Annotated in this window: 58 protein-coding genes and 1 tRNA gene (1 of these 59 running past the window's edge); 52 read left to right on the top strand and 7 right to left on the bottom strand. The window is 55.6% G+C overall.

From position 1 onward, the window contains the following. From EKM95_RS01295 to EKM95_RS01270, 6 genes are all read left to right on the top strand, one after another. Window positions 1–428: the 3' portion of a YceD family protein gene (locus tag EKM95_RS01295; RefSeq protein ID WP_125696023.1), read on the top strand. It extends 130 nt beyond the left edge of the window; 428 of the gene's 558 nt are visible here — the last part of the coding sequence; its start codon lies off the left edge, out of view; it ends in the stop codon at window positions 426–428. 66 nt (window positions 429–494) lie between these two features. Further along, on the top strand, window positions 495–1,919 hold the full coding sequence (gene gndA / locus EKM95_RS01290; RefSeq protein WP_125696022.1) for an NADP-dependent phosphogluconate dehydrogenase: 1,425 nt from the start codon (window positions 495–497) through the stop codon (window positions 1,917–1,919). 466 nt (window positions 1,920–2,385) lie between these two features. Further along, window positions 2,386–3,072: a response regulator transcription factor gene (locus EKM95_RS01285; protein ID WP_125696021.1), complete on the top strand. Its 687-nt coding sequence runs from the start codon at window positions 2,386–2,388 to the stop codon at window positions 3,070–3,072. Further along, on the top strand, window positions 3,072–4,613 hold the full coding sequence (locus EKM95_RS01280; RefSeq protein WP_125696020.1) for a sensor histidine kinase: 1,542 nt from the start codon (window positions 3,072–3,074) through the stop codon (window positions 4,611–4,613). The genes EKM95_RS01285 and EKM95_RS01280 overlap by 1 nt, the downstream gene beginning before the upstream one ends. 154 nt (window positions 4,614–4,767) lie before the next feature. Beyond that, window positions 4,768–7,089: a YhgE/Pip domain-containing protein gene (locus tag EKM95_RS01275; RefSeq protein WP_164510037.1), complete on the top strand. Its 2,322-nt coding sequence runs from the start codon at window positions 4,768–4,770 to the stop codon at window positions 7,087–7,089. A gap of 88 nt (window positions 7,090–7,177) precedes the next feature. Further along, a complete protein-coding gene (locus EKM95_RS01270; RefSeq protein WP_125696018.1) occupies window positions 7,178–7,621 on the top strand; it encodes a MarR family winged helix-turn-helix transcriptional regulator in 444 nt (147 codons plus the stop codon). Between the two features lie 66 nt (window positions 7,622–7,687). On the opposite strand, the gene yidC is transcribed toward EKM95_RS01270, so the two are convergent. Next, window positions 7,688–8,665: a membrane protein insertase YidC gene (gene yidC / locus EKM95_RS01265; protein WP_125696017.1), complete on the bottom strand. Its 978-nt coding sequence runs from the start codon at window positions 8,663–8,665 to the stop codon at window positions 7,688–7,690. Window positions 8,666–8,876: 211 nt separating this feature from the next. Then, window positions 8,877–9,158 (bottom strand): acylphosphatase, encoded by a 282-nt coding sequence (locus EKM95_RS01260; protein WP_125696016.1) that lies wholly within the window; start codon window positions 9,156–9,158, stop codon window positions 8,877–8,879. Between the two features lie 105 nt (window positions 9,159–9,263). Here EKM95_RS01260 and EKM95_RS01255 point away from each other — a divergent pair, with 105 nt between their 5' ends. The 14 genes from EKM95_RS01255 (at window position 9,264) to EKM95_RS01190 (ending at window position 22,050) form a co-directional block, all read left to right on the top strand. Then, window positions 9,264–10,022 carry a TrmH family RNA methyltransferase gene (locus EKM95_RS01255; RefSeq protein ID WP_125696015.1) on the top strand — a complete coding sequence of 253 codons (759 nt, stop codon included), beginning with the start codon at window positions 9,264–9,266 and terminating at the stop codon, window positions 10,020–10,022. A gap of 83 nt (window positions 10,023–10,105) precedes the next feature. Next, window positions 10,106–10,600 carry an HD domain-containing protein gene (locus tag EKM95_RS01250; RefSeq protein ID WP_125696014.1) on the top strand — a complete coding sequence of 165 codons (495 nt, stop codon included), beginning with the start codon at window positions 10,106–10,108 and terminating at the stop codon, window positions 10,598–10,600. Window positions 10,601–10,910: 310 nt separating this feature from the next. Further along, window positions 10,911–11,273, top strand: a complete 363-nt coding sequence (locus EKM95_RS01245; RefSeq protein ID WP_125696013.1) for a winged helix-turn-helix transcriptional regulator — start codon at window positions 10,911–10,913, stop codon at window positions 11,271–11,273. Between the two features lie 319 nt (window positions 11,274–11,592). Next, window positions 11,593–12,639, top strand: coding sequence for a phenylalanine--tRNA ligase subunit alpha (gene pheS / locus EKM95_RS01240; RefSeq protein ID WP_125696012.1), 1,047 nt, complete (start codon window positions 11,593–11,595; stop codon window positions 12,637–12,639). Between the two features lie 4 nt (window positions 12,640–12,643). Next, the gene (gene pheT, locus EKM95_RS01235) at window positions 12,644–15,055 is read left to right on the top strand and encodes a phenylalanine--tRNA ligase subunit beta (RefSeq protein WP_125696011.1); all 2,412 of its coding nucleotides are present in this window, start codon (window positions 12,644–12,646) and stop codon (window positions 15,053–15,055) included. Window positions 15,056–15,132: 77 nt separating this feature from the next. Next, complete coding sequence (gene mltG, locus EKM95_RS01230; RefSeq protein ID WP_125696010.1) at window positions 15,133–16,281, top strand: endolytic transglycosylase MltG; 1,149 nt, start codon at window positions 15,133–15,135, stop codon at window positions 16,279–16,281. A 111-nt stretch (window positions 16,282–16,392) separates the two neighbouring features. Further along, on the top strand, window positions 16,393–17,031 hold the full coding sequence (gene udk, locus EKM95_RS01225; RefSeq protein ID WP_125696009.1) for a uridine kinase: 639 nt from the start codon (window positions 16,393–16,395) through the stop codon (window positions 17,029–17,031). A gap of 76 nt (window positions 17,032–17,107) precedes the next feature. After that, window positions 17,108–17,584: a transcription elongation factor GreA gene (gene greA / locus EKM95_RS01220; protein WP_125696008.1), complete on the top strand. Its 477-nt coding sequence runs from the start codon at window positions 17,108–17,110 to the stop codon at window positions 17,582–17,584. Window positions 17,585–17,749: 165 nt separating this feature from the next. Next, the gene (gene liaF, locus EKM95_RS01215; RefSeq protein WP_125696007.1) at window positions 17,750–18,466 is read left to right on the top strand and encodes a cell wall-active antibiotics response protein LiaF; all 717 of its coding nucleotides are present in this window, start codon (window positions 17,750–17,752) and stop codon (window positions 18,464–18,466) included. Next, the gene (locus EKM95_RS01210; protein WP_225423106.1) at window positions 18,463–19,527 is read left to right on the top strand and encodes a sensor histidine kinase; all 1,065 of its coding nucleotides are present in this window, start codon (window positions 18,463–18,465) and stop codon (window positions 19,525–19,527) included. The genes liaF and EKM95_RS01210 overlap by 4 nt, the downstream gene beginning before the upstream one ends. After that, window positions 19,520–20,158 (top strand): response regulator, encoded by a 639-nt coding sequence (locus EKM95_RS01205; RefSeq protein WP_125696006.1) that lies wholly within the window; start codon window positions 19,520–19,522, stop codon window positions 20,156–20,158. Before EKM95_RS01210 ends, EKM95_RS01205 begins: the two co-directional genes overlap by 8 nt. A gap of 308 nt (window positions 20,159–20,466) precedes the next feature. Continuing rightward, a complete protein-coding gene (locus EKM95_RS01200; protein ID WP_125696005.1) occupies window positions 20,467–20,766 on the top strand; it encodes a HesB/YadR/YfhF family protein in 300 nt (99 codons plus the stop codon). Window positions 20,767–20,978: 212 nt separating this feature from the next. After that, window positions 20,979–21,680, top strand: a complete 702-nt coding sequence (locus tag EKM95_RS01195) for a DUF2087 domain-containing protein (protein ID WP_125696004.1) — start codon at window positions 20,979–20,981, stop codon at window positions 21,678–21,680. Window positions 21,681–21,690: 10 nt separating this feature from the next. Next, window positions 21,691–22,050 carry a GIY-YIG nuclease family protein gene (locus tag EKM95_RS01190; protein ID WP_125696003.1) on the top strand — a complete coding sequence of 120 codons (360 nt, stop codon included), beginning with the start codon at window positions 21,691–21,693 and terminating at the stop codon, window positions 22,048–22,050. A gap of 135 nt (window positions 22,051–22,185) precedes the next feature. Here the strand turns inward: EKM95_RS01190 and EKM95_RS01185 are convergent, their stop codons facing one another. Next, entirely contained in the window at window positions 22,186–24,807 is a 2,622-nt protein-coding gene (locus tag EKM95_RS01185; RefSeq protein WP_125696002.1) for a YfhO family protein, read from the bottom strand. A 161-nt stretch (window positions 24,808–24,968) separates the two neighbouring features. Between EKM95_RS01185 and EKM95_RS01180 the strand changes: the two genes are divergently transcribed. From EKM95_RS01180 to EKM95_RS01160, 5 genes are all read left to right on the top strand, one after another. Further along, the gene (locus EKM95_RS01180) at window positions 24,969–27,098 is read left to right on the top strand and encodes a peptidoglycan D,D-transpeptidase FtsI family protein (protein WP_125696001.1); all 2,130 of its coding nucleotides are present in this window, start codon (window positions 24,969–24,971) and stop codon (window positions 27,096–27,098) included. 374 nt (window positions 27,099–27,472) lie between these two features. Next, a complete protein-coding gene (locus EKM95_RS01175; RefSeq protein WP_125696000.1) occupies window positions 27,473–28,165 on the top strand; it encodes a rhomboid family intramembrane serine protease in 693 nt (230 codons plus the stop codon). Next, window positions 28,162–28,395 (top strand): YqgQ family protein, encoded by a 234-nt coding sequence (locus EKM95_RS01170; protein ID WP_125695999.1) that lies wholly within the window; start codon window positions 28,162–28,164, stop codon window positions 28,393–28,395. The genes EKM95_RS01175 and EKM95_RS01170 overlap by 4 nt, the downstream gene beginning before the upstream one ends. After that, complete coding sequence (locus EKM95_RS01165; RefSeq protein ID WP_125695998.1) at window positions 28,388–29,347, top strand: ROK family glucokinase; 960 nt, start codon at window positions 28,388–28,390, stop codon at window positions 29,345–29,347. Before EKM95_RS01170 ends, EKM95_RS01165 begins: the two co-directional genes overlap by 8 nt. Window positions 29,348–29,367: 20 nt before the next feature. Beyond that, window positions 29,368–29,784, top strand: a complete 417-nt coding sequence (locus tag EKM95_RS01160) for a rhodanese-like domain-containing protein (protein WP_125696091.1) — start codon at window positions 29,368–29,370, stop codon at window positions 29,782–29,784. Window positions 29,785–29,934: 150 nt separating this feature from the next. On the opposite strand, the gene EKM95_RS01155 is transcribed toward EKM95_RS01160, so the two are convergent. Further along, on the bottom strand, window positions 29,935–30,114 hold the full coding sequence (locus tag EKM95_RS01155) for a DUF3042 family protein (protein ID WP_125695997.1): 180 nt from the start codon (window positions 30,112–30,114) through the stop codon (window positions 29,935–29,937). Window positions 30,115–30,177: 63 nt separating this feature from the next. Between EKM95_RS01155 and miaA the strand changes: the two genes are divergently transcribed. From miaA to glnA, 4 genes are all read left to right on the top strand, one after another. Continuing rightward, window positions 30,178–31,128 carry a tRNA (adenosine(37)-N6)-dimethylallyltransferase MiaA gene (miaA, locus tag EKM95_RS01150; RefSeq protein WP_125695996.1) on the top strand — a complete coding sequence of 317 codons (951 nt, stop codon included), beginning with the start codon at window positions 30,178–30,180 and terminating at the stop codon, window positions 31,126–31,128. Further along, window positions 31,112–32,365: a methionine gamma-lyase family protein gene (locus EKM95_RS01145; RefSeq protein WP_125695995.1), complete on the top strand. Its 1,254-nt coding sequence runs from the start codon at window positions 31,112–31,114 to the stop codon at window positions 32,363–32,365. Before miaA ends, EKM95_RS01145 begins: the two co-directional genes overlap by 17 nt. Before the next feature lie 135 nt (window positions 32,366–32,500). After that, window positions 32,501–32,872 (top strand): MerR family transcriptional regulator, encoded by a 372-nt coding sequence (locus EKM95_RS01140; RefSeq protein WP_125695994.1) that lies wholly within the window; start codon window positions 32,501–32,503, stop codon window positions 32,870–32,872. 46 nt (window positions 32,873–32,918) lie between these two features. Next, a complete protein-coding gene (gene glnA, locus EKM95_RS01135; protein WP_125695993.1) occupies window positions 32,919–34,259 on the top strand; it encodes a type I glutamate--ammonia ligase in 1,341 nt (446 codons plus the stop codon). An 815-nt stretch (window positions 34,260–35,074) separates the two neighbouring features. Here the strand turns inward: glnA and EKM95_RS01130 are convergent. Beyond that, window positions 35,075–37,480 carry a Xaa-Pro dipeptidyl-peptidase gene (locus EKM95_RS01130; protein ID WP_125695992.1) on the bottom strand — a complete coding sequence of 802 codons (2,406 nt, stop codon included), beginning with the start codon at window positions 37,478–37,480 and terminating at the stop codon, window positions 35,075–35,077. Window positions 37,481–37,595: 115 nt separating this feature from the next. On the opposite strand from EKM95_RS01130, the gene EKM95_RS01125 reads away from it, so the two are divergent. The 3 genes from EKM95_RS01125 (at window position 37,596) to EKM95_RS01120 (ending at window position 38,650) form a co-directional block, all read left to right on the top strand. Beyond that, window positions 37,596–37,669, top strand: a tRNA-Arg gene (locus tag EKM95_RS01125). Window positions 37,670–38,128: 459 nt separating this feature from the next. Next, the gene (locus EKM95_RS11910) at window positions 38,129–38,251 is read left to right on the top strand and encodes a hypothetical protein (protein ID WP_263852812.1); all 123 of its coding nucleotides are present in this window, start codon (window positions 38,129–38,131) and stop codon (window positions 38,249–38,251) included. 153 nt (window positions 38,252–38,404) lie between these two features. Next, window positions 38,405–38,650 (top strand): hypothetical protein, encoded by a 246-nt coding sequence (locus EKM95_RS01120; protein WP_125695991.1) that lies wholly within the window; start codon window positions 38,405–38,407, stop codon window positions 38,648–38,650. A gap of 50 nt (window positions 38,651–38,700) precedes the next feature. Here EKM95_RS01120 and EKM95_RS01115 read toward each other — a convergent pair whose 3' ends face one another. Then, window positions 38,701–38,931: a hypothetical protein gene (locus EKM95_RS01115; protein ID WP_125695990.1), complete on the bottom strand. Its 231-nt coding sequence runs from the start codon at window positions 38,929–38,931 to the stop codon at window positions 38,701–38,703. Window positions 38,932–39,067: 136 nt separating this feature from the next. Between EKM95_RS01115 and EKM95_RS01110 the strand changes: the two genes are divergently transcribed. The 15 genes from EKM95_RS01110 to recN all read left to right on the top strand — a co-directional run bounded on the left by EKM95_RS01110 (window position 39,068) and on the right by recN (window position 50,290). Next, entirely contained in the window at window positions 39,068–39,676 is a 609-nt protein-coding gene (locus EKM95_RS01110; protein WP_125695989.1) for a TetR/AcrR family transcriptional regulator, read from the top strand. Between the two features lie 410 nt (window positions 39,677–40,086). Continuing rightward, window positions 40,087–40,398: a 50S ribosomal protein L21 gene (rplU, locus tag EKM95_RS01105; protein ID WP_125695988.1), complete on the top strand. Its 312-nt coding sequence runs from the start codon at window positions 40,087–40,089 to the stop codon at window positions 40,396–40,398. 19 nt (window positions 40,399–40,417) lie between these two features. Beyond that, window positions 40,418–40,759, top strand: a complete 342-nt coding sequence (locus EKM95_RS01100; RefSeq protein WP_125695987.1) for a ribosomal-processing cysteine protease Prp — start codon at window positions 40,418–40,420, stop codon at window positions 40,757–40,759. Between the two features lie 23 nt (window positions 40,760–40,782). Next, window positions 40,783–41,073, top strand: a complete 291-nt coding sequence (gene rpmA, locus EKM95_RS01095; protein WP_125695986.1) for a 50S ribosomal protein L27 — start codon at window positions 40,783–40,785, stop codon at window positions 41,071–41,073. Window positions 41,074–41,176: 103 nt separating this feature from the next. After that, a complete protein-coding gene (locus EKM95_RS01090; RefSeq protein WP_125695985.1) occupies window positions 41,177–42,247 on the top strand; it encodes a M24 family metallopeptidase in 1,071 nt (356 codons plus the stop codon). A gap of 136 nt (window positions 42,248–42,383) precedes the next feature. Beyond that, window positions 42,384–42,947, top strand: a complete 564-nt coding sequence (gene efp / locus EKM95_RS01085; RefSeq protein ID WP_125695984.1) for an elongation factor P — start codon at window positions 42,384–42,386, stop codon at window positions 42,945–42,947. A gap of 46 nt (window positions 42,948–42,993) precedes the next feature. Continuing rightward, a complete protein-coding gene (locus EKM95_RS01080; RefSeq protein ID WP_125695983.1) occupies window positions 42,994–43,431 on the top strand; it encodes an Asp23/Gls24 family envelope stress response protein in 438 nt (145 codons plus the stop codon). Further along, window positions 43,428–43,847 (top strand): transcription antitermination factor NusB, encoded by a 420-nt coding sequence (gene nusB, locus EKM95_RS01075; RefSeq protein ID WP_125695982.1) that lies wholly within the window; start codon window positions 43,428–43,430, stop codon window positions 43,845–43,847. Before EKM95_RS01080 ends, nusB begins: the two co-directional genes overlap by 4 nt. Window positions 43,848–43,960: 113 nt before the next feature. Continuing rightward, a complete protein-coding gene (folD, locus tag EKM95_RS01070; protein WP_125695981.1) occupies window positions 43,961–44,821 on the top strand; it encodes a bifunctional methylenetetrahydrofolate dehydrogenase/methenyltetrahydrofolate cyclohydrolase FolD in 861 nt (286 codons plus the stop codon). After that, complete coding sequence (gene xseA, locus EKM95_RS01065) at window positions 44,805–46,166, top strand: exodeoxyribonuclease VII large subunit (RefSeq protein WP_125695980.1); 1,362 nt, start codon at window positions 44,805–44,807, stop codon at window positions 46,164–46,166. The genes folD and xseA overlap by 17 nt, the downstream gene beginning before the upstream one ends. Continuing rightward, a complete protein-coding gene (locus EKM95_RS01060; protein ID WP_125695979.1) occupies window positions 46,166–46,411 on the top strand; it encodes an exodeoxyribonuclease VII small subunit in 246 nt (81 codons plus the stop codon). Before xseA ends, EKM95_RS01060 begins: the two co-directional genes overlap by 1 nt. Then, entirely contained in the window at window positions 46,404–47,261 is an 858-nt protein-coding gene (locus EKM95_RS01055) for a polyprenyl synthetase family protein (RefSeq protein WP_125695978.1), read from the top strand. Before EKM95_RS01060 ends, EKM95_RS01055 begins: the two co-directional genes overlap by 8 nt. Before the next feature lie 9 nt (window positions 47,262–47,270). Next, window positions 47,271–48,107: a TlyA family RNA methyltransferase gene (locus tag EKM95_RS01050; RefSeq protein ID WP_125695977.1), complete on the top strand. Its 837-nt coding sequence runs from the start codon at window positions 47,271–47,273 to the stop codon at window positions 48,105–48,107. 22 nt (window positions 48,108–48,129) lie between these two features. Beyond that, a complete protein-coding gene (locus tag EKM95_RS01045; RefSeq protein ID WP_125695976.1) occupies window positions 48,130–48,582 on the top strand; it encodes an arginine repressor in 453 nt (150 codons plus the stop codon). Between the two features lie 4 nt (window positions 48,583–48,586). Next, entirely contained in the window at window positions 48,587–50,290 is a 1,704-nt protein-coding gene (gene recN, locus EKM95_RS01040; RefSeq protein ID WP_125695975.1) for a DNA repair protein RecN, read from the top strand. A gap of 210 nt (window positions 50,291–50,500) precedes the next feature. Here recN and EKM95_RS01035 read toward each other — a convergent pair whose 3' ends face one another. Next, window positions 50,501–50,800: a hypothetical protein gene (locus EKM95_RS01035; RefSeq protein WP_125695974.1), complete on the bottom strand. Its 300-nt coding sequence runs from the start codon at window positions 50,798–50,800 to the stop codon at window positions 50,501–50,503. 276 nt (window positions 50,801–51,076) lie between these two features. Here EKM95_RS01035 and EKM95_RS01030 point away from each other — a divergent pair, with 276 nt between their 5' ends. From EKM95_RS01030 to priA, 5 genes are all read left to right on the top strand, one after another. Beyond that, window positions 51,077–51,760 (top strand): patatin-like phospholipase family protein, encoded by a 684-nt coding sequence (locus tag EKM95_RS01030; RefSeq protein WP_164510036.1) that lies wholly within the window; start codon window positions 51,077–51,079, stop codon window positions 51,758–51,760. A gap of 56 nt (window positions 51,761–51,816) precedes the next feature. Beyond that, entirely contained in the window at window positions 51,817–52,446 is a 630-nt protein-coding gene (gene gmk / locus EKM95_RS01025) for a guanylate kinase (protein ID WP_125695972.1), read from the top strand. Window positions 52,447–52,458: 12 nt separating this feature from the next. Further along, window positions 52,459–52,713: a DNA-directed RNA polymerase subunit omega gene (rpoZ, locus tag EKM95_RS01020; protein WP_125695971.1), complete on the top strand. Its 255-nt coding sequence runs from the start codon at window positions 52,459–52,461 to the stop codon at window positions 52,711–52,713. A 201-nt stretch (window positions 52,714–52,914) separates the two neighbouring features. After that, complete coding sequence (coaBC, locus tag EKM95_RS01015; protein WP_125695970.1) at window positions 52,915–54,108, top strand: bifunctional phosphopantothenoylcysteine decarboxylase/phosphopantothenate--cysteine ligase CoaBC; 1,194 nt, start codon at window positions 52,915–52,917, stop codon at window positions 54,106–54,108. 32 nt (window positions 54,109–54,140) lie between these two features. Next, on the top strand, window positions 54,141–56,561 hold the full coding sequence (gene priA / locus EKM95_RS01010) for a primosomal protein N' (protein WP_125695969.1): 2,421 nt from the start codon (window positions 54,141–54,143) through the stop codon (window positions 56,559–56,561). The last annotated feature ends 75 nt before the right edge of the window (window positions 56,562–56,636 follow it).

Genomic DNA, 56,636 nt, shown 5'->3' with positions numbered 1-56,636 from the left:
TGGACGGCTACATTTCCTATGATAAGGGCGACTTGCTGGTTTCCGTCACGCTTGGCGGCAAGATGGTCATTCCATCGACACGGAGTTTGACACCGGTGGATTGGCCGCTGGATTTCACCTTTACTGAGATCTATTTGCTGAACCCGGCAGATAAGGACAAATACGACGACGGCCAACTCCTGATCGACTTGGACGGCAGTGAGCTGGATCTGCATCCGGCGATCGCGGATCATGTGCTGTTGTCGATCCCGATGCAGGTACTGACACCGGAGGAAGAAGCCGGTGAGGCGATGCCGGAGGGGGATGACTGGTCCGTGGTCGGCGAGGCGGACTATGAAGCCGGTAAAGCCGAGCAGCAAACGGCGAACCCGGCATTTGCGAAACTCAAGCAGCTTTTTCCAGAAGATGACGACGAATCAAAAAAGTGATGAGCTTTCATTAGTGCTTTCATTCTGCTAGGATGAACATGAGTATAAATTAGGAGGCAATTGATCATGGACAAACCAACCATCGGCGTTATCGGCATGGCGGTCATGGGCAAGAACTTGGCCCTGAACATCGAAAGTCGTGGATACACCGTTGCAATTTATAACCGGACTGGTAGCAAGACTGAGGCGGTCGTTGCGGATCACCCAGACAAGCATTTGGTACCAAGCTATACGATCCAGGATTTTGTGGCGTCACTGGAAAAGCCGCGCCGCATTTTGATGATGGTCAAAGCCGGGGCTGGGACGGACGCCGTGATCGCCGAACTCCTGCCACTTCTGGACAAGGGCGACGTCTTGATCGACGGTGGGAACACTTTCTTTGAAGACACCGTTCGCCGCAATCAGGAGCTGGACAAGTCCGGCATCAACTTCATCGGCATGGGTGTTTCAGGTGGCGAGCTCGGCGCATTGCAGGGTCCATCCATCATGCCTGGTGGCCAAAAAGAAGCCTATGACCTCGTTGCCCCAATTTTGGAGCAGATTGCGGCCAAGGCTCCTGAAGACGGCGCGCCATGCGTGGCTTACATCGGCCCCAACGGCGCAGGCCATTACGTCAAGATGGTCCACAACGGCATCGAATACGGCGATATGGAGCTGATCGCGGAAAGCTATTCCGTGATGCGCAACATGTTGAATATGTCGGTCGACGAGATTGCCGGCGTCTTCAAAGAATGGAGCGAAGGCGAACTGAGCTCCTATCTGATCGACATCACCGCCGAGATTCTCACGCGCAAAGACGACCTGGGCTCCGACACACCGATCGTGGATCTGATCTTGGATGCTGCGGGTAACAAAGGCACCGGCAAGTGGAGCTCACAAAGCGCCCTTGAGCTCGGTGTGCCGCAAAGTGTCATCACCGAATCCGTTTACGCTCGTTATATCTCCGCGATGAAGGATGAGCGTGTGGCCGCCAGCAAAGTGCTGCCAAAGCCAGTTGGCAACGTCACCATCGCCGATAAGAAGCAGGCCATCGAGACGATTCGCAAGGCCCTATACTTCAGCAAGCTCATGAGCTATGCGCAAGGCTTCGAGCAGATGCGTGTGGCGTCTGAAAAATACAGCTGGAATCTTCAATACGGCGAACTTGCCCGCATCTGGCGCGCCGGCTGCATCATCCGCGCGAAGTTCCTGCAAAACATCACGGATGCATACAACAAGGATCCTGAACTGAAGAACCTGTTGCTGGACGACTACTTCAAGGATATCGCCAAGAACTACCAGGAAGATGTCCGTGATCTAGTTGGCCTGGCCGTCAAAGCTGGCGTCCCAGTCCCAGGCTTTGAAGCGGCAATCAGCTACTACGATTCCTACCGGAGCGAAGTGCTTCCCGCAAACCTGATTCAGGCTCAGCGCGATTACTTTGGCGCACATACGTATCAGCGCACCGATAAGGAAGGCACCTACCACTACACCTGGTACGAGGAACAATAACAGTTTTTGCCAAAAAATTGACGACGACCTCTGTCAGCCCGGCATTCATGCGGGCAGCGGGGGTCGTCTTTTTTTAACAGAACGCCTGTTTTTGCGATTTAGGCGGTACAAAAGGCGGTACAAGTGATTCTGTACCGTCTTCGCACACGCCGATCAAAAATTGGGAAAGAGCAAGCGTAGAAAATTGCGAGGCGGGGTCACATGCAGAGGACTATGCCAATTGAAACAAGTCAATCTTTATTTAAATTTTGTAATTATCCGGAATAGACCAATGTGAAGGACCTCTTTTATCTCTCATTTCATCTTATTTTTCAGAATGTGAGACACGTGTGATAGGCAAAATTTGGTCCCTGTGCTACAATAAGCGCAGTATCGATTTGATGAGAAAATATGCGGTGAGAACCGCGGGGTATGAGAATCGAACACCGTCGGCAAATGATAAATCACCTTGATAAGGAGTATTCAGATGAGTCGTATTTTAATTATTGAAGATGAGAAAAACCTCGCTCGCTTCGTTGAACTCGAATTGAAGCATGAGGGCTACGAGACCGCCGTGCATTTCAACGGGCGCACAGGGCTTGAAGCCGCTTTGGCCGAGGACTGGGACGCCATTTTGCTCGATCTGATGTTACCTGAGCTCAACGGGCTGGAAGTCTGCCGGCGCGTGCGTCAGGTGAAGAACACGCCAATCATCATGATGACGGCGCGCGATTCCGTGATCGACCGGGTCTCCGGACTGGATCACGGCGCCGATGATTATATCGTCAAGCCGTTTGCCATCGAGGAGCTGCTGGCCCGCCTGCGTGCCTTGCTTCGTCGCATCAGCATCGAAGGCGAGCACAATGCCGCCAAGCAGACGACCATCACGTATCGCGACCTGACCATTGAAAAGGAAAACCGGGTCGTTCGGCGCGGCGATGACATCATCGAACTGACGAAGCGTGAATATGAATTACTGTTGACGCTGATGGAGAACATCAATGTTGTGCTCGCCCGCGACGTTCTTTTGTCAAAGGTCTGGGGCTACAACTCGGATGTTGAGACGAATGTCGTGGATGTGTATGTCCGCTACATCCGCAACAAGATCGATCGCCCAGGCGAGCCGAGCTACATTCAAACGGTGCGGGGAACCGGCTACGTGATGCGCTCCTGATGAAAAAACAGGCGCAGAAGCGGCCGCGTCGCTTTTCGCTCAGTGTCAAATGGACCGCAGTCGTCACGACCGGGGTGTTCACCACCTTTATCGTGCTGGCGCTCATCCTCGTCGCGTTCATGCGGGCCATTTTGATTCAAGAAGAACAAAATAATGTGCAGGACACGCTCAATGCAGTCGAGCAGCGATTATCCCCAGTTGCCAGCAATTTGACCATCGCGAGCGTGGTCCCGCGCATCGATGTGTCTGCCACCACGGCGCCGGCAGTCGGTGGCACCAAGGCCGTGCAGCCGAGTACGTCGATCTTCTCCGATTCCGTGGTCACCAAGATCTCGCGTGAGGATATCAGTCTGGCGATTTACAACAAGCAAGGCGAGGTGATCTTTTCCTCCCGGGCAAATGATCAGCCGCTGAATCGAACCTCTGAGATGAAAATTTACGAGCAGCGCGGCGATGGCTTTTCCGGGTTGATCGGTGGTGGGCCGATCACCTCTAGCCGGACTGGTGAGGTGATCGGCTATGTCCAGATCACCGACCAAATGGATGCCTTTCACAGCACCATGCACCAGGTCTATCTCATCATCACCGTGTTGGCGGCGGCGGCCCTTGTGATTGCGTTTGCGCTGGCGTTTTTCATGACGCGGCGGTTTATGCAGCCAATCAAGTTGATCACGAATACGATCGACATTGTCAATGAAGAGCCGCAAAGCAGTGTGCGGATTCCGGAACTTCGGCGCAATGATGAGCTGGGCGATCTCGTCAACGAATTCAACGGCATGCTGGATCGCATTCAGCAATTCATCGATCAACAGGGCGAATTTGTCCAGGATGTCTCGCATGAGTTGCGGACCCCAGTTGCGGTGCTGGAAGGGCATCTGCAGTTGCTCAACCGGTGGGGCAAGGACGATCCACAGGTGCTCGATGAGTCGCTGACGGCTTCGCTGCAGGAGATCTCCCGCATGAAGCGTTTGATTCAGGAGATGCTGGATCTGACTCGGGCGGATCAGGTCGATGTACAATTTCCAAATGCGGTCTGCGATATTCACCAGGCCATCGATCAGGTCGTCAACGACTTCAAGATGATTCACCCCGAATTTACGTTTTTGCTGGACAACGAACTGGATGGGCCAGTTTGGGTGCGGATGTATCGCAACCACTTGGAGCAAGTTCTGATCATTTTGCTGGACAACGCGGTGAAATATTCCAAGGACCGCAAAGAGATCCAGGTCTCAGCTGGGGCCGAAGAAGGGGCGATTGCAATCGCCGTGCAGGATTTTGGCGAAGGTATCAGTCCCAAAGACCGCGACCGCGTCTTCAACCGCTTCTATCGTGTCGATAAAGCGCGCAGTCGCGAGGCAGGTGGGAATGGCTTGGGCCTCGCGATCGCCCAGCGGCTGGTCGAAAGTTATCACGGCCACATTTCAGTGGATTCTGCCCTGGGGCATGGCTCGATCTTCCGCATTACCTTGCCGACGATCACCGCTGCCAAAGCCGTTGCGCTGCAAGCAAGCGCGCCGGCCAAACCGGAATTACATGACTGAGTTTCACTGACGCCGCTGACCTCGTGTCGGCGGTTTTTTGATTCCGCGAGAAAAAATTGTTGACACCCTTAACAAAAACGAGCAAACTATGAGACTGTTAATGGCATTGACAACTAATGCCGTGACAAATAACTCGTATTTTGGGGGTCATACAATGCACGCAAGCAAGCAACTTGTTCGACGAGGGAGCCTCATCGCGCTCATCGTCGCCATTCCGCTACTTCTTTTGTTCATCGCACTGAAGTTTGTCAGCTATGAACAGCAGACGAGCACCAAACACATCGACGTGGCGGTGGTCGATCTCGACCAACCAGCGCAGTTCCAGGGCCAAGCCGTTGCCCTGGGCGAAGGCGTTGAAAGTCAGCTCAAGCGCAGCAAGGAAGTGACCTGGCACCTGGTCTCTGCCAAACAGGCGGACGCCGGCTTGAAAAATGGGGCGTACCTGATGAAGGTGACGCTGCCGGAAGATTTTTCACAAAACGCAACCACCGCGCTGAGCAAGGCGCCGAAGCAAAGCACCATCGGCCTTGATATGTCGGCGCACAACAATTTCACCTCGCACATGATCACTGGCATCGTGGCGGATAAGCTGCAGGCCCAGGTCGCAGCCAAAGTCCAAGAGGCGTACAACAAGTCACTGCTGGACAGTTTCAGTCAGTTGGCCAGTGGCATCGGCGAGGCGGCAGCTGGGACGGACCAACTGAAGGCCGGCGCCGACCAGCTGGAAGACGGTAGCGGTCAGGTCAGCGATGGCCTCACCACGCTGGCAGGCAAATCCGGCACGTTGCAAGACGGTGTGACGAAACTCGCAGATGGCGGCCAGCAACTCAATGATGGGCTTCAGACCATCGTCGCAAACAACGCGACGCTGACCGGCGGCGTGGCCAAGCTGCAAGGCGCCATCCAACAGATGATTCCGGGCAACGACTACCTCCATGAACAGCTTCAACTTGCTTCGACCAAGATCGAAAAGCAATTGGCAAGTGGGGCGCCAAAACTGAAGGAACTCGACGAAGGGTTGACCGCGCTTCAAAGTGGGGTCTCCCAGATCACGGCGGGCATCAATGCCAAGAGCAACGATGACCTGTCCGCGGCGATCACAGCCGACATGACCGCGACCGGCACCAGCCTGCAAGCCGCCGGGGCGAATTTCCTCAAGGCCGGGGATGACCTGACGCAACTCAAATCTATCATGAATGAATTGATGGCGGACAAAGATGTGATGGCAGTCATTTTGAAAAATCACATGGCGTCTGGCTTGAAGCTGTTGACCTTACAGCCGGATATTGAAAAGAATATGAATGCAGGGAAGACCAATCTCGAAGCTGCCGGCGCAAAGCTCCAAAAAACTGGCGGCGAGTTGACCACACTGAGCGCTTCGACCGCGAAACTGAAAGCCGCGTTGAACCAGCTCAACGACCAAGTGCCGACCCTGACCGCTGGCACTCGGCAGGCGATCACGCAGCTCAAGGCTGGCCTTGAAGATGTCGATGATGGGCTGACCAAAAAGGGCACCACGATCGAGACGAAGGGCGCCATTCAAGGAAGTGGCGAGATCTCGGATGGCTTGAAACAGATTCTGGCTGGGCTCAAGGGCACCGATACGAACGCCGGGCTGATTGATGGCTTGGCGCAGTACACGGATGGCGTCGCCCAAGCCGCAAGTGGCGCGACGCAGCTCGATACCGGCCTCGGTCAGTTGAACGGCCAAGTGCCGGCGCTGGTCGATGGCGTTGCGAAGTTGAATGACGGGGCGGGGCAAGTGGCCTCTGGGACCAGTCAATTGGCCGCTGGCGTCACGCAGCTAAATGTAAAGTTAGGCGATGGCGCCAAACAGACATCCGGCCTTTACACTGGCAAAGCCAACGTGGCGCATTTCGTCACCCCAATCGCGAATAAGACACAGTCCGATCCACTGGCCAAACCGCTGCTGGATGTGCTGTCGCCGATGGTCCTGCTGCTGGTCGCCTTTGTGGCCGCGTTGCTCACCGAATTGGGCTTCAACCGCTACAGCGCCAGCTTTAAAAAGGCAAACCTGCTGCAACGCAGTCTGTGGATCGCCGGCACCTTGGTGGTCTCCGCGCTGGGCATCACGCTGGTTGTGCTGGGCATGGGCATCAGTGTGGCCAGTGCAGTCGGGTTGTTCCTGCTTTTGCTGATCGCCGAAGCCCTGTTCACGTTGATCATTTTTGCCTTGGACGTATGGCTTGGTACTGTGGGCGTCCTCTTGTCCCTGGCAATCTTGTTCCTGCAACTGATCGTCTCGGGTGGGCTGTTGCCGAACGCGATGCTGTCAGGCTTCTACCAGTTCTTGGGTAAACTGATGCCTGGGACTTATCTACTTGATGGCCTCAATGCCGCCGTGAATGGGCTCAACACGATGTCTGTTGTCACCATCGTGGTCTTGGCGGTGATGGCCGCGATTTTTGCCGGCTTGCTGGCGCTTCACCAAAAACGCACCCAAGTGACTGAATAATGTGGTACGCTTAAAACAGCAGTGGGAGAAAGGTCGGACTTTTGACCCACGACACCGAGACAACGATTTGACCTGAGGAGGCGCCATCATGGCCGACGACAATCTGCTTGAAGATTATATTGAAGTGTACCTGAGTGCGTTCAAGTACGTCGGCGAGCTCGTGTCGGCTCCGATGCGAGACGATGACATTTCGTTTGAACAGTTTCTCATTCTGCGCGACATCGCTGCTGGTCATGATCTGAGCTTGTCTGAGATTGCCAAGGCGCGGCATGTGACGCGGGCGGCAATCTCCCGCCAGATCAAAACGCTGATGGAACATCACTACATGATCCAGGTGCGCGACCCCAACGACGGGCGGCGCCAGGAACTGCAGCTGACGACCAGCGGCCAGGCGCTTGTCAGCCGGGTCAATCAGGCAATCAGCACGCGTTTTGCCGGCTGGATCGATGTGATCGGCGAACCGGATGCCCAGGACCTGCTTCGCATCATGCGGCGGGTCGGGCAGGAGATCATTGCCAAGGAGCAGAAATAAGCGCAAAAAAAGTGCCTCAGCGGTTTTTCGCTGGGGCATTTTTTGTGCTGCGCCTGGTCAAATGACTTAGCGGTGATTTTGCCGGCCGGCGTTTCGGCCGTGGCCAGTTGGGCGCGGCTTGCCGCTCGTGTGCTCGCCGGTGCTTGTCTCAGTTTCATAAAGCGGTTGTGCGGGTTTTGCAAAAGTATTTTCATCGACGACGATGACTGGTGGGTTCTCTGCCAAGTCGGCGTCCATCTTCTTGCGGATGTTCGGGGTGATGATGTAGGTGACGATGATCTGCTGAATGACGATGATGACACCGCCGGCCAGGAAGTACAGGCCAAGCCCGGCGTTATACATCAAGCAGAAGAAGAAGGTCATCGCAGGTGACAAGAGGGCGGACACGCGCATTGCTTGGCGCTGTTCGGCCGGGACGCTTTGCATCATCAGCCAGCTTTGCACCAGGTACAACAGGGTCGCAGCAATCGTGATAATGATGTTGGTGTGGCCCAGCGGAATGCCGAAGAAGGTACTCTTGGAGATCTCTGGGGAATAGGCGACAGCCTGATACAGACCGGAGAAAATTGGCAGCTGAATCAACAAGGTCAAGCAACCCATTGATGGAATCATGCTGGTGTTGTTTTTCCGGTAGACTTCCTGCATCGTGGTGTTCAGCTGTAACGTGGCCTGCTGATCGCCTTGGTGCTTTTTCATCTCGGCCTGCAAAATGTCGATCTGCGGCTTGAGCACTTTCATTTTTTCCTGCGAGATCGTCATCTTGCGCTGCTGGTTGAGCATCAGTGGCAACAAGACGAGCCGCACGACCAGCGTGATGACGAGAATCGCGATGCCGTATGCGCTGGGGCCGCCAACGATGCCGGCCAGCCATTCCATCAGGTGCGCGATCGGCAGGCCGAACACTTTGTACATCCAGCCGTAGATCCCGCTTGTCGGCGCCTTCAGCTGCGTCGCCCGTTGTATCGTCTGGTTACCGCAAGCGGTCAAAAACAGCGCCAGACTGCCCAGCCCGCCGAACGTGAGCCAGCGTTTCATTTTGTGCATATGTTTTATCCCCTTAATAAGTTTGATACTGGAAATAACTATACTTGAAGGGCGCACCGCTTTCAACCGCTCAGCCGGCGTACAGACACGACAATTGGAAAAAATCAGACTAAAGTTGGAGGGCCACGGGCCAAAAAAATGGCGCTAAGACAAAAGTCCTAGTGCCATTTTTGGTGGTGGCCGGTCGTGCGTGCGGCAATGCGCAACACGGTCAGCCAGTCACCCGAAATCTGTCATACGCAGGAATCGGGTCGATCACCTTTTCCTCATAGTGGTCAACGCGGCCGCTTGGCGTTGGGCTGGCCTTGATTGCTGCCGCAAATTTGGCCATGTTGACGGGCTCGCCGACCGCTTCGATATAAACAGACCCGTCATCGCGATTTTCGACCTTCCCAGTGATCTGGAGTTTATCTGCGACCATTTTGGCCATCCAACGGAATCCGACGCCTTGCACGCGGCCCGAGACTAGCATGGATCTTGCGATTTTTGACATCTGGCGCCTCCTTTCGACAGTGCTCTGCTGTCGATTTCTTCTCTAGTTTAGCATAATCCGGCGTGCCATATGGTAGACTGAACCAGACAAGTCAAGGAGGCTATTATGGAATATATTGCGTCAGCGAAAAACGAGCATATCAAAAGTGCGAAAAAATTAACGGTCAAAAAGTACCAAAAGGAGACCGGTTTCTATCTATTGGAAGGATGGCACCTGGTTCAGGAAGCCCTGACAGCTGGCCAGACGCCGCGCCGCATTTATGCGACCCAAAAGTTTCTTGATAAAATCGAACTGCGCCCATTTTATGAACAGACCAGCGAGATCTCGGAGGCGGTGGCCAAGCATCTGAGCGAGACTGAGACGCCTCAGGGAATCTTTGCCGTGATGCCACTGGTGCTTGGCAGTCTGCCGAAGACCTTGGCTGGCCAGTTTCTTTTGCTGGATCAGATTCAGGATCCGGGTAACGTTGGGACATTGGTGCGGACGGCGGATGCGGCCGGGGTCAAAACGATCGTGTTTGGCGCGGGCACCGCGGATCCATACAATCCGAAAGTGCTGCGGGCGATGCAGGGAAGCCAGTTCCACGTCAACATTGTTTCGGCGCCACTGCCGCCGCTGGTCGCACAGCTTCAGGCGGCCAAGATTCCTGTTTATGGCACAGAGTTGAACGTCAACGCGAAACCGTATCTGGCGGTCGAGCCTGCGCCGCAGTTTGCGCTGATCGTGGGTAATGAAGGTAATGGGATGAGCCAGGAACTCTTGGCGGCCACGGACACCAATCTGTACATCCCGATCAAGGGCCAGGCGGAGTCGCTGAATGTGGCGGTCGCCGCTGCAGTCGTGCTCTTTCACCTGACCGCTTAAGAAAATCTTGCGAGGATGCACGAAGTCGGGCGAACCTGATATAATAAAGGTGTGTTGAACGACAGTTGAAAAGGAGCGATTGCATGCAGAAGTCTCATGGATGGGAAACCGATACCGAGTACATGAGTTATGTCTCTGACCTGCTGGCCCAGCCAGCGGTGCAAAAGCTCGCGAACTTCCCGCAGCACCATTATTCGGATCGGCTTTCACATTCGATCAGTGTCTCGTATCAGAGCTACCTGCTTGGGAAAAAGTGGCACCTCAACGTGCGCGCTTTGGCCCGCGCAGGCCTCTTGCACGACCTATTCTATTACGACTGGCGGGTCACCAAGTTCTCACTTGGGACACATGCGTATATCCATCCGCGCATTGCCCTGCGTAACGCCGAAAAGATCACCGACCTGTCGCCAATGGAAAAAGACATTATTGTCAAGCATATGTGGGGTGCGACCTTGGGGGTTCCCAAGTACCGCGAAAGCGTGGTCGTGTCCCTCGTCGATGACTGGGAAGCAGTCGACGAAGTGCTCATTCCTTGGTTGCAAAAGGTGCGCCATCCGTTCCGGACTCGTCTTAGTTAGGTCAAGCGCCGACGCTTTTATAGGTCGGCGTTTTTTGTGTGGGCAGCGCGCGTTCAGGCCAACCTAGCTGTTCCGTCATCCCGCGCCCCTGCGCACCCTTTTTTCAGTCGGGCTCCGCGGGCCAGGTCTGAGACGTCTAGTTGACCTGTGCACTCGATGGCCAAGTGCGCCATCAAGCACCCAGGCCAAACTATTCGCTCAGACCAAAGCGGCCCGCTCCGCACCCTTTTTTCCACTACTTGTTTTCCTTTGAAAATGAGTTATACTTATGCTATCTAAATGTAAGTAACGATTTGATGGGGTGAATAAGATGGCTAACGCCGTAGTAGGTACCGAAACTTGTACAGGGGATACGTTGTCGCTGTGTCCAAAGTTTACAAAAACATTTGTCATTCTTGGTAAGAAATGGATGGGCCTGATTCTTGAGGTCCTCATGCAAAATGGGGCGTCTCGCTTTAAGGATATTGCGAGCACTGTCACCAAATGCTCCGATCGTGTGTTGGTTGAACGGCTCAAGGAACTTGAGGCGGAAGGGCTGGTCGACCGCGAGACGCATGCGGATAGCTCCTTGATCGAATATCGCCTGACGGACAAAGGGGCGGCTTTGGCGCCTGTCCTTGAAGCCGCACATGTCTGGGGCGATACCTGGCTGTCAGACGAGGAATGCGAGTAATTTTCAGCAAAAATGCGGCGGGGGCTTGACGCGCCCGCCATTTTTGCTATGCTGAAAGTAATCGAACAACCAAATACAAAGACGGAAGCTCAAGCTGGCGGCCCAGCCAGGGAACGATGGTCATGACTGCAAACCATCGATGGGACCAAAGCTTGTTTTCACTTCTCGAGTAGACTTTTCGCTTGCGGAAAGCTCCGGCATCGCCGTTATCAAGTTGAGTGCACGTTTTTTGCGTGAACAAGGGTGGTACCGCGACGCTTCGTCCCTTCTTGGGCGAGGCGTTTTTATTTTGGTCAAAAACACAAAGGAGGCCACCGGCATGGATCTGAAAACCAAGCTGGAGCAACTGGATCAGGAGAATCAGAAACGAATCAAGAGTGTCAAAGAACTCGATGAATTAAACAAGATCAGGGTGGAGCTGCTGGGCAAAAAAGGGCCGATCACCGAGGCCTTGCGCGGCATGCGCGACCTTGCGCCAGAAGAGCGGCCAAAGATCGGCGAGTTCGCCAACCAAGTTAAAGCCAACTTGCAAGAATCCATCGCGGAGCGCAAGGCATTGCTCGAGCAGCTGGCGATTCACGCCCAACTGGCCAAAGAAACGATCGATGTGACGCTGCCGGGCGATCAAAAACAAGTCGGCACGCCGCATATTCTCGCTCAGATCATGGATGACATTGAAGACTTTTTCATTGGCCAAGGCTATCAAGTCGTCGACGGGCCGGAAGTGGAAGAGGATCACTACAACTTTGAGATGCTCAACATTCCAAAGGACCACCCAGCGCGGGACATGCAGGATACTTTTTACCTGGATGACCAACTGCTGATGCGCTCCCAGACGAGTCCAGTGCAGGCGCGGACGCTGGAGAAGCACGATTTTGCGAAGGGTCCGCTGAAAATGATCTCCCCAGGTCGCGTGTATCGCCGCGATAATGACGACGCGACACACAGTCATCAGTTCCACCAGGTCGAAGGGCTTGTGATCGACAAGCACATCACCATGGCGGATCTGAAGGGGACGCTGTTGGCTTTGGCTCAGCATGTGTTTGGTGCGGACCGCCAGATTCGCCTGCGCCCAAGCTTCTTCCCGTTCACGGAGCCTTCTGTGGAAGTCGATGTGTCCTGTTTCCGCTGCGGCGGGAAGGGCTGCGCAATCTGCAAATACAGCGGCTGGATCGAGGTGCTCGGCGCGGGGATGGTGCATCCCAACGTTTTGACCAACGCAGGTGTCGATGCCGATGTTTACGGTGGGTTTGCGTTTGGGCTTGGCCCGGATCGGTTTGCGATGCTCAAATATGGCATCGATGATATTCGGAGTTTTTACCAAGGCGACATTCGCTTCTTGAGTCAATTCCAGCAGGAGGGTTAAGCACATGGATGTGTCATATGAATGGTTGAAAGAGTTAGTCGATGTGCCGGTCTCGCCGGAAGAATTGGCGGACAAGGTCTCACGCACCGGCATCGAAGTGGATAGTGTCACACACCCGGATGAGGGGTTGAAAAAGATCGTGGTGGGCAAAGTCTTGAGCCTGGCCGACCATCCAGATTCTGATCACCTGCATGTCGCGCAGGTCGATGTTGGCGAGGACGTGCCGCTTCAGATCGTTTGCGGGGCGCCAAACATCGCGGCAGGCCAAACCGTGATCGTGGCGCTGCCCAATTCCTGGGTCGGCGGCCACACGAAGATCAAAAAGAGCAAGATGCGCGGCGTGGAAAGCAACGGGATGATCTGTGCCTTGCAGGAACTCGGTTTCAGCGACTCGGTCTCCCCGAAGGCTTATTCCGCTGGGATCTATGTCTTCAATGAAACAATCGCGCCCGGCACGGATGCCCTCGAAGCGCTGGGGATGACCGATGCGATTCTCGATTTTGAGATCACGCCGAACCGCGCGGATGCGCTGGGCATGCGCGGTGTCGCATGGGAAGTCGGTGCCACCTATGATGAAAAGCCGCACTTCAAGGATATTCCTGTTGAAGAAACGGGCAAGCCGATCACCGAGCTTCTGAACGCCACCGTGACGGATGAAAATGATGCACCGGCGTATCAGATGCGGGTGGTCAGCGACGTCACGATCGAAGATAGCCCGCTGTGGCTGAAGCGCCGCCTCTGGAATGCCGGTGTGCGCCCGGTCAATAACATTGTCGATGTGACCAATTTGATCATGCTCGAATATGGCCAGCCGCTCCATGCGTTTGATTACGACAAGCTCGCGAGCCACCAGATTCTGGTGCGCCGCGCGACGAATGGCGAGCATCTGACCACCCTCGATGGCAATGACCACGAGCTGATCGACGACGACATCGTGATCACCGATGGCACACGCCCCGTTGCGCTGGCCGGCGTGATGGGGGGCTTGGACACCGAGATCACGGCCAGTACCAAGACCGTCGTGATCGAGGCGGCCAAATTCGCGCCCGTCAACATTCGGCGCACGGCCCTGCGCTACAACCTGCGTTCAGAAGCCTCGTCCCGTTTTGAAAAAGGGGTTGATGTTGGCAGCATCAATCTCGCCTTGGATGAGGCGGCGCGGCAAATGGCCACGCTGGGTCACGGCGTCGTTGCAACGGGGACCTTATCTGCTTCGGCAATCAAACCTGAGCCCGTCATCGTTAACATTTCTCTAGCGCGGATCAACCATGTGCTTGGCGCTGAGCTGACCGCGGAAACGGTGACCACGATCTTCAAGCGGCTGGGCTTTGGCGTGACCGAAGCGGATGGTCTTTTCACCGTGTCGATTCCAACGCGGCGCTGGGACATCAGCATCGAAGCCGATCTGATCGAGGAGATCGCCCGCATCTATGGCTACGATGAGTTGCCGAGCACCTTGCCGACGACCACGATGACGATCGGTCAATTCACCCCGAGTCAGACGCGCCGCCGCCGGACCCGCAAATTGCTGGAGGGTCTGGGCCTGAGTCAGGCAATCACCTACAGTTTGGTGGCCGAAGCGGAAGCCCCTGCGTTTGCGCTTGAAGCCAGCGAACCAACTCAGGTGGCCTGGCCGATGACCAATGACCACAGCACATTGCGGCAAAATCTGGTGACGGGCCTGCTCAACGCGATCGCCTATAACGTGGCGCGTTCGCAAAACGACCTGGCGCTTTACGAACAAGGTCGTGTCTTCCTGCGCAGCAAGGATGAGACGCGCCCTGTTGAAAAAGAGTATGTTGCCGGTGCCATTACTGGGCTCACGCGGCAAAAGAGCTGGCACGAAGCCGCGCAAGCTGTCGATTTTTATAATGTCAAAGGCATTGTGGAGACGCTGCTGGGCGATTATCGGTTGAATGAACCGGTGCGCTATGTGGCCTTGACCGACGAGCCGACCCTGCATCCTGGGCAAAGCGCCAGCATTCTCTTGGGCGACAAACGGATCGGCTTGATCGGCCGGATTCATCCGGGCTACGCCAAAGCGCACAGCCTGCCGGATACGTTCGTGTTCGAACTGGACCTGGATGCCTTGTTGGCCGCGGATCGCAGCGACATGACTGCGGCCCCGGCGCCGAAGTACCCAAGCGTGACCCGCGATATCGCTATTCAGGTCGGCATCGAAGTCGAGCATGCGGCGATCGAGGCCGTCATTTGGCAAAATGGTGGGAAGTATCTGCAGGATAGCCATCTGTTTGACGTCTATCACGGCAAGAACCTGCCGTTTGGGCAAAAGAGCATGGCGTACACCCTGACGTATCGGCGCGATGATCAGACGTTGACGGAAGATGAGGTCAACGCGGCCTTCGCCAAAATTCAGACGGCGCTTGAGACCGAGCTGCACGCGGTGATTCGCTAAATCACGGGAGCCTGTCGCTTTTTGCGGCAGGTTTTTGTATAATATCAGCAGTATGTTTGCAATGAGGAGGGCGACTCGTGGATAATCAGACGCCAAATGATCAAGGATCTCGAAAAAAATCGCTGCATCAGGCGGAATCGCGGGTCGTCAACCGCATTGTGCTGTGGGTCGTGGGCATTGTGGTCGTGTTGCTCGTGATCGTCGGGCTCATGGGCTATCGGTATGTGAAATCCTCGCTGGAGCCGGTCAACGAGAAAGCCACCGACCGCATCACCGTGCACATTCCGATCGGCTCGAGCACCAAAGAGATCGGGGCCACGCTGCAAAACAAAAAGATCATCAAGTCGGCCACTGTGTTCAACTACTATGTGAAATTTCATAGTTATACGAATTTTAAAGCGGGTGACTATACCTTTACCCAGGCGAACACCTTGCAGCAGATCGTCGGTGAGCTTCGTGCAGGGAGCACAGGCGATAACCAGATCGGCACCGTGTTGGTCAAAGAAGGCGTCACAGTCGAGCAGATCGGCGATGTGATCGAGAAGCTTAAGTCCAAGAACGCCAACATGTCCAAGGAGAAATTCCTCGACTTGATGAAAAACGAGACATTTTTCGCCAAGCTGGCCAAGGATTATCCAAAGCTGTTGACGTCGGCGGCGCAAGCCAAGGATGTGCGGTACCGGCTGGAAGGCTATCTGTTCCCGGCGACCTACACGATCACCAAGAAAGAGACCTTGAAGACGCTTGTCGCGCAAATGGTGCAAAAGACTGACAGCATCTTGCAGCAGTACTACACCAGCATCAACAAGCAGGGCTACAAGGTCCAAGAAGTGATGACGCTGGCCAGTTTGGTCGAACGCGAAGGTAGCACGGCCAATGATCGGCGCACGATCGCAGGCGTCTTCCTGAACCGGCTTGCGGTCAAGATGCCGCTTCAATCCGATATTTCGGTCATGTACGCGTTGAATACGCATAAAACACATCTGACCAACACCGATACCGCGGTGGACAGCCCATATAACCTGTACGTCAATACTGGCTACGGGCCGGGGCCGTTCGACTCGCCAAGTGAAGCGTCGATCTCCGCGGTGCTGTCGCCGCTTGATCGTGACAAAAATTATCTGTACTTCGTCGCGAACCTCAAGACCGGTGAGATCTTGTACGCGACAACGCGTGAAGCACATGATGCCAACGTGGCAAAATTTGCGGCGGATAACGGTCAGTGACCGAGCAAAACTGGATCAGCTGGGCTGGTCCAGTTTTTGTTGGCAGTGGGCTAAATCGCGGGTTTGGCAGTTCCAAACCCGTCTCAGATTTTTGATAGTGGAGGCTTTTAAGTGGATGCACAAAAACCGATCGTGATCGGGGTGACAGGCGGCTCGGCCAGTGGGAAGACGTCGGTCGCTCGGGCGATCTTCGATAATTTTTCCGGGCACTCGCTCCTGCTGCTTGAGCAGGATTCGTATTACAAACATAGCGACTTGCCCTTTGAGGAGCGGCGGAAGATCAACTATGATCACCCCCTTGCCTTCGACACGCCGCTGCTTCACCAGCAGCTCACTGATCTGATCGCACGGCGGCCGATCGAAAAGCCGGTCTATGACTACACGATTCATAACCGGGCAAGCGAGGTGGTCCATGTCGCGCCTCGGGATGTGATCATTGTCGAGGGAATTCTGATCTTGGCAGACGAGACCCTGCGCGACCTGATGGACATCAAAGTTTATGTCGACACCGACGACGACATTCGGGTGATTCGGCGCATCAAGCGCGACATGGCCGAACGTGGGCGCAGTCTGGATGATGTGATTCAGCAGTATCTCACCACGGTCAAGCCGTCCTATCATCAGTTCATCGAGCCGACCAAGCGCTACGCCGACATCATCGTGCCAGAGGGCGGGCGGAACACGGTCGCAATCGATCTGCTGGTCACCAAGATCCGGGCAATCTTGGCCGAGCGTGGCCTGCGCGAGTGAATTTTCATTGACATTGCGCACGTCAGCACGTAGCATCGTTGTTTAGATACACAAAAAATGGAATTGAGGGATCGTTATGGCGGATAAAGTCTATCCGATGACAGCTGACGGCAAAGTCAAGCTGGAACAAGAACTAGAAAACTTAAAAACTGTGAAGCGGCCGGAAGTGATCGAGCGAATCAAGGTCGCACGTGGATTCGGCGATCTGTCCGAAAACTCTGAATACGAAAGTGCCAAGGACGAACAAAGCACGCTTGAGACGCGCATCATTACCATCGAAACGCAGCTGCGTTATGCGCAGATCATCGACGCCAATTCCGTGGCCGCCGATGAAGTGTCGATCGGCAAGAAGATCACCTTTGTTGAAGAAGGCGATGATGAGCCTGAAACATACGAGATCGTGGGTTCGGCGGAAGCGGATGCGTTCAACGGCAAGATCTCCAATGATTCACCGATCGCAGCGGGCTTGATTGGCAAAAAGGTCGGGGATGTGGTCACCATTAACACTCCTGGCGGCGACATGACCGTTAAGATCACCAAAGTCGAAGGCTAAAGCATTTCGGGGAAAAACACGCGGCGGCGTGTTTTTTTTATGAGGTGGCGCGTGGGGCCCGGCTGAGAATTCACGGGGCCATCCCGCGCGAAATCAGTCGCAAGCCGTAAGCTCAACGTGGTGGTGTTCGGTATAATAGATGGTAAAAAGGGGAGGTGTCGAGAGATGTCACATTGGCGCGTGTTTGGGCTACTTGAAGGCGGGCTCTTACTTTGGCTCGGTTTTCAGATCGTGACGAACCCACCGGCACTGATCGGCGTCGTGCTTGGCGCCTTATTGCTTGCGATCGGCGTGAAGCGCCATCGCTCGGCGGGGGTGTGGTGCACGATTGGCGGCATCACGCTGGCCGTTTCGGTCATGATCAATCCGGCGTTTTGGCTGGTGCTATTTGCGGCCCTGGTCGCGATCATCGCCTTGTCCAGCAAGCCAAGTGGCGAAACGACCGTCAAGAAGCCTTGGCAACAAAAACGCTTTGTCTCTGTTGAGACCAGGAATCCGTCCGCCAAAGCCGGTCAGGTGAAGCGGCACCCTTGGTTTGGCAATGAAACGATCGGCGCCGAGGTTTTTGAGTGGGATGACATCAATCTCACTGTTGGCATGGGTGACACCATCATCGACCTTGGCAACACGTTTTTGCCGGCCGGCGACAATGTGGTGGTCGTTCGCAAGGGGTTTGGGAAAACGCGTGTGCTCGTGCCAATCGGTGTCGGCGTGATGGTCGACCACTCTGCGATGCTGGGCACCCTGACAATCGATGACCAGGAGTTCCATATGCAAAACGAAACGGTCAAGCATTTCAGCAGCGATTATGATGACGCCACCCGCCGTGTTCATTTGATTCTCAACGTCTTGGTTGGGGATGTGGAGGTGTTGCGCGTATGAATTGGATCCGATTGGCTTGGCAATTTTTCATCGCGCTTATCTCGATCTTGCTACTGGAACTGTTTTTGATGCTGGCGGTTGCCAGTGGCCATCTCGATAAGATGTGGGCGCTACTTCAACAAACCACTTTTGGTGCGCCGCTTTTGACCTATGTGATCGCAGGCGCCCTGTTGATCGCGGTCTTGGTAGCGGCGACCAGTTATGGCCTGGCGCGTTACCAACACAATCAGTTGACCAAACGACTTTCCCAACTGGCGGCTGGCCAACTTGAGGCTCCTGTTTTTGCCCGGCAAGGTGAGGCCGAAACGGCGCTTGGCGGCGATGTTGCAAAGATGCTTGAAGCGTTGCGGCAAAAAATGATACGCTTACAGCGCGAGGTCGCTCGTTATTCGGCGTCGCCTGTTGTGATCGCCGGCGAAACGAAGGAAGAGATTCTGACTCAGGAACGCCATCGCTTAGCCCGTGAGCTGCATGATTCCGTTTCTCAACAGCTTTTTGCCGCGATGATGATGCTGTCGGCGTTGCGCTCGGTCGTGAATCAGAATACGCCGGAAGCGCCGGAGCTCAAACAGATCACGACCATTGAAGGCGTGATCAACGAGGCTCAAGCCGAGATGCGCGCGCTGCTTTTGCATTTGCGGCCGACGACGCTTGAGGGCAAGTCCCTGAAGCAGGGCATCATTGCACTTTTGCAGGAACTGCAGACGAAGATCCGCATTCAGATCAAATGGGAGCTCGCGGATGTCCATCTCTCCGCGGCCAGCGAGGACAATCTTTTTCGGATCGTGCAGGAGCTACTCAGTAACACCCTGCGCCACGCCAAGGCCAAAACACTGGAGGTCTATCTCAAGGACCTCGACACTAGCGTCGTGTTGCGTGTGGTCGATGACGGGGTGGGCTTTGATCCGGCCACCGAAAATACGACCGGCAGCTATGGCTTGTCGAATATCAAGGAACGTGCTGAAAGCCTCGGCGGAACGGCAAAGGTGATCAGTTTTCCAGACCAAGGGACCAGCGTGGAAGTGCGCGTCCCATTATCAAAGGAAGTAAGCAATGATTAAAGTATTGATCGTGGACGACCACGAAATGGTGCGCTTGGGCATCTCGACCTATCTCGGTGTGCAGCCAGACCTCACCGTGGCTGGCGAAGCCAAAGACGGACAAGAAGGCCTCGACATGGCCTTGGCATTGCGGCCCGATGTGATCTTGATGGACCTTGTGATGCCCAACATGGACGGCATCGAGGCCACCAAGCGTATTTTGGCGACATGGCCCGAGGCACGTATCATCATCCTCACCAGTTTTATCGATGATGAAAAAGTTTATCCCGCCCTTGAAGCCGGGGCGGCGAGCTACATATTGAAGACCGCAACGGCCGAAGAGATCGCCAGTGCGATCAGGCAGACCGCCAAAGGGGAATCGGTGCTCGAACCCCAGGTCACGACGAAAATGATGAACCGGCTGACGCAAAAACCAAAGCAGGAACTTTACGACGACCTGACCAACCGTGAGCGAGAAGTGCTGCAACTGATCGCCAAGGGCCGCTCCAACCAGGAGATCGCGGACGAGTTGTTCATCACGCTCAAAACCGTCAAGACCCATGTCTCAAACATCCTGGCCAAACTAGAAGTAGAAGACCGCACCCAAGCCGCGATCTACGCCTTCCAGCACGGAATAGTGGAAAAAGAATAGGGTGCGTAGGCCCGCGGGATGGCGGGGCAGGTAACTTGGCTCGGGTGCTTGAGGCGCACTTCGCCTCGAGCGCACGAGCCAGTTAGATGTCCCCGCCATGCGGGCCGAAGCCCAACTGAAATAGGGTGCTTCGGTGCGCGATTATGGGTGGGCAGTTAGCTTGGCCCTGGCGCTGGATGGCGCAGTTGGCCATCGAGTGCCGGGGCCAGCTAAATGTCCCACCCATGCGCACCGAAGCCCAACTGCAGGGTGCGCAAGCCCGTGATTTTGACGTCCCCGCTCTCCGCAACTTACAAGGAGGAATTCAAATGGCCATCACAATGACAGACGCCGCAAGCAAGTGGTTTCGCGACGAGCTCGCGTTGCCAGCTGGTGCAGGCATTCGCTTTTTTGGAAAAGTGTACGGCAAGACAAATGTGCATGATGGCTTTTCCGTTGGCATGACCCGAGACGACACGCCTGCAGAGGTCGTTGAAGACTTTCTTAAAGACGGGATCCATTATTATGTGACTGCCGGGGATGCCTGGTTTTTCAATGGTCTCGATATGGCGGTCGATTATGATGCGCACCGAGACGAGCCTGTCTATACGTTTACTGAGCAGGGATAAAAAAGAATCCTGTAAGCTCAGACACAAAAAGCGCTAAGCTATGAGGCCACCGAAATACTCGGAGGCGCGTGACCTAGCGCTTTTTTGATTCTCAATGAGAGGGCCGCACATGAGTCGGCCCGAGGTTGAGGCGTGGTGGGTCGCTCGAATCGTTTCGGATGATGTTGACAGTATTCGTCAACAACGGTATATTTTTGACGAGGTGATCGTTGATGGATCCATTGACACTGACAACAGAAGCGTTGGCGCAAGGGTACCACCAAGTTGGGGACCTCTGGGTGTGCCTTTATTGTTCGTACACCACGCCTTCTCGTGAGTCGATCACCGCGCATGTTCAGCAAGCCCACGGAGGAGCGGATCACGCGATATTAGCGACCACGGACAAATATAACACGCTCACAGCCACGCAGCAGACCTTGTTAGCCGCGTTTGCCGCAGGGGAGAGCGATGCACAGATCGCCGCAAAACTGCAGGTGAGCTTGGCGACGGTCCGGCACCAGCGCTTCACATTTCGGGAAAAGGCGAAACAAGCGCGGTTGTATCTCGCGCAATATCAGGCCGGGTTTGGCCAAGTCAAGCCGCAGCCGTGGTTGCCGATGCCACCGGGCGTTGAACGCCAAGATGCGCGCTTCAAGATCACGGCTGCTGAGTATCAGACCATCGTCGACAAATTCTTTGATGAAGAAAATGGTCGCTTGACGCTCACCCGGTTGCCGAAAGGACAGAAAAAAATCATTGCCGTGCTGTATCGGCTCAGGCAGGAATTTATTTTTGACCGGCAGTATTCGCGGACCGAAGTCGATCAGCTGCTTAACGCAATTTTTCCTGACCATACCACACTCAAACGCTACCTCGTCGACTATCAGTTTTTAGCACGGACGGCCGATGAGCGGACCTATTGGCGGATCTTTTAAGGAGACAAACATGAACGAAGACCGGAAAACAAAAATTCGCGACTATAAGCTGCAGCCGACCTATTATGGCGTGATTCAGCTCACGAATACCGTGACTCATAAGATCTATATCGATGCGGTGCCGAACACTAAAAATCGGTGGGGCTATTATCAGACAAACCTCAACAACCACGCCTATGGACAGACTGCCTTGCAGCGTGATTGGGATGAATATGGCGCGGATGCCTTTACTTATAAGGTATTGTGGGAAGAAAAGACTGACGATGTTGCCAATCTGCGCCATGCGGTCAAGCTGCTGAAAGAGGAATGGCTTGAGCGCCTGCAGCCTTTTGATGACCGCGGGTATAACACCCGGCCCAAAAGCCACTGAGGACAGCTTGCTGCACCGGCGCCGTGTTTGGTGCAGTTGCCAAATCTCCTGTGGCAGACGCGAAAAAAGCCAAGATACGCTGCACTCGGAAAACTCCGAGCGCAACGGTCTTGGCTTTTTTTAATTGACGCGATTTTATTCTGGGCGTATCGCGCCGCGGCTGTGGCGACCGCGCGGGGTCAGCCACCACCATAGCAGAATCAGCAGCAAGGCAACCAGTGTGACAATGAGGCCTACCCACAAATAAGGCGGGGTGTAGGTCATCGAGATGCGGTGCGTCCCGCGACTCAACTCGAGGGCCATGAACAGGCCAAGGACCTTGTGTGGCGTGACGGCCTGGCCATCGACCGTTACGTGCCAGCCTGGGCTCGTCGGAATGGTGGTCATCAGGACCTGATCTTTCTTAGTGATGGAAACGGTGCCCGAAAGATGGCGGGCGCCTGAGTCATCGATGCGCCACGGCGATTGTTTCAAAGTGGCAAGATCGGCCGTGACCTTACTTTGATTGAGGCGATAAAGGACGACACTACTGAAATTGGCGGTATCCTTATTCAGCGTGAAGACCAGCGTCTGTTTTTTGCCGATCTCGCCGGGGGTGATATTTAACAGCTCGCTATCGCGGAAGGTGTCATAAATTGGTACCGCCACCCCATTTTGCGTGAGCGAGACGAGGTTATCGGTAAAATCGGACCCGATCTTCAGGTAATACGGGTCGCTGCTGGTCGCCTCGAAGGTATAAGTCACGGTTGTTGTGCTGGCGATCTTCTTCTTGGAAACGATGCCAGCGCTCCAGGTGCCGCCCTTGATTGCCGGTTTCGCCAGATCGATCTTATCAAACAGCGTCTGGTAATCGCGGCCGGTCAGCGCGGCCATGATCATTTCCTGGTTTGTGACCGGCATGCCGTCGATCAATTTTGTTTTCAAGATCTTGTCGCTGGCCGCAAAGCCCAGTCCAAGCGCGTTGTCGTTTTCGTAGCCCGTCAGCCAGCGTGTCTGCCCGCGGCGCGTCTCGCGTTGAAGGTCCGGACGCGGGGACAGCGGCGGCAGGAAAGGACTTTCGCTGGTGGCGATCACATCGGTCCGGGGCGTCAGCCAGTAGCGGATGTCGAGCAACGCATCGGTGATCACGGTACCGTTGGTGTAGGCGGCAAAATTGTCCCCCGCGGATTGGCCTATGTTGCCAAAAAACTGCGGCACGCTGGGCTCAAACAGCGAGCTGAATTGGTCCGTGCCCCAGTAGCCGACCTGCATCGCATCGTTTTTTGTCCGTAAAACCGTCTTGCCGATGCGATCCGGGGTGGTGACGTTTAACTTGTCGACACCTTCGCGCAGGGCCTCGGTGTAGGTGTGATAGTCGCTGTGCGACACATAACTGATCTGGTTTAGGGAAAGCGCCATGTTACTGGTGCTTTCGCCCAGGATCAGTATCATGAATAAGAGCGGTGTCCATTTTCGCTGGTCGGCGCGCACCGACAGCAGGACGATGGCCGCGACGCTGAAAAGGAAAGTTGTTAGGACTTGTTGATCGGAGAGGTACGGGAATTGATCGACATTCAGCCAGACCACGCCGCACAGGGCAAGCACGACGGCCAGGCTGAGGGCCAGCTGCCACACATTGATGCCATCCGGTAAAAAGCGTAGCGCCCGCGCCGCCAGCAGGATCAGCCAGGCACAAACGACGAAGGAAAAGCGGTAGTTGTACCAAACGGGAAACTGCATGCCATGCCACAGGAGATCCAGCGGCTCAAACATCAACGACAGCGTCAGAATGCCTGTCCAAACCAGGGCTGTGAGCCGCTCCTGCCAGCGATTTTTGCCTAGGACAAAATACAAGACAAAGGCGATCACCACGAGGCTGCCGACGAACACATTCGGCTGGCCATTGGGCATTTGGTCAAAGTTGAAGCTGCCGGCGAAAAATTTGCCCAGCATTTTCCACGGCTGATACTCGAATTTCCAGTGAATGGTCTTGATCGTGTAGGTGCCCTTGCTTTGCGTCAGCTGAAACAGCGTCGGCAAAAGCAGCACCGCACTCGCCACGCCGGCCAGCAAACTTGCCCCAGCGAATCGCAGAAACTCCTTGACGCGCAATTGCCAGGCGCGTTTGCGGGCGCTGGCCGCCCAAAAGAAGTAACCGACGACGAATAGGCAGATCATGTAACCCATATAATAGTTGGCAACGATCGCGACGGTCAGCCAGAAAATGAACCGAAACGGGCGCCGCTCTTCGATGAGCCGCTCGACGCCATCCAGCACCAGCGGCAAGAAGACTGCACCGTCGAACCACATCAGGTTCAGTTGATTGGCGACCATCCAGCCGGACAGGGCATAGGCGAAGCCGAATGTGGCTGGCCACAGACTGCGCCAGCCGCGGCGGCGCAAGTAATAGGCCATGGTGAGGCCGGCCGCCCCATATTTGAGCAGGGTCATCACCGCGACGGCGAGATCCAGCATGGTTTTTGGAAAAAGCAATAGCACCAGATTGAACGGACTGGCGAGATAATATGCCCATGTGCCGAACATGTCGCCGCCAAGCGCGTTGTTGAAGGCGTAAAACAGCTGGCCGGGATGCCCGAGCAGTGTCTGGCGATAATAGCTGTAAAAATCAATATACTGCTGGCCCATATCCACGGTGAGGACGGAGCTATTGCCAAATGGCCACACCCCGCGCACGATGAAATACACGCCCATCACGAGGCATGGCAATAAAAAGGCAAGCAGTAAGATATGTCGTTCCCAGAAACGCTTCAGTCGCATGTTTTTCTCCCAACCTAAAGAAACCTTAAAAATGCCGCGACGTCGCGGCACAAAAACACCTTTTACTATACCATAGATGGCGAGCGCCTCGCTTTCGGGCGGGGTTTTTGCTACACTCGTGTTTAGAAACTGACCGTGACGCTGAGTAGGGGAGATCGCTTTTGAAATACATTCGGACACAAAAACCAAAACGCGTGAAGTCGCAGATTCCGCTGCGGCTGAACCTGCTCTTCTTTTTCGTCTTTTTGCTGTTGGCCGCCTTGGTCGCCCAGCTCGCCTACCTGCAGATCTTCAATGGCGAAAAATTCCGGACCGAAGTCGATCGCACCGACCAGACCCTGGTCACCGGCGCCGTGCCCCGCGGCTTGATTTTTGACAGCCAGGGCCGGCCGCTGGTCACCAATCAGGCCAACAATGCGATCACTTACACCAAGAGTATGGGCGTGACGGCCGCGTCGATGCGCGCCGTTGCCGATAAGCTGGTCACCTACATCACCGTCGACACCGATAACCTTCAGCCGCGCGACTACGCGGATTATTATCTGTCCGACAGCGATGCCTCAGACGCGGTCATTCAGAAGATTCCGGATGCGGCGACCAAATATAAAAATGATACAGGCAAGCTTTACACTGCCCAGACCGAGTATGTCGAAAAGCACATGCCGAACTTCACCGCCAAGCAAAAGCAAAGCGTGGCGCTGTACAAGATCATGAACGGGGCGACCTCGCTGACCACGGTTTATCTGAAAAATACGGGGTTGACCGAAAAGGAATTAGCGCTGGTCGGCGAGCATTTGACCGAAATGCCAGGCGTGAACTTGGGCACTGACTGGGAGCGTCATTATCCAAATGGGGCGTCCATGACCAGTATCATCGGGACTGTTTCCAGCGAAAAATCCGGCCTGCCATCCGATGGCCTGACCGGTTACCTCGCCAATGGCTATGCCCGCAATGATCGCGTTGGCATCAGCTACCTGGAAAAAGCCTACGAAAATGTCCTCAAAGGCGCCAAGAGCCGCACCCAAGTCGAGATCGGCAGCGACAATGAGATCATCAACTCGGTCCAGAAGTTCAAAGGCCAACAAGGCGCGAACCTCACCTTGACCATCGATTCGGCCTATCAACAAAAAGTCGAAGCAATTTTGAAAAAGACATTCGCCAGCGCCGTTTCCGACGGGGAAGCCGCGAATGCGGATGGTGCCTATGCCGTGGCGATGAACCCGAGCACCGGCGCGGTGTTGGCCATTGCCGGCGAAGCGCAAAACACGAAGTCGCACAAAGTTTCTGATGATGCCCTTGGCGTGTTGAACCGCGCGTTTGCGATGGGGTCGGCCGTCAAGCCCGCGATGATCCTCGGCGCGTTGCAGGATGGCGTCATTACCACCTCGGAAAATACGATCGCCGATACGCCGATCTATCTGCCGGCCACCCCAGTCAAAAAGTCCGTCTATCCAGTCGGCACCTTCAGCTCCCTGAATGCCGCCTCGGCACTGGAAGTCTCCTCCAACATCTACATGATGCATTTGGCAATGCGTGAAGCCAACGCGAAATATACCCCAAAGGTCTCCATGACCATGGACTCCGATATTTTTGACAAAATGCGACGGTATTTTGCCGAGTTCGGACTCGGCTTGACCACCGGCATCGACCTGCCTGGGGAGATCTCAGGGCTGCAAGGCGCCACCACTTTGAATGGTCAGCTGGCAGTCGGCTCGGCGCTGGACTTGTCTTACGGGAACTACGATACGTACACCCTGATGCAAATGGCGCAATACGTCTCGGCTGTGGCCAACAACGGCTACCGCATGAAACCCTACATCGTTCAGTCGATCAGCCAGACCGCCAACAACGGCAAAGCCACCGCGACGACAAATGTGACCACGCCGACGATCTTGGGCAAGATCCCCAATACCCAGGCCCAGATCGACCTCGTCAAGCAGGGAATGTGGCAGGTCGTCCACGGGACCAACGGTTGGACCACCGCGACCAGCTTGAACACCCTCAACCCAGGCGTGGCTGGCAAAACAGGGACCGCCCAGACCTTTACGCGGGCGGATCCGGAAGACAACACGTCCAAGCTGCTTGAGACCACGACCCTAAGCTTCGTCGGCTTTGCCCCGGCAACGGACCCACAGATCGCGATCGCCGTCGTCTTCCCTAACCTAGAAGCGGACACGGACGGCAACTACGCCCAAGTCGTCGCCAAGCAAATGTTCAGTGACTACTACAAAATGAACGACGTCAAGGAAGACAAAAATTACACCCCGCACCAAGTCAAATTGAAGAACTAACCAAAAAGGTCGCCAAAGCGGCCTTTTTGCGTGGAAGGGGGGGCGAACGTGAGGCAGAGGGGAAAGGCCAAATCGTGAGCTCTAAATGAAGGGTCAGAATAAGCAGCTGTTTCAGGATTCGGAGAGTGCGATTGAGAAACAGACTTACCAGCTTCGTCTATTACTTAATGGCAGCTGATGGAAGGCTGCATTGTATTGTGTGGTACATGACGGCGCACGCGTTATACTAGGCAGCCCTTCCAAAAAATGCTAAACTATTCTGTGAATGTCAGGCGTCAGCTTGGCAAGGGATACTATTTTTCTCGGTTTGAGTTTGCGGCGAGCAGCAGGTTCGCGCCTGTTGCTTTTTTGTCGAGATGCTGAAAGGAGCGGCTATGCAAAATACCCCACGGTGGGTCAGACGCCTTGATGGCACCCCATTTATCACATATGCGTTGCTTGCGGTCACGATCAGCGTGTTCGCGCTTGAGACACTGGCAGGTGGCAGCGAGTCGGTCACGGTTCTGATTCGATTCGGGGCCCGCTACAACACGGCGATCTGGATGGGGGAATGGTGGCGGTTCATCACGCCGATCTTTCTTCATATTGGCCTGACCCATATTTTGATGAATGGGCTCACACTGTATTTTCTGGGGGTCCTGTGCGAGCAAGTCTTCGGCCATTGGCGCTTCCTCACGATCTACCTGGTTTCCGGCATTGCGGGGAACGTGGCGAGCTTCGTGTTTAACCCTGATGTGGTCTCAGCCGGGGCCAGCACGGCATTGTTCGGGTTGATGGGTGCCTTTTTGCTACTGGGCGATACATTTCGCCATCAGCCGCAAGTTGGCGCCGTCGCCCGGCAGTTTGCGGTGTTCGCTGCGATCAACTTGATCTTCAACCTGTTTTCTTCCTCGGTTGATATTTATGGACATATTGGTGGGTTGATCGGCGGGTTTTTGATCGCTGGCTTGCTCGGGGCCCCTAACATTGGGGAAATGCCACGCTGGCGTCAAGTGATCTCCGGTGTTTTTCTCATCGGCGTGCTTGGCTTCCTGCTTCACTTCGGCTACACGCAGGCGCTGCTATGAGGACCTACTATGACGTGCTCCAGCTACTGAAACGCTACGGGACCTATATCCACGTGGGCGAGCGGCTGTGGGACATTGAGCTGGCTGCGGTGGAAGTGGACCGTTTGCATAAGCTCCAGCTGATCGACGATAAGACGTACGCGACTGCGAAGATCGTGTTGCGCCACGAACATGAACAAGAAGAAAAACATCCCTTAAATACAACCACACGGAGGCAAGAGAATGACTGACAAGAAGCTGATCGGTGTCGATCTTGGGGGCACCACCGCTAAATTTGCGATCTTGACGGCGGATGGTGAGATCCAGCAGCGCTGGAGCATCGATACCAACATTCTGGATGATGGCAGCCACATCATCCCGGATATCATCGACTCACTGAAGGACCACATGAAACTGTACAACATGGATGCATCCGATTTTCTGGGCATCGGCATGGGGTCTCCTGGCACGGTCGATCTCGAACAGGGCACGGTCATTGGCGCCTATAACCTGAACTGGAAAACGCTGCAGTTTCCGAAGCGCGACATTGAAGCCGCAACGGGCATTCCATTTGCCATCGACAACGACGTCAATGTGGCGGCGCTTGGCGAGCAGTGGAAGGGTGCCGGCGACAAGTCGAAAAACGTGACCCTGGTCGCCCTGGGTACCGGGATCGGCGGCGGCATTGTCGCAGATGGCCTCTTGCTTCACGGCACCGCTGGCTCGGCTGGTGAGATCGGCCATGTGACCGTCGATCCAAATGGCTATCTGTGCACCTGCGGGAAAAAAGGCTGCCTTGAGACCGTGGCCAGTGCCACTGGTGTCGTTCGTGTGGCGCGTGACATGGCGGAAGAATTTGCCGGCGATTCCCAGCTGAAGCAGATTCTCGACAATGGCGACGAGATCTCCAGCAAGATCGTGTTCGATTGCGCGAAGACCGGCGACAAGCTGGCCCTGATGATCGTCGACAAAGTGTGCTATTACCTCGGCCTCGCGCTCGGCAACCTGGGCAACATGCTCAACCCTGAGTACATTTTAATTGGCGGCGGCGTCTCTGCGGCTGGCGACTTCCTGTTGACGCGTGTGCAGAGCTACTTTGAACAGTTCACCTTCCCGAATGTCCGTAACACGACGCACATTCGCCTGGCGACCTTGGGTAACACAGCTGGCGTGATCGGCGCGGCCAGCCTGGCATTGAAGTAAGGGGCGATCATTTGAACGACATCACTGGATTTTTACTCACCCTGGTCGGCGTTTTCCTGATCGTTTGGGCCGCCAACTGGTTTTATATCCGCATTCGCAAAAATCGCTTGAAGTCCGTCGGCGGTGAGCTCACCCCGGAAGAATTCGAAGCGGGCATGCGCAAGGCGACGATCGCCGACCTGCGTGAAAAAAAGGACTTCGACGCCGGTCATATTCTCGGCGCCCGGAGCCTGCCTGCCAGCACGATCAAGCAGTGGATGAGCGAGTTGCGCAAGGACCTGCCAGTTTATCTCTATGATCTGACCGGCACCGGTTCCGTCAGTGCGGCTTACCGCTTGAAAAAAGCTGGATTCACCCAGATCTATCTGCTCAAGGGCGGCTACAACGCCTGGTCGGGCAAGACCAAGAAGAAAAAAGGGCTCGAAGACAAGAAATAGGTCTGCGGCCATATCGACAAAAATCCGGGTCGTCGCACGAGTTTACTGTGCCGGCCCGGATTTTTTATGCTTGACCGGGTGGGGGCCGAGCTTCAATTTAGCTTCGATGACGAGACAAAAAAAGCCAGCATCGCGGCTGGCATGAATAGGTTAGCCTTGGTGAGCAGCGTGCTGCTTGCGGTTGGCTTTTTTGCGGTTAGTGTTGATCTCGTCGACTTTATCTTCCACAGGTTCGATATAAGACTTCTTGAAGGCGATCAAACTGCCTGCAACGGCGCTGGCCGTCATCAAAGTGCCAAGAAGAAAACCACCAAAAAATTTGTGCTTCATGAAAATCCCTCCATTCTGCTGAACTTTATCGCTAGGTTCATTATACTAGAAGCTGGTGATGAAATGAATAAAACTGCCTTAAAACCCAAGATCATTCTCATCGGCGGTCCGACTGCCGTGGGAAAAAGCGCGCTGGCGGTGAAACTCGCGCAACAGTTCAACGGCGAAGTGATCAATGGCGACGCCTATCAGATCTATCGCGGCATGGATATTGGCACCGCCAAAGTGACCCCGGCGGAAATGGATGGCGTGCCCCATCATCTCATCGATATCATCGATCCGGGGACGCCATTCACCGCGGCTCAGTTTCAGACACGTGCCGGCGCGGTGATCCAGGCGCTGGTGGCCCGGGGGAAACTGCCGATCGTGGTCGGCGGCACCGGGTTTTACCTGAATGCTTTGGCGAAGGGGCTCCCTTTAGGTGTCGCGGCGACGACTCCGGCCCGGCAGCGGTGGGAAGCCCAACTGGCGGTGCATGGTCAAGACTGGCTCCACGACCAGCTTACGGCTCGGGATCCTGATGCAGCCGCCAAGATTCCGGCTGCCAACTCCCGACGCGTGGTGCGGGCGCTGGAGGTGATCGAGCAGACCGGCCAACTATTTTCCGCCCAATCGCCGCCAACAGAGCCTTACCAGAGTCTGGTGATCGGCCTGACCACCGACCGGGCGCTGCTTTATCAGCGCATTGATCAGCGCGTGGATCAGATGATGCAGGAGGGCCTTCTTCAGGAAGTGGCCGGCTTGCTTGCAATGGTGTCGCCGGATGCGCAGGCATTTAAGGCAATCGGCTACAAGGAGCTTGTGCCGGTGCTTCAGGCGCAGGCGCCACTTGCGCCGGCTGTTGCGCTGATCAAGCAGCATTCGCGCAATTATGCAAAACGGCAATTGACGTATTTTCGCAATCAGATGCCGACCAACTGGTTTGACCTGCTTCAAACGCCAACTGCGCTTGAGGCGATCGATCAGCTTGTCGCGTCGTTTATCAAAGGAGAACAAAATGGCTTGGCAAGATAAGTATGACCCAAAGTTAATGGCGCTGGTCGATGCGGTCGATGAAAAGATCGCGCCGCAATTGGCAACGATCGATGCCCAGATCTTGACCAATCAGGCGAAGGTCTTGGCCAGTTTTCAGGCGCATCACGTGGCCGAAAGTGACCTGTCCGGCACCACTGGCTATGGCAACAATGATGAGGGTCGCGATAAGCTCGAGGCGATTTTTGCCGATGTCTTGGGCGGCGAGGATGCCTTAGTGCGGCCGCAATTCGTGTCGGGGACGCATGCGATTGGGACTGCGCTCCTTGGCCTGACCCGCCCTGGCGATGAGATTCTCTACATCACGGGCGAGCCGTATGATACCTTGCAGGAAGTGCTGGGCATGGCTGGCAACGGTATCGGAAGCGCCAAGGAATACGGCATCACCAGCGATTTTGTCCCATTGCTGGAAAATGGCGAGGCAGATCTTGATGCGATCAAGGCGCGCATTCGCCCTGAGACGAAGGTCGTTGCGATTCAGCGCTCGCGCGGGTATGCGACGCGACCATCCTTCACCATCGCGAAGATCGCCGAAATGATCAAGGCGGTGCGCGGTGTGGCCCCGGATGTGTGGATCTTCACGGATAACGCGTACGGCGAATTTTCCGAGACTCAGGAGCCGCTGGATGTCGGCGCGGATCTGATGGCAGGCTCTTTGATCAAAAATGGTGGCGGCGGCATGGCCAAAACAGGTGGCTATATCGTTGGCCGCAAAAATCTGGTCGAGCGCGTTTCGTATCGCTTCACGGTGCCGGGCATCGGCGCGGATGAAGGGGCGACGCTCGATATTTTGCGCGACATGTATCAGGGCTTCTTCATCGCACCGCAGACCACGGGCAATGCGATCAAAGGGGCGATTTTTGAAGCCGCGTTGCTTGAGGCGCTGGGCCTTGATGTCAGTCCAAAATGGAACGAGCCCCGCACGGATCTGATTCAGACTGTCAACTTCGGCAATCCAGACGACATGGTGGCATTCGCTGAGGCCCTGCAGGCAAATTCGCCGATCGATTCGTTTGTGACGCCGATTCCTGAAGTGATGGCCGGGTACGAAGATGAGGTCATCATGGCAGGGGGCTCGTTTGTCTCCGGCGCAACGATCGAATTTTCAGGCGATGGGCCGCTCCGTGAGCCGTACACCCTGTATCTGCAAGGTGGGCTCACTTATGCGCATGTCAAGCTTGGCATCATTGGCGCGGCGCAGGCGACATTTTTCAACTAGCATCGGGAAAGTGTCGGCTGCGGCCGGCCTTTTTTCGTGGCGTCATTTTTTGCCCGAATGTCAGATAAGCTGACATCATTGGTTGACACGCGGCGGGCTCGTTTGTTAGTCTGACACCATACAGGAGGCGAGCCCATGGCAGAGGTGGTCGATCTGCGCAGTCGCGCGGTGCTTCCGATCGGCACCGTCATGACGTTGACGGCACTGTCGGCGCGCCAAATCAGGTATTATGAAAAACAGGGCCTGGTTCATCCCCAGCGCACCGCCGGCAATCACCGGATGTATGCGCTCAATGATGTCGATGCGCTTATCGATATCAAGGACCAGTTGGCAAGTGGGCTCAGTCTAGACGACATCAAACGGCTGCGCAAGCCGCGCCAGCCTGTCAACGAGACCAGCGACGCCGCGGTGCGGCAGGCGTTGCGGGCAGAGCTACTTAATCAAAGTCGCATGAACCAAAATCCCAGTGGCCCTAGTGTCAGTCAGGGATTTGGGTTTCGGCCGTAGTCGACGTACGCATGGCGCGAGTCGCCTTGCGGAAAGGAAACAATCCATGGCAAGAAAAACGATCACCGCAGATGATATTCGGACCAGCGTCAAAGAGGAGAACGTTCAGTTTTTGCGCCTGATGTTCACCGATATCAATGGCATCATCAAAAACGTTGAAGTGCCTGTTTCCCAGCTGGAAAAAGTGCTGGCGAACAAGATGGCCTTCGACGGTTCCTCGATCGACGGATTTGTCCGCATCGAGGAAAGTGATATGTTGCTGTTTCCGGATTTCAACACCTGGCTGCTTTTCCCGTGGGAGAATGATCACGGCAAGGTCGCACGGCTGATCTGCAGTGTTCACCGCATGGACGGCACGCCATTTGAAGGCGATCCGCGTAACAATTTGGTCCGCGTGATTCAGGACATGAAAGATGACGGCTATTCGGCCTTCAACATCGGCCCAGAGCCAGAGTTTTTCTTGTTCAAGCTGGACGAAAACGGCGAGCCATCGATGCAGCTGAATGACAAGGGGTCCTATTTTGATTTTGCCCCGCTTGACATGGGTGAAAATTGCCGGCGTGATATTGTCCTTGAGCTGGAAAAAATGGGCTTTGAGGTCGAGGCTTCACATCACGAAGTTGCGCCTGGCCAGCATGAGATCGATTTTCGCTACACCGATGCGCTCGATGCCGCCGATCACATTCAAACCTTTAAGTTGGTCGTGAAAACGATCGCCCGCAAGCATGGGCTGTACGCGACCTTCATGCCAAAGCCGCTGCACGGCATCAACGGGTCGGGGATGCATATCAACATGTCGCTCTTCAAAGGGGAGAAGAACTTCTTCTACGATCCAGAGACGGACACCCAATTGTCTGACAGCGCGATGCATTTCCTCGCTGGCCTGCTGGCTCACGCACGGGCACTCACCGCAATCAACAATCCCACGGTCAACTCGTATAAGCGCTTGGTCCCAGGCTTCGAGGCACCCGTTTACATCGCTTGGTCCGGCACCAATCGCAGCCCGCTGATTCGGGTGCCACTTGCCCGCGGGTTAGGGACGCGCCTTGAATTGCGCAGCGTCGATCCGACCGCCAATCCGTATCTTGCCATCGCCGCGATTCTCGAGGCAGGACTTGACGGTATTGAAAATAAGTTGACGCCGGAAGAGGCCGTCGATCGCAACATTTACCGGATGCAAGACTCCGAGCGGAAAGCCAACCACATCCAGGATCTGCCATCGACCTTGCACAACGCGATCAAGGCGCTGGAAGATGATCCGGTGGTCAAGGCCGCACTTGGCCCGCATTTGTATCAGAGCTTCAAGGACTCCAAAGACTTGGAGTGGGCCGCATACCGGCAAAGTGTTTCGGAATGGGAACGCGATCAGTATCTGGAATTGTATTGATCACACCGGTCACGCGCGGACTGTGAAGTGCCTCATGCCTTCCCAAAAGCCGCAGTCACGCGGACTAATAGTTAGGTAGATAAAAATCGGGTCAGAACTTCGTCGTGAAGTTTTGACCCGATTTTTGATTCCGGTTCGTCAATGTGCCCAAAAAGCGGGCGATTTTTTGGGCATGTTTAGATTTTTTGCCGATTCTCACTTTTTTGAAAAAAGATCAGAATCGAAAATGAATATTTTGAGGCCATGTACGACAAACACACCGGTCGAAGTGCCTTTTGGGGCATTGCCAGTGTGTTTGCGTGATTTTAGATTAGGATACTGGAGGCGCCTTGCTTGTGGGGCTTGGCGCGATCAGATTTCAACGGCGACAGCGTGATCAAGGCTCGATGCTTGCTGCCGGACAACGGTGATACTGGTAAAGCTGGTAGAACGATGGAACTGTGGAACTGACCCACTCCCCTAATTTATGACACCACTGACTCGGATGCCCTTCATAGCAGCCACTCTAGGTTTGCGTACGGTATCCCCCGCACTGGGTCCGCCTGCCTCGGGGGAAACCGTTCCGTGTGGCCACACCAGAAGCCCCTTCTGCTGTCGATTAATATAGCACCTTGTAAACGATGCTGTCAACTTTTTTATTACACAATAAAAACGCTCGCATCGCTATGATGTGGGCGTTTTGAACGTGTCCTGTCAGGATCTGAAAAAATTATTTTAAATAACTTTTCAACCGCTCGATTTGGACCGTGATATCACGCTGAGGTGCGTGCTACTTTCAGAGAAGATGGGTGTCTCACTCGTGAAGGCAGGGGCAATCAATTTTCGTCAGACCGTAACGGGAGGCGAAGAGTGCTGGCCTCCAGATCGAGGTGGTAATTCGTGATCGTGGTTGGGCGCTGCGTCTGTGCCATGTCGGCGCCGTGAATGATCAGCGCGAGGTGCCGGTCTTTTGGCAGGCGATAATGGGTCGGCTGAAGCTCGAACTCGACAGTGAACGGTTTGCCCGGCTCGATCTGCTGAATCTCATACGCGTTCGTCGGATTTTGCGCGTTGACGTGGCCAAACGTGATCAGCTTGCTGGCGGTCTCGGTGCCTTCGCCAAATTCGACGATTCGATCGGCTTTGAAATCGTAGCCGAGCTGGTAACCGCTGGCCTCAATGACGCTGGCATTTGGGGTGAACCGTTTGGCGTCGCCGACATCGACTAACCGGGCAGAAATAATTGCCGTTGGTTGGTCGATCCAAAGTCGAAGCGATAATGTTGGAATGCCTTCCAAGGTGACCTCGTCGGCGAAAGCAGGCAGATCCAGCCACAACCGAACATCGTCGTACAGACTGTTTTTCCCTGGGCGAACGATCTCCGCTTCAAAATCATCGGAGGTCTGATGATGGGCGGTGAAGATCGCAGTTGCGTTATCGACGAAGCTGGCACCCCGGCCCGTTGCCTGATCGAGGGTCAGCGACTGGACTGAATGGTCGGTCGCAGGCGCCCCAAAATTGCTGTAATGATGCCAGGTCTGCGGGGTCACATTATCCTGCACGGTCACATCGGGAATCACATCTTTGGCTCCATTTTGCACACCGAGCAGTTCATAGGACAGCCAGAGGTTCATCTGGTCGGTGAAATCCAGTGACAAGACATTGTTGAGGTAGACATGCTGGCCTTGATGCAAAAATAGTTTGTGGGCGATCGGCAGATCCTGCAGTCCTTGCCATAACTTGATCACATTTTTCGGCTTGACGTTCCAGTCGTTGAGACCATGAACGGACACAACATCGCAGGTGATGTTGGCTAAGTTGTTGCGGTAGTTGCGGGCATCCCACCAGGCGTTGTAATCACCCGTGGTGCGGTCCTGGCCGGCTGCAATCTCGGCCAGTGCCTGGTCCCACTGCGGCTTGACGCGGAGAAAATCGCCGGTGCGTTTTTGCCGGGAATAGGTGTCAACGGCTAAAACGTCGGCATCTTCGCCTTGGAAGCCGCCTGGGGCAACGACCAACCCGTTTTCCCGATAGTAATCGTACCAGCTCGAGATCGCCGATTCGGAGATGATCGTCTTCAGTCCTTTGACGCCACTGGTGGCCGCCGCAATGGACAAGGTGCCCAAGTACGATTTCCCGGTCATGGCGACGTTGCCGTTGCACCACCAAGCTTTGATCGCGGTGTGGCCATCGCGGGTGGTGAAGGCAGGGCGCTTGCCAGTCAACCATTCGATCACCGCGACGGCACTGGCTGTCTCTGCCGGGTCGCCCGTCGTCCGCAATCCATCAGAGCCGCGAGTCCCGACGCCGGCCGAATACACGGTGGCAAAGCCGCGACTGAGGAAAAAGTCGTTGAGCGAATAGATTCCTTGCTCATCGGCATAGACTTCGGCGGTCGTGCTGGTCTGCTCGATCGCTTTATGGGGCAGTGCCATCGGTTCGGCAGGCGTTGCGGTCACCTCGGCTTTGGTGTGGCTGACGGTTTTCACGGCCAAATGCGGATCCGGCACATGGGTAATTGCCTTGACCGCTTCATCGTTGGTGCCATGGAAGTAGGGATTGGCGGTGAACAGCACCGGCATTTTCACCCCTTGATCTGTCGCGGCTGGCCGGAAGATCGTGGTCTCCAGCAGGTCACGTTGACCATCGTGATCCGTGTCGAGGTCCGATTCGACCCAGACGACTTCGCGCACCAGTTTGCGCGGATCGAAAACAGCCTGCGCCTTGCCATTGAAGAAGAGATAGGTCGGCGTTTCCTTACCATCTTGGTAATGGGCAAAAAAGCCGCGGTTGGCGAGGTCATCCAGATAATTGACCAAATGCTTCGTGCGTGTCGTCAGCAGGAGATACAGCGCCTGCAAAAAATCGGCGCTTGTGGCGATCGATGCAACTGCCGGCAATTGGGTCGCAGTCATGAAGCTGGCTGGATCGCTCAGCTGATAGTCGGTGAATGGTTCAAACCCAAGCAGCTGCAGGGCCGCGGCATAAAAAGTCGTGACGTTCAGCCATTGCATCGGAGCCTCGACCAGGTCGCGCAGCGTGTGCGTGTCGTCGATCGCAATATTGGCGAGCGCTTCTTGTTTTGCGGCATCGCTGTAAGCTTCGGGGAAAAGAAGTGGCAGGTCTGCCTGAACCAGTGTGGTCAGGTCTTCAGCTGGATCTGCAATAAAGCCCAGCGCTTTAAGTTCGGTGTATTGAGTCGTCGCGTCTGGCGTCAGCCGGGCGATTTGATTGAGTTTCACATTGAGGCCTCATTTCATTTTTAGTCTAATGCCAGTGTAGCCATCCGGCAGGCGAGTCGCAAGGCGCTTCATTGACACGTTTGGCCCGCTTTCCTATAATAAACAGGTTCAACACGTGCCAGTAGCTCAGTTGGATAGAGCAATGGTCTTCTAAACCATCGGTCCCGGGTTCGAATCCCGGCTGGCGCATTTTTACCGGAAACAGCGAAAAGCAGCGATAGTAAAAGCCCGGTTTAACGGGCTTTTTGTATGCGCGAAAAGCGGCGAAAAGAAGCGAAAAGAAGCTCGTCTGGTTACCGTCTGGTTACGGATGTTGTTTTTCCAGAGTGGTAACCGGACGCAGACCGGACGGCCAGCTGGGCGAACAAAACCCGGCAAAACGGGTTTTCAATTTTCTTTAACAAATTTCACTTGCATTTAGTTAGAAGAAAGCCTATCATCATTTTCAACACCAAATAAACAAACGACATGATTATCGTTCCAATTAGCTTAATAGAACTTGGGTTATTTAACAAAAATTGTTTTTGCTTCTGACCATTCTTAACCAAATTGAAAGGGATACCAATTGACACGACGCTGTTGAACGCGTAGAATCATGGTATCGCTACCGAACGACCATTCATGTGTTATCGAATGGAGGTAATATTTATGAAATACCGTATTCAACTTGATACGAAGACACAGCTGTTCATCGCGATCGATCCCGCAGACCAGAACCACAAGGGGACCGGTGCAACCATCGAACAGGCTGTTGCACAGCTGCAACGCTGATCAAAGACGCTGGCCTCGAGCTGGCGTTTTTTGATTCTCGCTCAATTGATACAATCAGTCCCGGTGCTGTGCTATACTTAAGGCCTTGGCAGGGGCGGGGTCCGAAGTTGTTTTCGGGCCTTTTCTTGACTACAACGAACGTAGGTGACACACATGGATAAGCGACTGGCAAAAAAATTATTGAAGCAACAGGCATCAAAGGTTCAATATTTCTATGGGACTTTTACCGATGGCAGCACAGTCGAGCTACCAGTGCGGACGAAGCCTGGTAACACAAAGGCTTACGACGACCTGATGACGAAGATTCGCACGAAGACTGGGTCATTGACCGCCGGCGAAGGCCATAAGTTTGAATTTCGCGACCTCGTGCATTATGAATTCAGTGATACTCGCCGATAAACGGTTCGAAAAAAGGGCACCGAGGAATTTTTCCTCGGTGCCCTTGCTTATTAACGGTGATGAAGCCAGTAGCGCAGGCCATACATGACAGCCACAAGTGCGGCCTGCCATGCTAGCAGGAGCCATGCCAGATCATCGGCGTCAAACAATTTACGACTGATGGTGGCCAGCGTGATCATCACCAGGGCCGTTAAGATCAGATTGAGTGGGAATTTCAGGCGGGCAACGATCGCCACAACGAGGCCTCCCGCCAGGATAAAGATCAAACTATCGACAAGCATGCGGCCACCTCCGCGTTTCAGTATACTTGACCACTTTGTGCGGGACAAGCCGCGAGACGCCGCAGACGTCATTTTCGCGAGACTTATTTTACCGCTTTTGCGCAAAGATGCGCTATACTCCAAACGGAGGGCGATTATGGGAGTCGAACGAAATGATACGCGCTACAGAAAATCGCGCGAAAAGCTGGTCAACGCGCTGTTTGAGTTGCTTGAAAAAGGCGCTGACGTGAATACGTTATCCGTGGCCGAGTTGGTTGCCCAGGCGCATGTCACCCGGACAACTTTTTACCTGCATTACGAAGACCGCGCCGACTTTTATGATAGCGTGCTTCACATGATGGTCGACGACCTATATCGCGCGGCGATCACGGAGGGCTATTCCGTCAACGGCAATTCCTTCCCGGTGCTTGATCTGACGGCCGCATTCGGGTTTGTCGCGGCGCATGCCAAAGAATATCACTACCTATTAAAAGACGGCCAGCGTCTTTTTGACCGCAAGTTGTTGTCAAATCTGTATGCGGCGGTCGAGCGCTACTGCGAAGTCACCGGCGTGCCGCCCCGCATCAGTGAGGTGCCGATCGACCTGATTATCGAATATGAGGTCATGGCGATCGTGGGCACGGCGGCGCATTGGCTGGAGGAAGGGATGATCTACTCCCCGCGCTACGTGGCCAAGACGCTGGCGATGTTGTGCCAAGGCGGTGCCCAAACGGCGACCTTGGCTGATTTTTTCGTTGCGCGCTAAAGACTGGGCTAAATCGAGAATCTTGGGAAGGGTGTAGGCAAAAATTGGTTCAAGCACCCAAGCCAAACTAGCTACTCGACCATCCCGCGGGCCTCCACACCCGACAGTTGGGTTCCGACCCGTATAGTTGGGTTCCGGCGAGCGGGGGTGGGGCATCTAATTGGCTCATGCGCTCGAGGCAAGGGGCGCCTCAAGCACCCGAGCCAAATTAGCTACCCACCCCTAGACGCTCGCCTCCACACCCTTTTTCTTTTCCTATGTCTTGCACGGGGCCCTGTGCTCTGGTACAATTGCAACGTTGTATTTGTCACCCCTCATCTGCAACCGCACGCAGACAGGTATCAAAGCCTAGCACCTGTTGCGGCGAGTATTCAGGGGATTAGCCTAAGGGCATATAGGAGGTGCACAAGATGTACGCAATCATCAAAACTGGCGGCAAGCAGTACAAAGCCGAAGTTGGCCAAGCCATCTATGTTGAAAAACTGGATGTCGCAGAGGGTGAAACGGTCACGTTTGACCAAGTCATTCTGGTCGGCGGCGAAGGCTCAGCTAAGATCGGCACACCAACGATCGATGGCGCGACGGTAACTGGCAAGGTGGACAAGCAAGGGCGTGAAAAGAAGGTCGTGACCTTCAAATACAAGCCTAAGAAGCATAGCCATCAGAAAAAAGGTCATCGTCAACCCTACACGAAAGTGACGATCGACGCGATCAATGCCTGATTTCAACTAGGAGGGCGCCATGATCAAAGCACGTTTTGACCGCGATGCAAGCGGTGATATCGCGCATTTTCTCATCACTGGCCATGCCGATTCTGGCGACTACGGACACGACATTGTTTGTGCCGCAGTTTCCGCAGTAAGCATTGGCGCAGTGAACGGCATCGAATCCTTAGCTGGGTTTGAACCGGATGTACAGGCGGATGAAGTCAACGGCGGACATCTCGACGTGGCTTTTGCCAAAACTGTCTCCGGGGAGCAGCACCATATCGCGCAGCTCTTGCTTGAGAATCTGCTCTTGTCACTGCAAAGCATTGCCGAACAGTACGGCGATTATGTCACGATCACGACAAGAAATTCGTAATCTGAATTCGGAGGTGTACTGATATGTTAAAGATGAACTTGCAATTCTTCTCCCATCATAAGGGGGGCGGCTCGACCTCTAACGGCCGTAACTCAGCCGGTCGGCGTCTTGGTAGCAAGCGCGCAGATGGTCAGTTCGTGAAAGCCGGAAACATCTTGTACCGCCAGCGCGGCACGAAGATCCATCCGGGTACGAACGTCGGCCGCGGCGGCGATGATACCTTGTTTGCAACGGCAGATGGCGTCGTTAAATTCGAACGCCTTGGCCGCGACAAAAAGCAGGTATCTGTTTATCCAGTTGCAAAAGCTGAATAATCGCGATGCGCTCCGGAGACGGAGCGTTTTTTTTATTCAGAGTGGCCGGTCCTCGTCGCGGGTGTGCGGCGGCAGGCCACTGGGCTGAAAAGAGGCAATCGTCATGACAAGATTGGAAAAATTGCAGACAAAATTGGCCGCGACGCAGATCGATGCGCTGCTGGTCACAGATCCGGTGAATGTGTCCTACCTGACTGGCTTTACAGGCGACGAAAGCGCCTTGCTGGTCGCCAAAGATCATAGTTGGTTCATCACCGACTCACGGTTCACGGAGCAGGTCAAAGCCCAGGTGACCAACAGTGAGCTGGTCCTGCAGCAGCATGGTCTCGCCGCAAATGCCGGTGAGCTTGCAACCACGCACGGCCTTGGCCAAATCGGTTTTGAAAGTGAGACCATGACTTACGCCGAATTCGCGAAGCTGCCAAAAGCGACTGAGTGGGTTCCGACGACCAATATGGTGGCCGAGTTGCGCGAGGTCAAGGATGATGAGGAGCTGGCGCTGATCAAGCGGGCGATCGCGATCGCCGAAGCCGGCTATGATCATGTGGTGGCGACGATTCAGCCGGGCATGACCGAACTTGAAGTGGCGACGGACCTCGACTTTTTCATGCGGCAACAAAACGCAAGCGGCACGTCATTTGAGACCATTGTGGCCAGTGGGGCGCGCTCCGCAATGCCACATGGGGCCGCAACGACGAAAATGATCGAGCAGGGCGATGTCGTGACGCTGGACTGGGGTGCGGTGTATCATGGTTATGTGTCAGATATCACCCGCACGTTTGCAGTCGGTGAACCCGATCCGAAAATTCGTGAGATCTATCGGGTCGTTAATGCGGCCAATCAGAAAGTCAAGGCGTTGATGGCACCTGGCGTGACTGGCGCGGCGATCAATGCACTTGCCCACGGTTTCATCGATGAGGCGGGGTACGGTCAGTATTTTGGCCACGGCACCGGCCATGGCATCGGGCTGTCGATTCACGAAGGCCCTGGTGCATGGGGACCGTACCGCGATGTGCCGCAAGCAATTGGCAATGTTGAAACAAACGAACCAGGTATTTATCTGCCGGAAGTCGGCGGGGTGCGCATCGAAGATGATCTGTTGATCACCGCAACAGGCGCCACGCAATTGACCCGTGAGGCGCCGGCAGAAATTCCCGTTGTCGCCGTGCGATAACGCAGGAAAAGGAGGCGTTTTTTGTGCCAGAAACAATGAGACTAGGCAACGCGTTGAGCGGACGGCGACAACTTGCGCCGCCATGGTTGGATTGATATAGTATTATTAAGCTTAGTGACGAAAGTGGAGGATCCGGATGATTTCTGTTAACGATTTTAAAAACGGCTTGACCATTGAGGTCGATGGCGACCTGTGGCGCATTGTCGAGTTCCAGCATGTGAAGCCAGGCAAGGGCTCAGCCTTTGTCCGTTCCACACTGAAGAACTTGCGGACCGGTGCGGTGCAGGAAAAAACGTTCCGTTCGACTGAAAAGGTCGGAAAAGCGCAGATCGACACCAAGACGATGCAGTACCTGTACGCCGATGGGGATTCTTATGTCTTCATGGATACAGACACTTACGAGCAGCTGACCTTGCCAGGCGATGAGATCCGCGATGAGCTGAAGTTCATCAAGGAGAACATGGAGGTCAAGATCATGATGCACGGTAGCGAGACGCTCGGCGTTGACCTGCCGAATGTTGTGGATCTTGAAGTCGTTGACACGGAACCCGGAATCCGCGGGAATACCTCGTCAGGCGGTTCAAAGCCTGCGACGATGGAGACTGGACTTGTGGTTCAGGTCCCGTTTTTCATCAACAAAGGTGATAAGCTAACGATTAACACGCAAGATGGCAGCTACATCTCGCGGTCAAACAGCTAACTCGCGGCAGTCGCCATGGCTGCCGACAAATAATGGAGGCTTTTCAATGGCTGAAGAGACGAATATCGTACTTGCAAACCGGACCGATGCTCAGGGGACCATTGAGATCGTGCCGGAAGTGCTTGAAGTGATCTTGGGCATCGCAGCGGTCTCGATCGATGGCGTGTACCAAATGCGCGGCTCACTGGCCAGCACGGTCAATGCTTGGTTTGGCCGGACCAATCACGGCAAAGGCGTCGATCTGACCGTTGAAGACGGCCGCCTGACTGCCGATGTCTATGTGTATCTGGACTATGGGGTTTCCGTGCCCAAGGTCGCATTGAAGATGCAGGAGACGCTGCGCGAGCAATTGCTCTACATGACGGATCTCACGCTTGATGAGGTCAACGTACATGTGTTGGGTGTGGTTCCGGAAAAAGCGGAACAGCTTGACCCAACCGAGCTGTTCGCCGACGACGACAATAGTGAGGACAGCGAGGCATGACGACGGAACAAACAATGTCGAGGCACGAGATGCGGGAAGCGGCCTTTCAGGTGCTTTTCGCCGGCGCCGGCACCACGGAAACGGACCGGGCCCTTGTGTATCAAGAAGTCTTGCCGGAAGATGTTCAGCCGCCTGTTTATTTGACCGGGTTGGTCGATGGCGTGCTCGCGAATCAAGACGCACTGGATACGGCAATCACCAGCAAGCTCAAGGCAGGCTGGCAACTCAGCCGGCTGGCAAAAGCCGATCTGATCGCGCTGCGTCTCGGGCTTTACGAGATTCAGTTCGAGCCAGACCTGCCTGACAAAGTTGCGGTCAATGAGGCAATCGAGTTGACGAAGCGCTACAGCGACGAGCAGGCTGCAAAATTCGTGAACGGCATCTTAGGACATTTTGTCGCACACGCGAACGCGTGATCAAGAAGCCGGCTCAAAGTGAGGACTTTGGCCGGCTTTTCGTATGGGCACTTTATTATCATTTGAGTGATTATTGTCTATTGGAGTTTGATATATTAGAGGGGGAACCACGCATGACCACCATCCTAGACGGAAAGAAAACTGCTGATGCCTTGATGACGGCCTTGACCGAAACGGTCACTGAGATGAAAGCCCGCGGCGTGACGCCGGGGCTTGCCGTGATTCTCGTGGGCGAAGACCCGGCCAGCGCGATCTATGTGCGCAACAAGCACCGCCGCGCGGACAAGATCGGGATTCGCTCGTTCACGATCGCCATGCCAGCCACTGTTTCTGAGGCTGATCTTCTGGCGAAGATCGCCGAGCTGAATGACGATCCTGACGTCGACGGCATTTTGGTTCAGCTGCCATTGCCGGCGCAGATCTCTGAAGCCGCGGTGCTCAACGCGATCGCACCTGAAAAAGACGTGGATGGCTTTCATCCGGTCAATGTTGGGCGCCTTTGGACCAATGAACCTGGGGTCGTTGCTTCCACGCCATTTGGCATCATGCAGCTACTCAAGGCCTATCAGATTCCGGTAGCGGGCAAAAACGCGGTGATCGTCGGCCGGTCCAACATTGTCGGGCGGCCGCTAGCGGCGTTGCTCCTCAATGCAAGTGCTACCGTGACGATGACCCACAGTCAAACGGCTGATCTAGCCGCGCACACGCGGCAGGCGGATCTCCTTTTCGTCGCGACCGGGCGGCCTGAAATGATCACGGAGGACATGGTGAAAGCAGGCGCCGTGGTGGTCGATGTCGGCATGGATCGGAACGCGGCTGGCAAACTCGTTGGGGATGTGAATTTTGCCGAGGTGGCGCCACGCGCCAGCGCAATCACCCCTGTGCCTGGGGGCGTTGGGCCCATGACGATCGCGGCATTGATGATGCAAACAGTCGAACTCGCAAAGAGGCGGTTGAATGGTAGCGCAAAGTGAGTACTTGACCGTCAGTTTACTGACGCGATACATTAAACGAAAATACGACCTGGATCCGTATTTGGCCAAGGTCTATTTGAGTGGCGAGATCTCGAATTTTCGCCAGCGACCTGGGCACCAATATTTTTCGCTGAAGGACGATAATGCCAAGATCAATGCGGTGATGTTTGCTGGCAATTTTGCGAAGCTCAAATTCCGGCCCGAAGAGGGGATGAAGGTCCTCGTGGTTGGCCGCATCACGCTGTACGAGCGGTCGGGCGAATATCAGATCGTGATCGAAAAAATGGAACCGGATGGCGTCGGTGCGCTGTATGCCGCGCTTGAACAGCTGAAGCAAAAACTGAGCGCCGAGGGGTTGTTTGATCGTAATCAACGGCCGCTGCCACTTTTTCCCAAACGGGTGGCTGTGATCACCAGTCCGAGCGGGGCGGTGATTCAAGATATCATGACCACGGTCGCGCGGCGGTATCCGATCTTGCAGCTGACGCTGTTTCCGGCCCAGGTTCAGGGTGAACAGGCGGCACCGAGTCTGGTGAAGCAGCTGGCAAAAGTCAAGGCGATGGGCGGCTTTGATGCGCTGATCATCGGGCGCGGCGGCGGCTCCATCGAGGATCTTTGGCCGTTCAATGAAGAAAGCGTCGCTCGCGCATTGATCGACATGCCGATGCCGATCGTCAGTTCAGTCGGCCATGAAACGGACACGACGATCACTGATTTTATCGCCGATCATCGGGCGGCGACCCCAACGGCTGCGGCCGAGCTGGTCACGCCGATTCAGTTGACCGATGCGCTGACACGGCTGGGAGAAGACCGGTTGCGGGTGCAAACGGCGATGAACAAGCAATTGACCGTGTTGCGCGAGCGCCTCACGCGGATTCAAAATGCCGTGGTGCTCACCCAGCCGCAGCGTCTGTATGACCAATATCTGCAGACGGTGGATCAGTTCACGACGCGTCGCGATCGCGCCATGCAGACGCAACTGCAAGAGGCGGATCGGCGCCTACGCCTGGCCCAAGCCAAGTTGCAGGCGTCCCGGCCGGCGGAGCGCGTGGCCAACGCGCAGCAACAGCTAGCCGGCCAGACCCGGCAGTTGCAACTGGCGATCGCCGCGCGCTTGCAGCAGGCGGGCCAGCAGCTCGCTGCCCAGGCAGCGGCGTTGGATCATCTCAGCCCGCTGCGTATTTTGGCCCGCGGCTATGGGTATGTCACGGATGACACCGGGGCCCTCAAGCCGCGCGTCGCCGCGATGCATGTCGGCGACGCGGCGCAGGTCCATTTACAAGATGGGGTGCTTGAGGTGACGGTTGATCAGATCACGCAGTCAGGAAAGGCGGAAGATCAGTAATGGCAGATGAAAATAAGACAACAGCGCAGCCCACATTTGAGCAACAATTGGCGCAGCTTGAGCAGATCGTCAATCAGCTGGAGCAGGGCGATGTCCCACTGGAACAGGCACTGACTGCCTATAAGCAAGGCATCACGTTGAGCCAACAACTGGAAAAAACGTTGAAGGATGCCGAACAAACGGTGACAAATATGGTCACGGATGACGGGCAGGTCAAGCCTTTTGACCCTAAAGCCGATGCTTGACGAAAAGGTGGTGGCGCTGCTTCCGGCGGTTGAGCAAACCTTGCAGAATTATCTCAATCAAGTGGCCAATGGGCATTTACGAGAGGCAATGGCGTATTCTTTGACTGCAGGTGGAAAACGGCTGCGGCCACTGTTGTTGCTGGCGGTCGTGCAGAGTTTTGCAGGCCCTGTTGAAGCGGCGTTGCCCGCCGCGGCCGGCATCGAGTGTCTGCACACGTATTCGCTCATTCACGATGATCTGCCAGCCATGGACAACGATGATCTGCGGCGCGGCCAGCCGACCAGCCACAAGGTCTTTGGCCCGGCGCTGGCAATTTTGGCCGGCGATGCCCTGCAGACGGCGGCCTTTGAGTTGGTCAGCGCAACGCCGGCCGCGCCGGCCACGGTGGTTGCGCTGATGCAGACGCTGGCTAAGGCCAGTGGCGCAAGCGGCATGGTGGCCGGCCAGGTGATGGATATGGATGGGGAGCAGACGCACTATGCGCTCCCGACCCTCCAACAGCTGCATGCCCTCAAAACTGGGGCGTTGCTGTCGGCGGCCGTCCAAATGGGCGCGCAACTGGCGGCTGTCAGTGCAGCTGACCAGGCGGCCTTGACGACTTTTGGCCAGCAATTTGGTGTCGCGTTTCAGATTCAAGACGACATCAATGATGTCACCGAGACCAGTGCGCAATTAGGCAAAACCGCGGGCAAAGATCTGAGCGAGCATAAAAACACGTATCCGGCGCTGCTGGGGCTGGCGGGTGCGAAAGACGCTCTGCAGGCACATGTAGCCGCAGCCGAGGCCGCGCTTCATCGGTTGAGCCGGCCTGTCCCGCAGCTGGAATCGTTTCTGACGTATTTTGAATAAGAGGTTGAAATGACAAAAGAACGCATCGATGTCCTATTGGTCGAGCAGGGATTGTTTTTGTCCCGCGAGCAGGCCAAGCGTGCCGTCATGGCCGGCGAGGTCTATGATCAAAATAATGAGCGGCTGGACAAGCCGGGGGTGAAGATTCCCGCAGAGACGCCGCTTCACGTGAAGGGCAAGACCATGCCGTATGTGAGCCGAGGCGGGTTGAAGCTGGCCAAGGCGCTGACGGTTTTTGGCATTGATCTGACTGGCAAAACGGTGCTGGATATCGGCGCGTCAACTGGTGGGTTCACTGATGTCGCACTGCAAAATGGCGCCATCAAGAGTTATGCGCTGGATGTGGGCTACAATCAGCTGGCTTGGAAGTTGCGGGAAGATCCGCGCGTTGTTGTGATGGAGCGCGTCAATTTTCGCTACAGCAAGCCGGATGACTTCACAGAAGGCCCTGTCGAATTTGCGATGACCGATGTGTCGTTCATTTCGCTGAAACTGATCCTGCCGCCCCTTCACGCGATCTTACAGCCAGGGGCCGATGCGGTCGCGTTGATCAAGCCCCAGTTTGAGGCAGGGCCTGAGCGCGTCGGCAAAAAAGGTATTGTGCGCGATGCGGCGGTGCACCGCGATGTTTTGCAGGAGATCGTGGCTTTTTCCCTGGCCAACGGGTACGACGTGGAAGGCCTTGATTTCAGTCCCATCAAGGGCGGGGAAGGCAACATCGAGTTCTTGATTCATCTGCGGCGCGCAGAGACGACAGGCGTGATGGCCGAGACCGTTTCGATCGAGGCCACCCAGGCGGCGGCGTATGACACATTGCAACCAAGTTGGCTGCGGCAGGCACACTGAGCGCCTGCAAGGAGGGTGCATGATGCAAAAGAATGAGCGGCAGGGACACATTCGGCAGTTGATTCAAGCAGAGATGATCGAGCGGCAAGGCGATCTGGTCGACCGGCTCAATGCGCTTGGCATTCCGGTGACTCAGGCGACGATCTCACGCGATATCAAGGACATGCAGTTGGTCAAAGTCCCAACTGGCACGGGCCACTATCGCTATTCGTTGCCGCCTGAAAAGCAGTTGGCCCCACTTGAAAAATTACGACGGACATTTGGCGCCTCGTATCGTAGCGGGGAGACGATGGCCTATTTTGTCGCGCTGAACATGGATCCCGGCACGGCGCCTGCGATCGGCACGCTGATCGAGCAGTTGCGAGACGCCCGGATCTTCACCGTGATCGCCGGGGACAGCACGATCTTGATCATCTGTCACTCAGCTGCGCAGGCGGTCCAACTGTTAGCATTTTTCGATGAGATCGCGGGGTGACCACATGCTGCAAGAACTTGAGATTCACGATTTTGCGATCATCGATCAACTTCAACTGAGTTTTGCTGACCGCATGACGGCCCTGACCGGCGAAACCGGCGCAGGTAAATCCATCATCATCGATGCCGTCAGTCTGTTGGCGGGCAGCCGCGGCAGCGCCGATTTTGTACGCACCGGGGCGACCAAAGCCACGCTCGAGGGTTTGTTTGATGCGACCTCCAATCCCCGCACAGCCGCGGTGATGAGCAGCTTTGGCCTCCAGCCGGACGAAGGTAGTGTCCTGCTGTCGCGCGAACTCTATGAAAATGGCCGCAATATCTGTCGGGTCAACGGGCATCTGGTCAATACGGCGACGCTCCGGGCAATCGGTGAGACGCTGGTGGATATTCACGGGCAAAATGAGCATCAGCAATTGATGCATGCGGAGACGCATCTCGGGTTGCTGGATGCCTTTGCCGGCGCACCAGTCCTGGATCTCTTGGCCGATTATCAGACCCGCTATGCGGCGTATCAAACGGCGGCCAAGGCACTGCGGAAAAAGCAGGCCAACGAGCAGGAATGGGCCCAGCGGCTGGACATGCTGACGTTCCAAGTCGATGAGATCTCCTCGGCCGACCTCCAGCCGGATGAGGCCACGACCCTGACCCAGGAGCGCGACCGGCTGGCCAATTACCAGCGCATCTCGGATGCCTTGACGGGTAGCTATGACATTTTGAATGGCGAGGAAGCCAACCCGCTGGATCAGATTGCCAGCGCCATGGAACAGATGCAGGGCATCGCGCACCTGGACACCGATTTTGCCAGCATCGCCAGCGACCTTCAGACCGTCTATTACAGCCTGCAGGACACCCAGTCGGCGCTGTCTCGGCAGGTCGATGATCTCGAATGGGATGAAGGGCGTCTCGACGAGGTCGAAAAACGGCTGGATCTGATCAGTCAGCTTGAGCGAAAATACGGCAACAGCGTCCAAGATGTGATCGATTATGGCGAAAAGGCCAAACAAGAACTCGCCAGCATGACCGCAACGGAAGCCGGGGATGAAGGGCTTGAAGGCCGCGTCGCCAGCGAAAAGAAGACCTTGATCACGCTCGGCCACCAGCTGCATGACGCCCGCGAAAAAGCGGCCGAGCGGTTGAGCACCGCGATTCATAAGCAATTGGCCGCCCTTTATATGGCAAAAACCGTGTTCAGCGTGCGGCTGACGGGGCTGGTCGATGAGCTCCGGCCGGATGGCACCGACAGCTGTGAATTTTACATTCAGACCAACCCTGGGGAAGCCGCGAAGCCCCTTGCCAAAATTGCCAGTGGCGGCGAATTATCGCGGATCATGCTGGCACTGAAGACGATCTTTGCGGAAACAGACGGCGTGACCAGCATTATTTTCGATGAGGTCGACACCGGCGTTTCCGGGCGCGTGGCCCAGGCAATCGCCAACAAGATCTCGCAGATCGCCCATCACTCGCAAGTGCTGTGCATCACGCACTTGCCACAAGTCGCCGCCATGAGTGACCACGAATACCTGATCACTAAAAAAGTGACCCATGGCCGCACCATGACGGAGGTCACCAAGTTGTCCGATGAAGCGCGTGTCCACGAGATCGCCCGGATGCTGGCCGGCACCGAAGTCACCCAGCTCGCATTGGACCATGCCCAGGAGATGCTGACGATGGCCGCGCAGACCAAAGCCAAACTACATGCTTCGGCGTGACCACCAAAAAAAGGAACTGGGACAAAACTTTTGTTTTGTCCCAGTTCCTGTATAGTGCACTAATGTTACTGCAGTGTCGTGGGCCAACTGTCCGGGTCCGAGCAGCTAAGGTCCCAATCACCCGGTCCAAAGGTCGGACCTGGCGCTTGGAACACTTACCTGTCGGACCCAAGAGCGACATTTGTCCCACTTCCTTTTGGATTCCCTAGGTTATACTTTTTGAATGTAAGTCAGCTGATCGCTTTGCACGACACGATAGAGATTGCTGCGGTATGCTTGAAAGAGGTAACGGCCGCCTGTGAGCTGACGCGTCAACGTGCCTGCCAACGGGGCCTCTTCGCCACGGAAAAACAGCGCGACGCGATAATGCCGCGCAAATGCCTGCGCCGCAAATTGATCCAGTTGGGTCTGCGGCATTTCAGCGGCCGGCGTTGCCAATGCGAAAAATTGGCGCGTGGCCCGAGCCAGCTCTTGTGTCATTGATTGAAAAGAACGTGCTTTGTTTTCCATTGTCAACGCCTCCGAACGTCTGTTTGCAATTCTTATTATACGAACAAGTGTTCAAAGGCGCAAGTGTTTTCTCGAAAAAAAGAAGTGTGACAAATGTCGCTCATGGGTCCGACGGGTAAGTGTGCCAAGCGCCAGGTCCGAACTGTGGACCAGGAGATTGGTAACTTGGCTGCTTAGACCCAGCCATTTGGCCTACGACACTGCAGTCACATGAATGCACGATGCAGGAACTCGGACAAAAGTTTTGTCTCAGCTTCGAAAAAAAGGAGGACGCAGATGACTTGGGCATTGGTACTTGGCGGCGGTGGGGTCCGCGGCGCCTTTCAAGCCGGCGTTTGGCAGGTGCTGGCGACTGCTGGGCTCACCCCAAGATTTGTGATCGGTAGCTCGATCGGGGCGCTGAATGGTGCTGCAACGGCGCGCTTGGCGCCGGCAGCCTTGGTCGCCTGGTGGCAGGATCCGCGCCTCGATCATTTTCGCGCCTCTCAGCTGAGTGGCACGATCAAAGAATTCGGCGGGGCAATTTTAGAAACGCCGATCCAGCAACCGTGGCCGACGCTGGCCGTGGCGACGGACCTCAAGCGAAGGCGGCCCGTCGTCACTGCACTGACTGATCGCACAACGCTGGACTGGTTATGTGCCAGTTGCAGTTTGCCTGGGGTCATGCGGCCGGTGACGATCAATGGGGCGCGTTTTGCGGATGGCGGGCTGGTCAATGATCTGCCAATCGACATCGCGCGCGACCTGGGTGCAACCAAAGTTTTGGCGATCAGCGCGGCAGGGCTTGGCCCCCAGCCGGCAGCCAAGGCGGATTGGCTGTTGACGCCGCCGGAGCCGGTGGGGCGGATTCTTGATTTCTCGCGGGAAAATCGCCAGCGCCTGCTTCAGGCGGGGCAGGAAGCTGGGCGTCGCTTGTGCCATGAGCCCGATTTTCTTGCGGGAATCCGCGCTTCCTATTGAAAAAGTGGCGCATCAACGGCATAATGGACAGTAAACTATGACGAAAGAGGTGCGCCATGCAGGAGAGAGGAATGCTGATCGTGCTTTCCGGCCCCAGCGGTGTTGGGAAAGGGACCGTTCGGCAAGCCATGCTCGCAGGCAACTACCGCGACTTCAAGTATTCGATTTCAATGACGACACGGCAGATGCGGCCCGGTGAACAAGACGGGGTGGATTATTATTTTCGCACCAAGGCGCAATTTGAGCAGGAGATCGCAGAAGGCGGGATGCTCGAATACGCGAAATATGTCGGCAATTACTACGGGACGCCGTTGAAGTATGTGAACAAGATGCTTGATGACGGCCAGGATGTGCTGCTTGAGATCGAGGTCAAAGGCGCGATGCAAGTTCGGGAAAAATGTCCGGATGGGGTCTTCATCTTTTTGACCCCGCCCGATCTGATCGAGCTGAAGCACCGGCTGACCGCTCGCGGCACCGATGCGCCAGATGTCATCGAACGGCGTATCGCCCAGGCCGCCGACGAGATCGCCATGATGGAAAATTACGATTATGCCGTTGTGAACGATCAAGTTGAGCTGGCAGTGCGGCGCATTGAGCGTATCATTGAAGCGGAGCATCTGCGGGTGCCGCGCGTGATCGACCGTTACAAAGGAATGCTGGCGCACACACAGGCGCAGCAGGGATAAGGAGCAGACAATATGATCATCTATCCATCTATCGATAAGCTGTTGAGCAAGGTACCGTCCCGCTATTCTTTGGCGGTGTTGGCTGCTAAGCGCGCGCATGAATTGGAAAGCAACGAAGTCCCAATGCTCGCCGAATACCGTTCCCTGAAGACGGTCGGCAAAGCGCTCGAAGAAGTGGCTGCCGGTGACGTGATCATCGACCCGGCTTCCAAAATGCTTGAACGCGACGCCGAACGCCTGGATCACGGCGGCGAGGATGTCGACTAAAAGGAAATGGACCGGTGCCCAGCAAATGAGGCGCCGGTTTTTTTGACGCCTGTGGTTCTGTGGGCGTCTCTCAAAATATCCAGCGAGCGCTCCCTTAAGTGAGTCAGAGCAAGAAAACCTTAACGGATACGAGCCGCCCGCCAGCCCCCGCCTATGCGACAACTCTGGTATAATGAATCCAGACATAAAGAAGGTGCAACGATGACGGGAAAACAGATCGGCTTATTTGTCACAGGTGGAATCGCAGCATACAAAGTGCCGCTTTTGGTGCGCGCGTTGATCAGGCGCGGCCATTCAGTGCGCGTGGCGATGACGCAGGCCGCCACGCGCTTTGTGACGCCTGAAACGCTGGCCACCGTCAGCAAGCAGCCTGTTTTAACGGATAACGGTGCGTTTGCGGATGCCAGTCACGTAGCCCATGTCGAATTCGCTAATTCGCTCGACATGGCGGTGGTGGTGCCGGCCACGGCCAACACGATCGCAAAAATGGCCATGGGCATCGCCGACAATGAGGCGCTGAGTGCGTTGCTCGCATTTGCCGGCCCGAAGTTGGTTGTGCCCGCGATGAATGACCACATGTGGGAAAATGCCCAGACCCAGGCCAACGTGCACCATCTGCAGGAATTGGGGATGGCCGTGTTGCCGCCTGCGACCGGATTTTTGGCGGAAGGCTATGCTGGCGTTGGGCGGATGCCGGATCTTCCAGTGATCGAGGCTTTCATTCAAAGCTACCAGGCCACGCCATTATTGGCTGGGAAAAAGATTCTGATCTCGTCCGGCGGCACCAAGGAACGCATCGACCCGGTGCGCTACATTGGCAACGATTCCTCAGGCAAAATGGGGGCGGCGCTGGCCAATGTCGCGGCCGCGGCTGGGGCCGAGGTCATCCTGGTCACGACGGCCACCCAGCCCGTGTTGACCCAGGTCCAGGTGGTGCCCGTCAGTTCGGCCCGCGAAATGGGCGCGGCACTGACCGCGCAATTTGAGCAGACTGATGCGCTGATCATGGCGGCTGCGGTCGCCGATTTTCGGCCGGATCAAGTGGCCGCAAACAAGATCAAGAAACAGGGCGATGCGGCCCTGACGCTGCAGCTGGCGCAAAATCCGGACCTGCTGGCTGGCTTTGGCGCGGCCAAGACGCATCAGGTGGTGGTCGGTTTTGCGGCCGAGACGACGGCGCTACTGGCAAACGCGACCGCTAAATTGGCGCGCAAACACGCCGATCTGCTGGTCGCCAATCAGGTGGGTGCCCACCAAGGCTTTAACCAGGAGACCGATGCGGTGACGCTCCTTTGGCCGGACCGGGCGCCACGGCCCATCGCCGAAGCGTCAAAGACTGAGATCGCCGCGGCGATCTTGGCGGAAGTGGCGACGTTGATCGATCGCCGCAGCTGACCCATTGCCGCAATTAGAGAGGAGGGTGTCATTTGCCAACGGTAGCAAAAGTGATCGTCGATGTGCCGACGATGCAGACCGATCGGCCATTCGACTATTTGATTCCCTCTGTTTTGGACGGCGAGATTCGCCCCGGCATGCGGGTGTGGGTCCAGTTTGGCAGTGGCAAGCGCCAAGTGAGCGGCATGGTCGTTGGCTTGGCGGAGGCCCCAGCGTTTGACGGCGAGCTAAAGCCGATCTTGGCGGTGCTGGATCCGGAGCCCGTGATGGATCAGGAACGTTTGGACCTCGCACATTGGTTGGCGCAGACTACCTATGCGTTTTGGATCACCTGCATCCAGACGATGCTGCCGACCATGCTGAAAGTCGATACGGTTCGGTATGTGACCGCGGGGCCGGCCGCAAACGAGGCGACGGCTGCGCTGCTGGCCGGACGCGACCAACTCGAACTCACACCTGACCTGGATCCGGCCACGATGGCACAGATTCTGACGATGCTGGGGCATGACGCGCTGACCTTGCATTATCAAAGCAAGGATCGCGCGAAGGTCAAAACAGTGGATCATGTGGTGCCACTGCTGACGCCTGATGCTTATGCAGAGTTGCAGGCCAAAGTGCGCGCCAATGCGGCCAAGCAGCAATTGTTGCTCACCTCATTGGCGACCTGGGCGCAAACTGCCCAAACGCCTGCCGTGAAGACGATCGAGGCGACAATCGGCCTCACGCGCAGTCAGCTCACTGCTGCCGCAGGGAAGGGCTGGCTGCGCCTTGAGCCGCGCGAGGTCTACCGGAATCCGTACCCGCAATACACCGGGGAAAAATTGACCACGCCACTGCCGCTCACTGCCGATCAGCAAGCGGTCGTCTCAAAGCTCAATGATGCGACCGGCGCCCAGCGTGCCGAGACGTTTTTGCTGGAAGGGGTCACAGGCTCTGGCAAAACAGAGGTCTACCTGCAGGCCATTGCCAAGGCTCTAGCGATGGGGCGCACCGCATTGATGTTAGTGCCGGAGATCGCACTGACCCCGCAAATGGTGCAACGCGTCAAAGGCCGCTTTGGCAATGCCGTCGCGGTGCTTCATTCCGGCTTATCCGATGGCGAGAAATTCGACGAGTGGCGCCGCATCGCGCGCGGCGAGGCCGCAGTGGTGGTCGGGGCTCGCTCCGCCGCTTTTGCTCCGCTGACCAATATCGGCCTATTTATCATCGATGAAGAGCATGAAAGTAGTTATAAACAGGATGACGCGCCGCGCTATCACGCACGCGATGTGATTCGGCACCGGGCGGCCCTGCATCACGCCCCGGTCGTCTTGGGTTCGGCCACGCCATCCCTTGAATCCCGCGCCCGCGCGGAAAAAGGGGTGTACACGCTGCTGCGGTTGCCCAACCGCATCAACCATCAGGCGCTGCCGACCGTTTCTGTGATCGACATGCGCGAGGCGTATCAAAACGGCGCGCAGGGCGATTTTTCCAAGGAGTTGTTGACGGCGCTTCAACTCCGGCTTAAGCGGCATGAACAGAGTGTCTTGTTGCTTAACCGGCGCGGGTATTCGTCGTTTGTCATGTGCCGCGAGTGCGGATATGTCGTGCAGTGTCCCAACTGCGATATCAGCTTGACGCTGCACATGGACACCCACACCTTGAAGTGTCATTATTGCGGGCATGAGGAAGCAATCCCGCACACGTGCCCCAACTGTGGGTCCAATAAGATTCGCTACTATGGTACCGGCACGCAGAAAGTGGAAAGTGCGTTGCATGAGCTGTTGCCGGCTGCGCGGGTGTTGCGCATGGATGTCGACACCACGCGAAAAAAAGGTGGGCACGAAAAGATTCTGCGCGCCTTTGGCAACCACGAGGCGGATATTTTGCTCGGCACGCAAATGATCGCCAAGGGACTTGATTATCCCGATGTCACATTGGTCGGGGTGATCAATGCCGATACGAGTCTGGGTCTGCCGGATTTTCGCGCCAGCGAGCGGACGTTTCAGCTGCTTACTCAGGTCAGCGGGCGCGCGGGGCGAGCAGACAAGCCAGGCGAGGTGATCGTGCAGAGCTTTAACCCGGATCATTACGCCATTCGCTATGCCCAAAAACAGGATTATGAAGGCTTTTTCCGGCAGGAGATGGCCATTCGCCACCGCGGGGATTATCCGCCGTATTTTTTCACGGTGAAGGTGACCGTCAGTCATCAAGATGAGCAACAGGCGGCCAAGGCAATCTATTCGCTGGCCAATGAGCTCAAACAGGCGCTCAGCGACCAGGCCCTGGTGCTCGGCCCAACGCCGGGGGCCATTGCCCGGTTGAAGAATCGGTATTACTATCAGATCGTGATCAAATATAAAAAAGAGCCGCAGCTTGGCCCGACGTTGGCGCGCATTTTGGACGAGACGCAGCAAAGTACCCGGCGTGGGTTCCAGATCGGCATCGACCGTGAGCCCGTCAACTTTATTTAGTCAGTACTGAACTAGGCTGCTGACTTTGACCGTTCAGTGATGACTTTATAGTTAATTTGATATGTTTTGCCGGCT

Origin of the sequence: Lacticaseibacillus yichunensis, from assembly GCF_003946405.1 — a bacterium.
In the GTDB taxonomy this organism is placed as follows: domain Bacteria; phylum Bacillota; class Bacilli; order Lactobacillales; family Lactobacillaceae; genus Lacticaseibacillus; species Lacticaseibacillus yichunensis.
This window is presented reverse-complemented; position numbering and strand designations above follow the sequence as displayed.

What these genes read in the sequence shown, in the direction of transcription:
- gndA (WP_125696022.1), top strand. Translation starts at nt 495, where the DNA reads ATGGACAAACCAACCATCGGCGTTATCGGCATGGCGGTCATGGGCAAG.
- EKM95_RS01285 (WP_125696021.1), top strand. Translation starts at nt 2,386, where the DNA reads ATGAGTCGTATTTTAATTATTGAAGATGAGAAAAACCTCGCTCGCTTC.
- EKM95_RS01280 (WP_125696020.1), top strand. Translation starts at nt 3,072, where the DNA reads ATGAAAAAACAGGCGCAGAAGCGGCCGCGTCGCTTTTCGCTCAGTGTC.
- EKM95_RS01275 (WP_164510037.1), top strand. Translation starts at nt 4,768, where the DNA reads ATGCACGCAAGCAAGCAACTTGTTCGACGAGGGAGCCTCATCGCGCTC.
- EKM95_RS01270 (WP_125696018.1), top strand. Translation starts at nt 7,178, where the DNA reads ATGGCCGACGACAATCTGCTTGAAGATTATATTGAAGTGTACCTGAGT.
- yidC (WP_125696017.1), bottom strand. Translation starts at nt 8,665, where the DNA reads ATGCACAAAATGAAACGCTGGCTCACGTTCGGCGGGCTGGGCAGTCTG.
- EKM95_RS01260 (WP_125696016.1), bottom strand. Translation starts at nt 9,158, where the DNA reads ATGTCAAAAATCGCAAGATCCATGCTAGTCTCGGGCCGCGTGCAAGGC.
- EKM95_RS01255 (WP_125696015.1), top strand. Translation starts at nt 9,264, where the DNA reads ATGGAATATATTGCGTCAGCGAAAAACGAGCATATCAAAAGTGCGAAA.
- EKM95_RS01250 (WP_125696014.1), top strand. Translation starts at nt 10,106, where the DNA reads ATGCAGAAGTCTCATGGATGGGAAACCGATACCGAGTACATGAGTTAT.
- EKM95_RS01245 (WP_125696013.1), top strand. Translation starts at nt 10,911, where the DNA reads ATGGCTAACGCCGTAGTAGGTACCGAAACTTGTACAGGGGATACGTTG.
- pheS (WP_125696012.1), top strand. Translation starts at nt 11,593, where the DNA reads ATGGATCTGAAAACCAAGCTGGAGCAACTGGATCAGGAGAATCAGAAA.
- pheT (WP_125696011.1), top strand. Translation starts at nt 12,644, where the DNA reads ATGGATGTGTCATATGAATGGTTGAAAGAGTTAGTCGATGTGCCGGTC.
- greA (WP_125696008.1), top strand. Translation starts at nt 17,108, where the DNA reads ATGGCGGATAAAGTCTATCCGATGACAGCTGACGGCAAAGTCAAGCTG.
- liaF (WP_125696007.1), top strand. Translation starts at nt 17,750, where the DNA reads ATGTCACATTGGCGCGTGTTTGGGCTACTTGAAGGCGGGCTCTTACTT.
- EKM95_RS01210 (WP_225423106.1), top strand. Translation starts at nt 18,463, where the DNA reads ATGAATTGGATCCGATTGGCTTGGCAATTTTTCATCGCGCTTATCTCG.
- EKM95_RS01205 (WP_125696006.1), top strand. Translation starts at nt 19,520, where the DNA reads ATGATTAAAGTATTGATCGTGGACGACCACGAAATGGTGCGCTTGGGC.
- EKM95_RS01200 (WP_125696005.1), top strand. Translation starts at nt 20,467, where the DNA reads ATGGCCATCACAATGACAGACGCCGCAAGCAAGTGGTTTCGCGACGAG.
- EKM95_RS01195 (WP_125696004.1), top strand. Translation starts at nt 20,979, where the DNA reads ATGGATCCATTGACACTGACAACAGAAGCGTTGGCGCAAGGGTACCAC.
- EKM95_RS01190 (WP_125696003.1), top strand. Translation starts at nt 21,691, where the DNA reads ATGAACGAAGACCGGAAAACAAAAATTCGCGACTATAAGCTGCAGCCG.
- EKM95_RS01185 (WP_125696002.1), bottom strand. Translation starts at nt 24,807, where the DNA reads ATGCGACTGAAGCGTTTCTGGGAACGACATATCTTACTGCTTGCCTTT.
- EKM95_RS01175 (WP_125696000.1), top strand. Translation starts at nt 27,473, where the DNA reads ATGCAAAATACCCCACGGTGGGTCAGACGCCTTGATGGCACCCCATTT.
- EKM95_RS01170 (WP_125695999.1), top strand. Translation starts at nt 28,162, where the DNA reads ATGAGGACCTACTATGACGTGCTCCAGCTACTGAAACGCTACGGGACC.
- EKM95_RS01165 (WP_125695998.1), top strand. Translation starts at nt 28,388, where the DNA reads ATGACTGACAAGAAGCTGATCGGTGTCGATCTTGGGGGCACCACCGCT.
- EKM95_RS01155 (WP_125695997.1), bottom strand. Translation starts at nt 30,114, where the DNA reads ATGAAGCACAAATTTTTTGGTGGTTTTCTTCTTGGCACTTTGATGACG.
- miaA (WP_125695996.1), top strand. Translation starts at nt 30,178, where the DNA reads ATGAATAAAACTGCCTTAAAACCCAAGATCATTCTCATCGGCGGTCCG.
- EKM95_RS01145 (WP_125695995.1), top strand. Translation starts at nt 31,112, where the DNA reads ATGGCTTGGCAAGATAAGTATGACCCAAAGTTAATGGCGCTGGTCGAT.
- EKM95_RS01140 (WP_125695994.1), top strand. Translation starts at nt 32,501, where the DNA reads ATGGCAGAGGTGGTCGATCTGCGCAGTCGCGCGGTGCTTCCGATCGGC.
- glnA (WP_125695993.1), top strand. Translation starts at nt 32,919, where the DNA reads ATGGCAAGAAAAACGATCACCGCAGATGATATTCGGACCAGCGTCAAA.
- EKM95_RS11910 (WP_263852812.1), top strand. Translation starts at nt 38,129, where the DNA reads ATGAAATACCGTATTCAACTTGATACGAAGACACAGCTGTTCATCGCG.
- EKM95_RS01120 (WP_125695991.1), top strand. Translation starts at nt 38,405, where the DNA reads ATGGATAAGCGACTGGCAAAAAAATTATTGAAGCAACAGGCATCAAAG.
- EKM95_RS01115 (WP_125695990.1), bottom strand. Translation starts at nt 38,931, where the DNA reads ATGCTTGTCGATAGTTTGATCTTTATCCTGGCGGGAGGCCTCGTTGTG.
- EKM95_RS01110 (WP_125695989.1), top strand. Translation starts at nt 39,068, where the DNA reads ATGGGAGTCGAACGAAATGATACGCGCTACAGAAAATCGCGCGAAAAG.
- rplU (WP_125695988.1), top strand. Translation starts at nt 40,087, where the DNA reads ATGTACGCAATCATCAAAACTGGCGGCAAGCAGTACAAAGCCGAAGTT.
- EKM95_RS01100 (WP_125695987.1), top strand. Translation starts at nt 40,418, where the DNA reads ATGATCAAAGCACGTTTTGACCGCGATGCAAGCGGTGATATCGCGCAT.
- rpmA (WP_125695986.1), top strand. Translation starts at nt 40,783, where the DNA reads ATGTTAAAGATGAACTTGCAATTCTTCTCCCATCATAAGGGGGGCGGC.
- EKM95_RS01090 (WP_125695985.1), top strand. Translation starts at nt 41,177, where the DNA reads ATGACAAGATTGGAAAAATTGCAGACAAAATTGGCCGCGACGCAGATC.
- efp (WP_125695984.1), top strand. Translation starts at nt 42,384, where the DNA reads ATGATTTCTGTTAACGATTTTAAAAACGGCTTGACCATTGAGGTCGAT.
- EKM95_RS01080 (WP_125695983.1), top strand. Translation starts at nt 42,994, where the DNA reads ATGGCTGAAGAGACGAATATCGTACTTGCAAACCGGACCGATGCTCAG.
- nusB (WP_125695982.1), top strand. Translation starts at nt 43,428, where the DNA reads ATGACGACGGAACAAACAATGTCGAGGCACGAGATGCGGGAAGCGGCC.
- folD (WP_125695981.1), top strand. Translation starts at nt 43,961, where the DNA reads ATGACCACCATCCTAGACGGAAAGAAAACTGCTGATGCCTTGATGACG.
- xseA (WP_125695980.1), top strand. Translation starts at nt 44,805, where the DNA reads ATGGTAGCGCAAAGTGAGTACTTGACCGTCAGTTTACTGACGCGATAC.
- EKM95_RS01060 (WP_125695979.1), top strand. Translation starts at nt 46,166, where the DNA reads ATGGCAGATGAAAATAAGACAACAGCGCAGCCCACATTTGAGCAACAA.
- EKM95_RS01055 (WP_125695978.1), top strand. Translation starts at nt 46,404, where the DNA reads ATGCTTGACGAAAAGGTGGTGGCGCTGCTTCCGGCGGTTGAGCAAACC.
- EKM95_RS01050 (WP_125695977.1), top strand. Translation starts at nt 47,271, where the DNA reads ATGACAAAAGAACGCATCGATGTCCTATTGGTCGAGCAGGGATTGTTT.
- EKM95_RS01045 (WP_125695976.1), top strand. Translation starts at nt 48,130, where the DNA reads ATGCAAAAGAATGAGCGGCAGGGACACATTCGGCAGTTGATTCAAGCA.
- recN (WP_125695975.1), top strand. Translation starts at nt 48,587, where the DNA reads ATGCTGCAAGAACTTGAGATTCACGATTTTGCGATCATCGATCAACTT.
- EKM95_RS01035 (WP_125695974.1), bottom strand. Translation starts at nt 50,800, where the DNA reads ATGGAAAACAAAGCACGTTCTTTTCAATCAATGACACAAGAGCTGGCT.
- EKM95_RS01030 (WP_164510036.1), top strand. Translation starts at nt 51,077, where the DNA reads ATGACTTGGGCATTGGTACTTGGCGGCGGTGGGGTCCGCGGCGCCTTT.
- gmk (WP_125695972.1), top strand. Translation starts at nt 51,817, where the DNA reads ATGCAGGAGAGAGGAATGCTGATCGTGCTTTCCGGCCCCAGCGGTGTT.
- rpoZ (WP_125695971.1), top strand. Translation starts at nt 52,459, where the DNA reads ATGATCATCTATCCATCTATCGATAAGCTGTTGAGCAAGGTACCGTCC.
- coaBC (WP_125695970.1), top strand. Translation starts at nt 52,915, where the DNA reads ATGACGGGAAAACAGATCGGCTTATTTGTCACAGGTGGAATCGCAGCA.